This window comes from Bacteroides sp. f07, from assembly GCF_042854785.1.
In the GTDB taxonomy this organism is placed as follows: Bacteria; Bacteroidota; Bacteroidia; order Bacteroidales; family Bacteroidaceae; genus Bacteroides.
Window position 1 is genome coordinate 2,076,172 of sequence record NZ_BAABXI010000001.1, and the last position, 57,671, is coordinate 2,133,842.

Genomic DNA, 57,671 nt, shown 5'->3' on the forward strand with positions numbered 1-57,671 from the left:
CTTGAAATTGGAAAGAACAAATAATGTCAGTCATAGCTACTCTGTTTTGTGGAAACAGTTGCTACAATTTTCCGAAAAATATGAATTATCTTCAAAAGGATGTAAATACGTGAGCTTGACTCTCGATTATCCGTATATCACGCCTGAAGAACAGTGCCGTTTTATGATTGGGGTAACATTGCCGCAATCATTTGAAGCGCCGAAAGGCTTTGGCGTTTATGAAATTCATGCGGGAGAATATGCAATCTTTCGTTTCAAAGGGTTTTATCATGAACTGAATAAGGTGTACCGCCATATTTACCTTGACTGGTTGCCGACAAGCGATTATACCCTACGGGAGCAGTTCACCTTTGAAACTTATATCAACACTCCCGAAAAAACTCCGGCTTCGGAGCTAATAACTGATATTTATATTCCCATTACAAAAAAAGAAACATGAAATACTTAAACCAAGAGATAGAAAATAAATTAAAAAATCAAGGAGCAGTACTGATTCGCTTTGTCAGCATATCGCATTTGGACGAAAAGCAAAACAGACAACTCCCGAACGCCATTATTTTTGCACTTCCGCTAACCGCAGAATATGTTAAAACGGTATTTAATATTCCCGACTATGTACAAGCACGGATAGCGGATAATTACAATTTCGACGATGATGAATATTCGCAAACCGAACATAAGGCGGGAGAAATAGCAGACGAATTGGCCAAGTTCATTATTGGGAAGAGCTATAAAGCCGTTTCGCAATCCGATACGGCTTTATTAGCCGATGATGTATTCAATTTTGAAACAAAAGAATCAGTATTACCCCATAAAACCGTTGCACTACTTGGTGGATTAGGATGGATTGGAAAAAACAATCTGTTAATTACCCCTGAATATGGCGCAGCACAATGTCTCGGTACGGTTTTGACTACTGCTCCACTGGAAACGGTATTGTATGAACCTCTATCTCCAAAATGTGGAAATTGTATTACTTGTATCAATATCTGTGAGAGAAAAGTCCTTAAAGGTAAGATTTGGAGTAAAGCTGTTTCAAGAGATGAAATCGTTAATATACATGGATGCAGTACCTGTTTGAAATGCCTTGTGCATTGTCCCAGAACACAAACATATATGAAGAGGAATATTGTCTGAATCCCCACAATGTTATTTAGTCTTATCAAAGAGAGGAAGAATAAGAGTTTCCCATTATCTTTGTGCATATGAGACTGCCACTGAAACATATTGTCATACTGGTTATCTGCTCGCCAACCGGAATCTTCGTTTACCAGACTTATTGGTTGACAGGGCTTTATGTTACTGGGAAAGGCGTTCTTATTCACGGAAAACAAGACTTCCAACCGCTTTGAAATAGGAAGTTATCTGTTCGACCCTATCACGCAGACTTTGATGCATGCCGGGATAATCAATGTGCGGGGAATCGGTTATAAGTTAATTGCTACTTAAATCTGCATATGGATGATGCCGACTTGTCTTAATAAGTTTTTCTCTAAGAAAATATAACGAAAGCAGATAGTCAGGCTGAAATATTCTATCTTTGTCGTAAATCAACCTTTACGAAGATGAAAAAACTGATTCTATTTCTTTCGTTGATATTGTCGGTCGGTTTTGCATCCGCACAGTCGGAAATACCTTCTGATAGTATCCGTCGTGCTCCTTCGGCTAATATCAAGGAGTTTGGCGGCTTTTTGCTGGATATGGGATTAATGAATGTCACCGCTCCGCAACTGCCTAAGTTTGATTTGAGCATGCCGGATATGAGCAAAGATTACAACCAGATATTCCGTTTGAATACGGATGCCACTTACTCACAAGGATTTACGGATGCATTTTCTTCCTCTTATTTCTCCGGTTTCGGATATGGTTGGGGGCTGTCGTCTTCTCCGCAGTTCATGCAGATGGGCTCTTTCAAGTTGAAAAACGGAATGAGAATCAATACGTATGGAGATTATGATAAAGACGGCTGGAGAGTGCCTAACCGGAGCGCTATGCCTTGGGAAAAGAATAATTTCCGGGGAGCATTCGAGCTCAAATCCGCTAATGGCAATTTCGGGATACGGATTGAAGTGCAGCAGGGGCGCAATGTCCCCTACTAATCTTCTGCTGATAAATTTGCTGAAATCAACGCGAGTTCTTTAAAAAGGCTTCGTCCGCCGCACGCATCGAATCAGCAATACGGTCACACCATGAGTCAAATTCCAAATCGGGAGTCTGAGTTTCGGGATGAGCAAGCATAAATTGCACGGCTTGCCGCAAACCGTCCGCCATTGATATATTACAGACAAAATCCGGCACAAGTCTCTTTATCTTCGAATTGTCAAAGACAACAGTAGAGGCTTTGTCTCCTAAGAGTTCGCCTTTGAAATCGTAGTTTTCTCCATGCCTGGCAAGGAAATCGGAAGGGACATGTAATGCGTCCAAAGGTTTTCCCAATGTATCGGCAATCGTTTGGTAAATTTGGTTCCAGGTCATACTTTCATCGGTAGTGATATGAAAGGCATTTCCTATGGCATGGGGATTTGCCATCAAGCCTACATATCCTTTGGCAAAGTCCTTGGAGTGTGTCAATGTCCACAGTGATGTCCCGTCACCGGGGATAATCACAGGTTTCCCGTCGAGGATACGTTTCAAAATCTGCCAGTTGCCTTTGCTTCCATGCACGCAGACAGGCGGTTTCGTGCCGTTATAAGTGTGGCTGGGACGGACAATAGTCACCGGAAAACCATCCGACCGATAAGCGGACATCAGTACTTCTTCCGCTTCTATCTTATTTCGTGAATATTGCCAATAGGAATTCGATAAAGGAGTACTTTCCGTTATGCAGTAATCAACCAATGGTTTCTGATAAGCAGAAGCGCTGCTGATAAAGATATATTGCTTTGTCTTATTCCGAAACAGACGGATATCACGTTGGACGTCTTCTGCCGTATAGCCTATGAACTGGGCAACTACATCGTAATTTTCATTTGCAATGGCTTTTGCCACGGTTTCTTCGTCATTTATATCTGCAATGATACTGCGGGTTCCTTCCGGCACCTTTTTCGAGCCACGATTGAGAAGGGTAATTTCCCACCCTCTCTGTTGCGCCAACGCAACGACGTCGGTACTAATCGTACCCGTCCCACCAATGAATAATGCTTTCATAAAAGTTGGTATTTAAATTCTTGGAACAAAGATATTAATTCTGCCATTCACTCCAAAGGTTGTATATAAATTACTGATTCTTGTACCTATATTACTGATTTGCAAATGTGATGTAGGGAAGATATTCCGAAATGTCTTATCTTTGCCTACAGATAAAACTGTAAGCCGTATGGATGAAATTAACAGAATTGAAACTATTGACCAGTACGACCAACTGTTCGGGCTGGAGACTTTGCACCCTTTGGTCAATGTGATTGACTTTTCAAAAGCAACAAAGACAGTGGAATACTATCACATGAATATCGGATTCTACTCTCTGTTTCTGAAAGACGCAAAATGCGGGGACCTAAAATACGGTCGCAAATATTATGATTATCAGGAAGGGACGGTGGTTTGTATGGCTCCGGGGCAAGTAATCGGAATAGATAACCGTAAGCAGGCACCCGTACGTACCCAATCTATCGGCGTCTTGTTTCATCCCGACTTAATCCGGGGTACTTCTCTGGGACAGAATATCAAGAATTATTCTTTCTTTTCCTATGAGGTAAGTGAAGCCTTGCATTTGTCCGACCAGGAAAAGGAAATCGTAACGGACTGCATACATAAGATACAAATCGAACTAGAACATGCTATTGACAAACATAGCAAGCAGCTTATCGTGCGCAACATCGAACTGCTGCTCGATTACTGTATGCGTTTCTACGAACGGCAGTTTATCACCCGCAACCAGGCTAATAAAGATATTATCGTAAGGTTCGAACATTTGCTGGATGAATATTTCCAGGGACAGGCGGCAATGACCGAAGGGTTGCCTTCCGTAAAATACTTTGCGGACAAGGTATGTCTTTCTCCCAATTACTTTGGTGACCTGATAAAAAAGGAGACGGGTAAGACTGCACAGGAGTATATCCAATGCCGAATCATTGAACTTGCCAAAGAGCGGATATTAGAAGGTACGCAAACGGTCAGCCAGATAGCCTATGAACTGGGATTCCAGTATCCACAACATTTCAGCCGGCTATTTAAGAAACACGTCGGACATACTCCGAATGAATATAAGCAACTGAATTAAAACGTATATAATAGATACAGGAGAACATCAGCGTCATGGGAGATAAAATACTCAAGATAGGAACTGTGCATCAATGTAATTGTTGCCTGGGAAGCAAGACATTGCACCCGCTGGTCAGTGTCATTGACCTCTCAAAGGCGGACTTATCTCCTCATACGGACATTAAATTCGGATTTTATACGCTTCTATTGAGTGAATGCAAATGTGAAGCTTATGCATACGGGCATCAGTACTATGATTTCTCGGACGGAACCCTTGTGTGCCTGACTCCGGGAGCATCAATCAGCATGAAAGAGAATAACAAGAGGTTCCCTTCCAAGGGATGGATACTGGCGTTTCATCCCGACCTGATTTGCGGCACTCCCCTGGGGCTTAACATACACAATTATACCTTCTTCTCTTATCGCCCCGAAGAAGCGCTGCATATCTCGCAACGTGAAAAACAGATTATCCTGGAGTTTCTGGAGAAGATTAATCAGGAACTCCAACGCTGCATCGACCGGCATAGCAAGAAAATCATTTCAAAATACATTGAACTGTTGCTGGATTATTGCATCCGTTTCTATGAACGGCAGTTTATCACACGCAATGGAGCTAACAAGAAGATTATCAAAGATTTTAGTCTCCTGCTAGATACTCATATCAGTACGAAAGCAGTTCAGTCAACCGGTATGCTTTCCTCTGAATATTGCGCTAAATTTCTTCATTTATCACCTGCATATCTCAATGACCTGCTGATATATGAAACAGGGAAATCATTCAATGAGTATATCCAGTTCAAGCGTTTCGAAGTTGCAAAAGACTGGTTGCAGAATACCGATAAACCACTTAATCAAATTGCAGAGGAACTGGGATTCTCCAATTCACAATATTTCAGCCGTCTGTTCAAGAAAATCACAGGTTGTTCGCCCAATGAATTCAGAATACCTAATTGATGATGTTTGTCAAGTAGGGATTCCCATCCCCCAATAAAGTGTTATCAAATCATTACGAGACGAGAAAAAAGTCTTAATAAAATTTGAATTGAAATATCAAATTCTTAATCTATGTTATGAAACATACTTTTTTTCTTGGATTATTTGCAGATTTCGCAAAAGTGCGTACCTTTGCAATGTGTTTTTCATAGTATTAGATTTAAGGTTAACAAAGGTTGGAGCAAGGCGTTGCTCCTTTTTTTATGCCCAATAGTGAAAATTCCCCTAATTTTCAGTAACTTTGCAAAAGGAGAGAGATGCCTGTCAAACCTAATTTCTCTCGATAAGGAAAATCAAAAAGTTCTCTTTTTACGTTATATATAAAAAGATAATTTAATCTCCGTAGAATAATGGAAACAATGCAGAAATATTATAGATTAGTACAATCAGTTCTTTTCATGCTACTTCTTTCTTTTAGCATGATTTCGTGTGAGAAAGAAGAGCCGGTTTCCACAGCACCGAATACCAGGCAAACAGATACTCCGGGTGATGACGACCCGGCAGATTCCGGACTTAGCGAACCGATTATACGTCCGAACAATGAACAGACGGTATTTATGTATCTTCCCTGGTCTACTAATCTTACTGATAACTTCAAACAGAATATCATCGATTTGGAAAAGGTTGTTGCAACGAATGTACTGAAGAACGAACGGATTATCGTATTCATGTGTACCAAAGCAACAGAGGCGGCTCTCTTTGAACTTGTTTATGAGGACGGGAAAGCTGTACGGAAAACTTATAAATACTATGATTATCCGAGTCCTACATATACAACAGCGGAAGGCATTGCTTCTATTTTGGACGATGTTCAAGACTATACCCCTGCCAAACGATATGCAATGATTATCGGGTGTCATGGTTTGGGATGGATACCTGTATCGAATGTCAAAGCCCGCAGCAGTTTCAGTATCGGAAAGAGACATTGGGAATACGAGAATGTGCCTATGACACGTTTATTCGGTGGGTTAGCTCCCGAATATCAGACGGATTTAACCACGCTTGCCAAAGGAATATCCAACGTCGGTCTGAAAATGGAGTATATACTTTTTGACGACTGCTATATGTCGGGCGTGGAGGTGGCTCACGACCTCAAAGAGGTAACGGAGCATCTGATTGCGTCTACCAGTGAAGTTATGGCATACGGGATGCCTTATGCTGAAATCGGGCAGTATTTAATAGGAGAAGTCAATTACAAAGAAGTTTGCGACGGGTTCTATGCTTTTTATTCAAATTACAGCACTATGCCATGCGGAACGCTTGCCGTTACCGATTGTTCGGAAATGGATAATCTGGCAGCTATAATGAAAGAAATAAATAGCCGGTTTACGTTTGATACGTCACTAACCAGTTCACTGCAAAGATTAGACGGTTACTCTCCCGTCATATTCTTTGATTGCGGGGATTACGTCTCAAAGTTATGTTCCGACCAGGAGTTATTAGCTCAATTTAAGGAACAGTTGGAACGAACTGTTCCATTCAAAAGAAATACAGACTATTACTATTCAATGAGTAAAGGCAGAGTGAAAATAGAGACTTTCTCCGGTATCACTATTTCCGACCCGAGTATCAGCCCGGAAGCTGCCAAAAAGAATGAAACAGGCTGGTATACAGCCACTCATTAAAATAACAGAGAACTAGCAGAATAAAAGAATTTATGAGAAATATACTAATCATCGGTGCCAACGGATTCACCGGACGCCAGTTACTGAACGACTTATCCATTCACAAGCAATATAACGTGACCGGATGCTCTCTGCACCCGGATATTCTCCCAACTTCGGAGAATACAAAAAGCTATCATTTCATTGAAACTGATATACGGGATGAAGTGGCTGTTAAAGACCTTTTCAAAAAGGTATGTCCCGAAGTTGTTGTCAACTGTTCCGCTTTATCTGTCCCCGATTATTGCGAAACACACCATGAAGAGGCTTATCTTACTAATGTTACGGCAGTAGAGCAACTGGCACGCCTATGCGAAGAATATAAGAGCCGCTTCATCCATCTGTCTACCGATTTCGTCTTCGACGGCAAGATAGATGAGAATACAGGGCAATTATATACGGAAGAAGATGCTCCTGCTCCCGTGAACTATTATGGATTTACCAAGTGGAAAGGGGAAGAAAAGGTTGCTGAAATTTGCAGCAACTATGCCATTGCCCGTGTAGAAATTGTATATGGGAAGGCACTACCGGGACAGCATGGAAATATCGTCCAATTAGTGATGAACCGTTTGAAAGCCGGACAGGAGATTCGCGTTGTGTCTAATCAGTGGAGAACTCCGACTTACGTTGGAGATGTATCAAACGGAATACAACTCCTGATAGAAAATACAACCAACGGAATCTTTCATATTTGTGGCGACGAATGTCTGACTATCGCAGAGATTGCCTTCCAAGTAGCAGACCATATGAAGCTAGACCGCTCACTTATCCATCCCGCTACCACGGAAGAGATGCAGGAGTCTACTCCCCGCCCCCGTTTCAGTGGAATGAGTATCGGGAAAGCACAGACAATACTCGGATATAATCCACGAAAACTCAAAGAAGTGCTCATGGATTGGGAAAATATATAATACTTGGAAACACAGAATTTATACAATATGTTTTCTATTGAATCAACGTCGGACGTCGTTGGCTGCGAATACAAACTTTATATCGGCATAGGAGACCTCATCTCCTAATGCCGCCTTTATTCCCACCACTCCAAGATTCTCTTTCTTCTGCTGATAACGGCGAATTTTTTCTATCTTTTCCGCCGGCACTACTTGCTCCAGCTTTATCTTTCCCTCACGGACATAGTACTCCAGATGGGTAGCGATCGTCCCCGTCACCAAATCACGCGTTTTAGCTATTTCCTCTATGCTCATCCCCCGGCAGAACATTTCATAGCTCACCTGTTTCGTTTCTTTCTTAGGTTCTTTTTTTTCTTCCTTTTTCTTATGTTCCTTCGCTGAAATAAATATCTCCTTGATTTCCGGCCGTTCCAGTTGATTTTCTTTCATATACTTACGAACAATCCCCAAAATTTCAAGTCCATATTTCTCCACGCCTTTCGCTCCGAAATAAGGCACGGCTTCCAATGCTTGCGGAGTATCCGGCAATAGGTTCACAATTCCCATCAATGCCTTCTGCTGCATAATGACATACGCAGGCACATTGGCTTCACGCGTCTTTTCCATTCTCCATTCCGCCAAAGTACGATAAAGTTCCGGATGCATAATATCTGTAGGAACATCCACTTTCACCTTCCCGGAACGAGTGCTTGCCGCACGTTCTTTCCGTTCTTTTCTCTCTCTCGGAGCTTTGGAAGACGAAGCAGAAGTCGAAGAATCCCCTTCGAGGCTTAACATTACCTTCGCTTTCTGCTTCAGATAATCAGAAACGGTGAAACTTGACGTACATATGATACCCAATAAGGATTCCTTAATCCACAACGCATCATCCAGTGTTTGCAGACGTTCATTCAGTTGCTTCCTCAATTCCCTATTGTCAAGAGGCATATTAGTCTTATCGAACAAGGCACGAACCGGTTTCAACTCTCTACGAAAATATCCGGCACCGGAACGGATACGTTCCTGCAACTCCTGATTTCCGGCATAATCTTCGCTCTCGTTTATCAATCGGGTATATTGGTTACGGAAACGATGGGCAACTTCCACTATCCTTTCCTTGATGTGGGGTTCCAATGCCTTGTAGTCGGCAAGTTGCTTCGGAAAGAGTCTGTAAAGGTCTTCATCCATCATACGGAGCAGCCGTTTATAAGCCTGTTCGATAGCATAGAAGTTAAACAAATCGCTCAACAAATCAAAGAAATAAGCCTTCTGCATATCATTCAACTGCTTGCTTCCCGGCTTATTTTGCTCCACTCCCTTTGTGAAATTATCGACAATACTGTCACTAATGATGGCTTCCCGGCGCAAAGGAGATTCCAATACCATTCCTTCCAAAGTCTTGCAGCGGCTCAAAGCCACGTAAGTCTGCCCATGCGCAAAAGAATTACGCGCATCAATAATGGCACGCTCAAACGTCAATCCCTGGCTCTTATGAATCGTAATAGCCCAAGCCAGACGAATAGGATACTGGCGGAATACTCCCGCTATCTCCTCTGTAATTTCTTTCGTCTCCTCGTTCAATACGTATTTGTAATTCCCCCATTCTTCCTGCAGCAGTTGAAACTCATGTTCGCTATCCTTTCCACGTACAAACATCCCCGTTTCATTGACAGTTACCACTTCTCCAATCATACCGTTATAATACCGTTTTTCGGAAGAAACATCATTCTTGAGGAACATGATTTGCGCACCTTCCTTGACTGTGAGAACTTTATCCGCAGGATAGGAATATTCGGGAAATTCGTCTTTCACCTCAGCACGGAAACTGTAAGCCTTCCCAGGCAAAGATGCCAACTCACGGTCGTTGACCTGCTGTGCCTGATTATTATGTGTCGTCAGACGGATATATCCTTCTTCTTTGGAGGGCTGGAAACCTCGCTGATACCGCTTGTTCAACGCATTCAAGACTTCATCATCCGCCTTGTTCTCCCGTATCTTATTCAACAGAGAAAGAAAATAAGTATCGCTCTGACGATACACCTTTTCCAGTTCAATCGTCATATAGACAGTTTCCCTCAACGCATGGCTGGCAAAGAAATAGGGCGTTTCGTAATAACGCCGCAACAACTCCCACTCACTGTCTTTCACAACAGGCGCCAACTGCTGTAAATCTCCAATCATCAACAACTGTACCCCACCGAATGGTTTCTCACGGTCACGATAACGCCGCAAAGTCGCGTCCACCGCATCCAGCAAATCCGCACGTACCATACTGATTTCATCAATCACAAGCAAATCCATGCTCCGGATGATGTTACGTTTCTCCTTATTAAAACGGTAGTGCATCTGTGCCGAGTTAAGAGTTGTATCCGGCACGAACGGTGCAAAAGATAACTGGAAAAAAGAATGAATCGTCACTCCCCCAGCGTTAATAGCCGCTATACCCGTAGGAGCCAATACGACCATGCGTTTGGGGGTATGCTCTCTCAATCGTCTTAAAAATGTAGTTTTTCCTGTTCCGGCTTTTCCGGTAAGAAACAGGTGTGTGCCTGTATTTTCAATGAACTGCCAAGCTAGTTGCAGTTCAGGATTATTTTCCATGTTTCCTAAAATTTTCGGTAAAGTTACTGAATAGATTCCAACCACTGAAATCTAAATACAAAAAAACAAGCACGGACTACACGAATAGCACGGTTTCATCCTATTAGAACCGTAAATTCCGTGTAATCCGTGCCTGCAAAATCATAAAGGAGTTTTACCACTCTTTATAGCAAGCCGGAAATAGTATAAATTATTTCATCGAACCGCCTACTATATCCAGCAATTCATTCGTAATCGCTTGCTGACGGCTCTTATTATATTGCTTCGTCAAATCCTGGATCAACTCGTTTGCATTATCCGTAGCTACCTGCATAGCCAATGTACGTGCAGCATGCTCCGATGTATTCGAATCAACGGCTGCGGTAAACATTTTTTGGCTCAATACCGTTGGAATCAGATTGGCAATCAGTTCTTCGGCATTAGGTTCGATGATATAGTCGTTTGCTATTTCATGATCTTCCACTTCCTCTTTGTCCTTTTGTTCCTCTTCATCTATGACACGCGTCAGGTCAATAGGGAGATACATTTCACGAAGAAGAATCTGCAAGCCCATTGATTTGAAATGATGATAGATGATTTCTACACGATCCACCTCTCCGGACACATACATCGCCATCAGGCGATGCGCCAAATCGGAAGCCTCCCGATAAGTCGGTTTGTCGGAAAGTGTGGGAGCGGTTTCCTGCGGTTGGAATCCCATACGTTTCACGGCTTCATCGACCTTTTTTCCTATTGGGAAAATCAAGATATTATCTTGTCCCAAAGTACGATACTCACCAATCGTTTGCAATAACATTTTGATGACATTGGCATTGAAAGCACCACAAAGAGAGGTATTCGAAGAGAAAACGACAATTGCCACACGTTTCACTTCGCGTTCCTTCACATAAGGAGACTCGACTGGGAGGTCCGCACTCAGGAAGTTAGTTAGAATCTTGTTCAACTTCTTCTGATAAGGCAGCATATTCTCAATGGCTCCTTGTGCCTTGTGTAATTTGGCAGAAGCCACCATCTTCATTGCTGAAGTGATCTTTCGGGTACTTTTTACCGAATTTATTCTGGTTTTTACTTCTTTCAGTGAAGCCATGATTTTTAATGATTAGTGGTTAGTGATTAATGATTAGTGGTTAGTGTCAGTTAGTAATATTACGTTAATCACTCATCACTAACCACTAATCGTTATTATAAGTATTGTTTGGCGACCATAGCGGCAGTCTCTTCGATAGCCTTAGTCACGTTATCATCAATAACACCGGTTCTCAACACATCCAATACATCCTGTTGGTGGTTCAGTTGCAGAGATTCGACGAAGCTACGTTCAAAATCCTGCACTTTATCCAAGGGGACATCATGGAGAAGCCCATGCGTACCACAGTAAAGAATAGCAATCTGTTGCTCTACGGGCATCGGACTGTATTGAGGCTGAATCAATAGCCGGGCATTCTTACGCCCCTTGTCGATAGTCAGAGCTGTAATCGCATCCATATCACTGCTGAACTTGGAGAAGGCTTCCAGTTCACGATATTGCGCCTGGTCAATCTTCAATGTCCCAGCAACTTTTTTCATCGCCTTAATCTGAGCATTTCCACCTACACGGGATACGGAGATACCAACGTTGATGGCAGGACGGACCCCTTGGTTGAACAAATCCGTTTCAAGGAATATCTGTCCGTCGGTGATAGAAATCACGTTTGTAGGGATATAAGCCGAAACGTCGCCAGCCTGCGTCTCGATGATAGGAAGTGCGGTAAGAGAACCACCACCTTTGACGATGCCTTTCAGACTATCCGGCAGGTCGTTCATTTCGCGTGCCACCTCTTCCTGGCTGATAATCTTTGCCGCACGTTCCAACAGACGGGAGTGCAGATAGAAAATATCACCCGGGTAAGCTTCACGTCCCGACGGACGACGAAGAATCAGAGAAACCTCACGATAAGCTACCGCCTGCTTGGAAAGGTCATCATAGACAACCAATGCATGACGACCGGTATCGCGGAAATATTCGCCGATGGCAGCACCCGCAAACGGTGCATAATACTGTAATGCAGCCGGGTCACCCGCCGTAGCGGCTACTACAACCGTATAATCCAGTGCCCCGTACTCACGAAGCGTATTTACGATAGAAGCAACGGTAGAACCTTTCTGACCGATAGCCACATAAATACAATACACAGGGTCGCCTGCCAGAAAGTTACTGCGCTGATTGATAATTGTATCAATCGCAATAGCGGTCTTTCCCGTCTGGCGGTCACCGATAATCAACTCACGCTGTCCACGGCCGATAGGAATCATGGCATCAACAGCTTTCAATCCGGTCTGCAACGGCTGGTTAACAGGCTGACGGTAGATAACTCCCGGAGCTTTCCGTTCCAACGGCATATCGTACAAGTCACCTCCGACCAGACCTTTACCGTCCAGCGGTTCACCCAGCGGATCGATGACACGTCCCAGCATCCCCTCTCCCACACGGATAGAGGCGATACGATTGGTACGCTTCACGATGAATCCCTCTTTGATCCTGTCCGTCGGCCCCAGCAACACAGCACCCACGTTGTCCTCTTCGAGGTTCATCACGATTGCTTTGATACCATTGTCAAACTCCAGCAATTCATTCGCTTCGGCATTCCGCAAACCGTAGATACGGACTACGCCGTCGCTCACTTGGAGCACCGTACCGATCTCGTCAAGTTGCACATTGGCATTGATTCCTTCGAGCTGCTTGCGCAATATATCAGATACTTCGCTTACTCTTATATTTTCAGACATTATACAATTCTCCTATTCTTATCAATAAATTGTTGTTTCACTCGCTTCAACTGCGTGGCAACACTTGCATCCAGCCGGTAGTCATTAATATCGAAGATAAAGCCGCCTTCGATGGACGGGTCTACCACCGTTTCCAACTCCATTTGGGCATGCAGGATATGCGCGGCTGCGGAACGAATCCGGTTTTCCGTATCCTTATCGACCGGCACGGCCGTAATCAACTTGCCGGTTCCGATATGTTTCAGCTTCCGGTAAAGATCCAGATACATCAGACTGATAAATTGCAGATAGCCTTCACACCTGTTTTTCAATACCAAAGTGATGAAACGGACAAACTCCCTCGTTGACTTACCGTCACCATCGGCAGCAGTGCAGACCAATGCCAACTTCTCCCTGGTCGTGATGACAGGATTTTCAAGTGCTTCGCACAGACCGGGCAAGGCCCAGAAGCTGTGGGACAGGGTCAGGAACTCCTGATATATCCTGTCTTCAATACCTTTTTCCTGCGCGTATTCAATCATTGCTTTTGCATAACGCATTGAGAGTATTCCGACATCCATCTTCCTTAGTTCTTATTCGGGGTTAATACTTCATCCAGCATCCGGTCGATCATGCCCATCTGAGCATCTTTATCCGCAAGATTCTTGCGGAGCACCTTCTCGGCAATGTCGACCGAAAGAACAGCCACCTGGCGACGGATGTCGCGGATAGCTTCGTCCTTTTCAATCTGAATCTGTTGTTTCACCGCATCCAATTCTTTCTGTGCGGCTATCTCGGCTTGCTTACGGGCCTCGTGAACAATCTTGTCACGTTCTTCCATTGCTTCCCTCAAGATGCGTCCCTGTTCCTTGTTGGCGGCAGCCACCAACGCGTCGCCTTCTTCTTTCAGTTTAGACAACTGGGCATTGGCTTCCCTCGCCACCTCCAAAGACTGGTCGATATAGGTTTTACGGCCTTCCACCATCTTGATGATGACAGGAAAACCGTATTTTGCCAATACCACGAACACAATCCCGAATGAGAGGAACATCCAGAACAACAGGCCACTATCAGGTAATAGTAATGACATAGGCTTAGAGGAAGAATACCAATAAACAAACGACTACCGCCAACAATGCCACACCTTCAATCAAGGCGGCTGCAATAATCATATTCATACGAATGTCACCTGATGCTTCCGGCTGGCGTGCAATAGCTTCCATAGCCGAACCACCAATTTTACCAATACCCAAACCAGCTCCGATTACTGCAAGACCTGCACCGATAGCTGCACCTAATTTACTTACTCCTACTGCTGCTGCAGTGGCTTGTAACAATACTGATAGGATCATAATTTTCAGTTTTAAAATGGTTTATATTTTTTATTTTCTCTCTATTAAATTCTCTTTTATTTGTCTTCCGCCTTTACCTTGGCACCTTCCTGCGCCAGTCCGATAAACACCGCCGAAAGCATGGTGAAGACATAAGCCTGAATAAAAGCAACCAACAGTTCAAGCGCATTCATAAAGATGTTGAACAATACGGAAGCTACTGTCAGCGTGCCGTTCAGTGCGGGTCCCATGCTTGCCGAGATGAATATCAGGCAAGTGAGTACCAGCATCGCCATGTGTCCCGCCAACATATTGGCGAAAAGACGAATCATCAAGGCAAACGGTTTCGTAAAGATTCCGAAGAACTCGATAAACGGCATCATCGGCACAGGTACTTTCAACCACCAAGGTACATCCGGCCAAAAAATATCCTTCCAATAATGCTTCGTTCCGAAGATATTGACTGCCAGAAAAGTGCATATTGCAAGTACCATCGTGATAGCGATATTTCCCGTCACATTCGCACCACCGGGAAAAAATGGAATCAACCCCATCATATTATTGATGAAGATAAAGAAAAACGCTGTCAGCAGATATGGGGCAAACTTCCGGTAATTCGGTCCGACACAACTTTTGATGATATCATCGTTCACCATCATAATGAACATTTCCATGAATCCGACAAATCCACCCGGTGCCTTAGCTCCTTGCGGACGTTTCCTGTACCAGTGCGCCACACTCAGCACGATAACCAGCAGCAATATGCTGTTGAACAGCAAAGCGAATGTCACTTTCGTAATAGAAATATCCCAGGGACGAACCTGCTCGCCCGCCGCGTCATATTCTACCAGTTTACCTTCGTATTTACTTCCCTCAGGAGCGATGGAAAGTCCTTCATACGTACCGCCATTCTCTCCGAGACGGGAAGAAAGGAACATATGCCAACCTGTACTTCCACTATAAACTATGATAGGTAATGGTATGATAATGTGCGTTTTACCCCATGTCGTAATATGCCATTCGTATGAGTCGCCGATATGCCCGAACACGATTTCCTTCACGTCCACCGTATTCTCCTTCTCCTCTTGGGGAGTAATCACATCCTGCGTCTGTGAAGCCGCTTCCCCCTCCTGTTCCTGTGCAAGAACCGGCAGACCGACTGCCACCATCAGGCAGAACAGAATCAACGGAGCTACTATGTTATGCAACTGTTTCATTTTTCTTCTTATTTTTCTTCTTCAGTTTCCGGTTCACTTCAAAAGAGAAGAAGAACCAGGTTTCGAATACCAGATATACCAAATAGAACGAGATAAACGTCAGCAAAAATGCTTTGGCTTCTTCGCGTACAGCAATACAATAAATCAAGACCAGAATTATCGAAAGAATCATCTTTACCATCTTTATTGCCAAATACAACAGTAACAATTTTTGCGGGGCATGTAACCGGCACGCGTCGAACATATAAATACTAAACAAACCGAATAAATAGAAATAAACCGGAATGAACGGATATCCTCCAAAATAATGCCCCGGTAGGGCAAAGTGTAAAATAACCGCTCCAAGCGCCGCGCTTAAAATTGCAAACAAAGTATGCAAACCGATAAAGTTCCGTTTCGTTTTAGTAATGTTCACCATGTCACTGTGTCTTTCTTTAGGAAATGCAAGCAGAAACCGTCCCGTCACTCAATTCGACAAAACCACCCTGAATATCCATTGTATGCTCCTCGCCCTCCATCGTCGTGTAACTCAGCGTTCCCGTCTTCAATGACGAGACGATAGGCGCATGTCCCGGAAGAATGGAAAACGACCCGATCGTGCCCGGCAATGTGACAATCTTCACATCTCCGTCGAATATGCTCTTTTCAGGCGATACTATACTCAAATGCAGTTCTTTCATCACTCTACGTTTTTATTTCTTTGCCTGTTCCAGCAATTTCTTACCTTTCTCTATCGCTTCCTCAATTGTTCCGACATTCAGAAAAGCCTGTTCGGGAAGATAATCCACTTCGCCGTCCAGAATCATCTTGAATCCCTTAATCGTATCTTCGATAGTCACCATCACGCCCGGCACGCCTGTAAACTGTTCAGCTACGGCAAACGGCTGCGAAAGGAAACGCTGCACACGGCGAGCGCGGTTCACTACCGTCTTGTCTTCTTCCGAAAGTTCTTCCATACCGAGGATGGAGATAATATCCTGCAATTCCTTGTTGCGTTGCAGAATCTGCTTCACCCGCTGCGCTACATCATAATGTTCCTGACCTACGATGTGCGGGTCGAGGATACGGGAAGTCGAAGCCAAGGGGTCTACAGCCGGGTAGATACCAAGTTCCGTAATCTTACGGTCGAGCACGGTAGTGGCATCCAAATGGCTGAAGGTAGTTGCAGGAGCCGGATCCGTCAAGTCATCGGCAGGTACATATACTGCCTGTACAGAGGTGATAGAACCTTTACGGGTAGACGTGATACGTTCCTGCATCGCCCCCATTTCCGTAGCCAGTGTCGGTTGATAACCAACGGCGGAAGGCATACGTCCCAAAAGGGCGGATACTTCCGAACCTGCCTGCGTGAAACGGAAAATATTATCAATAAAGAACAGAATATCACGCTTCTCACCCTCACTTCCGGCATCACGGAAAGATTCCGCTACCGTCAGACCGGACAGCGCTACGGAAGCACGTGCACCCGGCGGTTCGTTCATCTGACCGAATATCAGCGATACCTGCGATTTCTCCAGTTCGTTATAATCAACTTTCGAAAGATCCCAATGCCCTTTCTCCATGCCTTCCTTGAATGCTTCACCGTAGCGGATAACGCCCGATTCAATCATTTCACGCAGCAGGTCGTTACCTTCACGGGTACGCTCACCTACTCCGGCAAATACGGAGAATCCGTTATGTTTCTTGGCGATATTATTGATAAGCTCCTGAATCAGTACAGTCTTTCCCACACCGGCACCACCGAACAAACCGATTTTACCACCTTTGGCATACGGTTCGAGCAGGTCAATCACTTTAATACCCGTGAAGAGTACTTCCTGCACAGTTGTCAAGTCTTCAAATTTAGGGGGATCACGGTGGATGGAATATGCACCTTTGCGGTCCAAGTCTTTCATACCGTCGATAGAATCACCGACTACGTTCATCAACCGGCCTTTAATCTGTTCGCCGATAGGCATTGTGATGGGGCCGCCTGTGGGATATACCTTCATACCGCGTTGAAGTCCGTCGGTGCTGTCCATTGCTACGGTACGTACCGTATTCTCACCGATATGTTGCTGTACTTCTACAACCAGTATTTTGCCGTTTGGCCTTTTTATCTCCAGTGCATCGTGAATGCTTGGCAGCACCATTTCTGCATCCGTACCTTCAAAGTACACATCGACCACCGGGCCGATAACCTGAGAGATATGTCCGATAATCTGTGACATAAGCAATCTTTTATTTATATTATTCTTTCACTATTCCTATTGAAATAACAGTATGGCAAGGAACGTTTCGCGTTTTACCTGTTTTACTATTATAATAAACAGTTAAGTTCAACTTTTGTTCATCTATTTTCTATTTCCAGCAAACTATCACCAGAACAAATAGTTAAACAAACAACTGCGCAAATGTAGAAACAAATTCGGGAGGTTGTTCTCCCTTTGTCTTTATTTGTCGTTCGATAACACTTATTAGCCCAATAAATACTACAAAAATACCAAAATCCGAATATTTCAGTTACCATTTTCAATAAAACAATATTCCACGATAATAAAATAACAATAAACTGAATAAACGATTAAAGTTTTCCACCTCTTCATTCAAAATCAGCAAATTAACAGAAAGAGAAAAATAGTAGCAAAGACAACCATTTTTGTGTTCGAGCACGAAGCAACCGTTTCCATACGGATTGATTAATGAAGGTTAAAGCCTTATTTTTCCGGAACAAACAAGAATTAGCTTCTGTTGTCTTCCGAAAACGAAATAAGCCCATGCCATGAAACAAACGCTGTTACGGCTAACCACCATAAAAACTGATATTCCCCTATACAAAATGTATCCCCGTAAGTCAGTCAGAAGAAGCATCCAATTCTTTCTCATTTCTGTCCTGCCATTGCTGTCGTCCTGTATCAAAGAAGGGATGAAACACTGTCCGCCCCTACAAGTAGAGCTCTCTGTAAAGGATAAAAACTACTCCAACATCAATAATGTGGCGTTGGAAACACGTAAGAGTGAATCTCTCGCTTTTCGCGATTATGTTCCTACACTCTACTATACGCTGCGCAATGTTGCAACCGGTGATATCATAGAAGAACAAGGCATATTCAACGTAACAGGCAATACTCCCACAAACTCCATCACCTTCTGTGAGTGCCTGCCTTTCGGCACATATGTACTGAATGTATGGGGTGGTCTGTCAGACCAGTCGCAGCTAACCGGACAATCACTGACCAGTATCCTGCATACTAATCTGACGGAAGCAAACGATGTCTATCTGGCACATGACACGCTGGTGTATGACGAACAACATAGCCATCACTCATTAGCACTGCAACGCACCACCGGAAAGTTGCTGATTCAAATCGCCAATCTTCCCGCCACTGTGCGCTACGAGGATAACAGTATCGGACAAATATACGAACGTGTGAACCATAAGTTCGAATATGCGAATCCGGTCACTGTACGTAAGCAAGACACTTGGAATGCCGCTCCGGAGATTGTACTGTACACCATTCTGGCTCCCTCGACAGGAGAACTCCAATCCCCCGTACATCTCAATCTATACGATAAAGCAGACCGAATAACGCCTACACTCACCCCAAAAGATGTGAATGTCACTCTGAAACGTAACGAACTGACTACTTTAAAGTATGTCTACGATGACGAGAAAAGAGACTTCAACATCTTCCTGCTCATAGATGATGTCTGGAAAATCATCTACAACCTGGATATAGATTAATCTCGTTTTTTTCACATATTATTTAATTCTAAAACTTAGCTTAAATGAAAAATTATTTGTTTTTGTCCGCTGTCGGTGCCATGATGCTGGCAGCATGTAGTAATGACGACACAGTTCCTGTGGAAAGTCCTGACGTAGCCCAATCCGGTCAGACGCTCACTCTAACCCTCAACAGTGGTGGTGACGGACTAAGTACACGCGCCGCTCGTCCCGTGAACAGTTCGGAAGCAGCCAATAATGTAACTGCCGTTAAACTGTACATTTATAACGCGGCAGGAACTGACGTTACAGCTTCCGCATTGGCAGCAGGTACGCAAAATCCTATCGTCTGGACAGCAGGTCCGTCTACCCCCGCCGCCCCCGGTGACAATCCGAGTCCTGCGCACAAAGCAAGTCAGACCGTCAAATTGAATAAACTGGCAACCGATGGACAATACACCGTAGTGGCTTACGGTTATAATCTTTCGACCGACTACACCATCAGTGGTGGTGGCAATGCCAGCGACGCGTTCACGGCTACCCTTCCGGCAGCTACCAACGAGTCCGAACTCTTTGCCGGAAAGAACACCTTTAATGTAGTGAACGGTAATATAGAAGCAGGAACCAGCAGCGAAGTCGAACTGCGTCGTCACGTAGCCGGTTTGCTGGGATACTTCAAAAATGTACCTATATTGTACCCGCATCCCACTACCGGTATTCCTACCGTTGTTGCATTCGTCCGTGTATATGCTTCATCCCATGCACCGGCATTCACCTTCCCAAGTGCATTGTTGGTAAATGGTACAGGTAATAATACTAAGACTAAAGTTCTGGAATTTAATCTTGCCACACTAATAACCGACTTCATTGCCCAAACCACTGCTGTCGGGACAGACCTGACCAAAACGTTCAATATTCCCGCCACTACCGGCCTGACAGCCACCGTACCCAACAGTATCCTCAACGGTAAGTTCCTCATTCCATTTGCCAAAGTAGCAAGTGCAACAACTTTTACCGTACAGTTGGAAAATGCCACAGGAGAAGTATTGAAAGAATGGGATATAGTGAACAATGCTCTTACAGGAGACAAGAAAGTGTATGACGTTCAACGCAATTACTTCTACTCCATCGGGCAGAAATATAAAGCCAGTTCTACCGACGGCGGTACAAGCGACCCCGGAGATGCCGACCAACCGATTGACCTGTCAAAAGAGACTGTTATTAACATCACCGTTAACGATGCTTGGGATACGATCTATAACCTTGGCATAGAATAATTTCTTCAATAAGAGGGTGTGCCGAAATAGATTCTAGCCACAGAATCCTTGACACACCTTCTTCACTTATCCCCCTGTTACTAAAGAATCCACTTCCTACAATGAAAACAAAACATATCTTTCTAACCTGCGCCTTCATCCTCTGCCTTTCCGCCTGTCAGGACGAAGAAATAATGCCTGCTCCCGCAGATATTCCTCTGTCGAGAGCCATTGCAGCCACTTCTACTTCCACATCCGTCCTCACCACTGCCAATGGTGGCCTGACGTGGACAGCCAGCCGAAGGGTTCCTCTAGTAGGTGAAGGACGTATCGTAGACGATATGTCGAACGCTTTGATAGAAGTACTCAATAATAATCAGGGTATCGCCAATATGCTCGATACCGATCTGACCAACTCCGCCTCATTCAGTGGCGTGGCAACCGCCAACCTGATAGGCAACCAAATAGCTTCCGTCCGTGACGTCAACCGCACCTATGCCGGTGGACAAGCTGCCGGATTTGTCTACTTGCTGGATAATTCCTCTTTACTCACACTTGATGTCCTGAAAGGTTTCTATCTGAAGACTTACCTCAAAGGTGTGGAACAGGAAATGAAAGGCAGCGACTCACAAGTAGTGGAAACGTTACAGCTCAACCTTATCGGTGCTGCCAACAATGGCGGTCAACAAGCTCTTTCTATTACCACCTCATTCAACAAGCCCTTTGACGAAATCAAAATAGGTATGTACGGTATCTCCGCGACTGTACTAAATGCCCTGAAACTATACTACGCCTTTGTAGGCGACAACCCCATACAACCCGCCGTAACCGGAAACGCTTACTATACAAACGGCGTAGCGGTACATACCAACTCTATCCTGGAATTAACTTGGACCACTGTCCCCAATAGCGGCGAATTAATAGACGCCAACCTGAGCAACGGTCCCTCTTTCAGCCTGATAGGCTCATTACTACAACCCCGTGCCACGATCAATTTCAAACAAGTAATCCCCATAGGAGCCGAAGTCGGATTCAATCTTTCCAACCTCGGACTTGCCAATATCAGCCTGTTGGGTACAACTACATTAACCACCTACGATGCTAATGACACACAACAGGAACAGGTTTCTATCAGCAACCTCCTCGGCATTTCCGCTATTATAGGTGGCGGCACACAAGTCAGTATGGTGTTAAAGAAACCCTGTACACAGGTCAAAATACAATTTTCCGGAATAAATGTCAACCTGGGAACTACGACTATCAATTACGCCTTTGTACGTGATGCGTCAATAGTAGACCCATCGAGCTTTTTCTCACTAAGTAACGCCACGATTACAGGCAATTCTTACCAGTTAGTAACCCCTGCCACCGGAAGCGTGAACTACACCGTCACCAGCTACCCTTCAGAAGCTACTCCTGTCGTCAGCAACAATAAAATAACGGGTATGACCGTCAACGGCAGCTACCAGGTGACAGGAACCTACACCGCAGCCAACGGCACTGTTTACACACAGACCGCTACGATAACCCGCAATGCTGTTTCCAACGGCTCTGCTTCCTGCAATACAATGATAACCGGCATCAGCAACGGAGCTACCGTCTATGCCCCTTCCGGCGGCGGATGTCTGCTATGCGTAGGTGAAGGCACTAATTTTACGGGAAAAAGCAACCTCATCGACAACAATCCCGATAACTATATCACCTATTATAATGTAGCAAGTATTGCCGCCAATACCTCCATTGTAGGTATCCGGACAGCAGCCACTACCCCTGTCAATACTTCGAAAGCGCAAATCCGTACAGGATTTGTTATCCAGACTTCTTCGAAGCTGCTCAGTGCTAACGTGCTTAAATATCTTATCATACGTCTGTATCGGAATGGTGTGAAGATATTCGAAAGTACCGCAGACAACAATAATGCCATCTCCGCCGGACTGATAGGTGACAGTGGCAATAAAGTGCGTGTCGGTGTCACCACCAATCTGGAATTCGATGCCATCGAACTTTGGACGGGCGGCATACTCAACCTCAATCTGAATGCTTTCCGCATTTACTATGCTTATTGGGAAAACGTGAGCGACAACTGTTACAACAGTAGCATAGCCAATGCCTGTCTTCAACTCATGACACCTTCCACATATGGAGCAAGCATCAACTACGCTGCCACCGGAAGTCCGGGAGTAGCCCATATAGGAACTTCCCTTAATAATTTAGGCAACCTGATAGATGCCGACGAAAACACTTATTCCACCATTACCACTACCAATGCACTGGGAGCAGTCACCGTAGCGGTGAAGTTCAATCGGATACAGCAGAAACAACCTGTAGGCTTTATCGTGGCAGACCCTGCCGGAATAGCCGGATCCGACCTGATAAACTGGACTACACTCTCCGTCTATAATGCAGGCGTACTGGTGGGACAGACCGGAACAGGTGGCGTATTGGGACTGGATGTAATCGGAACAAACGGTAGGCAGTACATGGAAACAACTCCTTCTTCCGCCCCTTTCGATGAAGTACGGATAACCTTTTCCGGAGTTGTCAATGCACTGAAAACAATTCAACTGGCAGGAGTTTATACTCGCCAGGACAGCAACGGTGACGGCATTCCTGACTGTGCCGAAGTGACTCCCGGACAGGACGAGACGATTGATTTTCTCGGTGTCACCGCACATCTCTGTCAAGGCAGCCCCATCGTCCTGCAAGTGAAGGGTGGAACGAATGGCAATAATTACTTGCTGCGTTTCTACAACGTCGTTAAGAATAACGAAGTTACTGATAAAACGGTGGGCCTCACTAATCAGACCTTTACCATCACCAATATGCCCGCAGGGGATTATTATATCTCCATCTATGATGCCGGCGGCACGAAGCTATATTACAACGGCATCCATTCCACCATCCACCCGCTGCGCACCACCTGGAAAACCAATGCCGCCACTTCCAACTGGAACACGTGGGGTAACTGGAGTGACGGGAGTCCCTGGCAATGTACGGACGTCATTATCCCGTCCGGTGCGGCCCTCTATCCCGTACTCGTGCAAGGAGACGCCAACTATTGCAACAATCTCCACTTCGCCCCGAACGCAGAAATAGTAAATACTCACTATCTCACCTATTCGCAGGCATGGGCGGAAATGGCGCTGCAATCCGGACGCTACTATATGCTGTCCGCCCCGTTGAAAGCGACTTTCACAGGAGATATATTTATCCCTGCTTCCATGAGCGGAACACAGAACAACGACTTCTTCGTGACTCTGAACGAAACGACTTCTCCGGAAAACCGTTTCAGCCCCCGTATCTACCAACGCCTTTGGAGCCATGACGCCCCCGGACAGAAGATTAGCGGCGGAACGCTGACTCCTGTCACCGTCACTCCGGACAAGACCAACTGGACACCGCCTTTCAACGCGTTGAACCAAGCCTACACCGTAGGCATGGGATTTTCCTTATTGGCAGACAAAGAATCGGTATCGGGCAACACGCTCACATTCCGTTTCCCCAAAGCGCACACACATTATACCTATTATAATATGTCGGGACAAGGAACTTCGTATAGCGAAAACCTGACACGGACGCTTCCCGGACGCTTTATCTACGAGAACAGTAGCGGAACGGTTACATTCCCTTATACCGTGAACGCCACAAACAAAGCCGCCGGAACGAGCTTCCTCATCGGAAATCCCTTTATGACGCATATACGCATCGACCGTTTTATGACAGACAATCCTAGCGTGACATCCATCAAAGTATATGACGGCAATAGCAACAACTCCGTCATCAAAGTAGACGGACAGCTATTGACGAACGGCAGTAATTTTCAGTATATCGCGCCGATGCAATCCTTCTTTGTCACTGTCAGCCTGCCCGCTACCGGTCTTTCGGTGAAGTTCACCGAAGCCGCCCTGACGCAGGCTCCAGGCTCGGGCGGATTGATGCGTAGCACCCGTGCCATGTCTTTGTCCGGTAGCACCTCTGCTTCACGACCTACTCTGTTACTCTCGGCAACAGCCGGGAATATCACTTCCGGTTGTCTGATACGCCTGTCCTCTTCCGCCCGCGACGGTTTTCGTGCAGGCGAAGATTCCGAGCTGTTGATGGATAACGAGGTTTCTCCAATCATTGCCGTGTTCAGTATTTCCGATGAGAAAGCACTTGATATCCAGCAACTCAATAATGCCGTTCAGATTCCTTTGGGATTCAGTCTGCGCAATCCTGCACGGGTTACGTTAAAACTTTCCCACGACAGTGGAAATGCCTGGAAGAACTGGTCGCTCGTGGATACGCAGACAGGAAAACGTACTTCATTATCTGCCTCGGAAACGACACTGGATTTAGGAATACTATCTACGCACGTAGGAAGATTTTATCTAATGAAGAATCAATAATAAAGAATCATACCTGAAAAATATAGCATTATGAAACGGAATCATATAGGAAGAAAGTGGGCGTTCTTGCTGTCGGCGGTGCTGATAACCGCTTGCCAGCAAGGAGAAGAGATAGAAGAACTGGCGGAACCTGTGCCTCAGGAGAAAGCAGGTGAAGTCATTCTTAACTTCACTGTAGCAGGCGAGTTGTCAGTAAGTGCTGATCCGGCGAGTACCCGTACCGAACTGCCCGGTTCGGGCAATATTCAGCATGTGACGTCCGTCCAGCTCTATATTTTCAATGGAACGGGTAACGATGCCGTTTGCATAGCATCCGAAGATGTCGGCTGGTCTGCCTACTTCGGTAATGTGCCGCCCACAGTGACTGCTACCATGAAATATCATGTAAAGTATGAAGGACTTGTGAAGGATACCCCTTACACTTTTCTTGCTGTCGGAATGGATGCGTCTTCCCGCACTACTTATGGATTCCCCAATGCCATCCAAGTAAATACTACCACGCTAGGCAATGCCATCGCCACCCTGTCCGGCTCGGAAACAACCACTTGGAGCAATATACGTACTTCCGAACTTTTTGCCGGAGCCACCATATTGACTCCCGGCAACTATGGTACACAAGGCAATGTAGATCTTTGGCGACGAGTAGCGGGTGTAATGGGCTGGTTCACAAATGTTCCCACTCTTATTGGTACTACTACCGTAACCGCCATACGTATCACTCTCTATACTCAACAAAACAAAAGTGTCCCATTACTGCAACGCAGTCAAACCCCAGTATTCAAGGATTACATAGCCAGCCCCCTTTCTGCTTCCACCGGCGGACAAATATTGGTGCAAATCCCTGTACCCACAGGCACATTACCTGTCGCCACGCTATCCAAAGGCGCTTATGTACTGCCAATTCCTGCTCCCGCCGCAGTGAACGACAATGATTACACGTTGAAAGTGGAAATTATAAACGCTGCCGGAAATACATTACGTTCGGCACGTGTCACTCTCTCCGACAGCGATGATACAAATTCTTCTACCGGAAACGGCACGGGAATTATCGACCCGCAAGGCGTTTACCGCTTTCCTATCATTGCCAATCATTTTTATGGAATAGGTACACCGCTTGCTCCTATTAATCTGGGAACAATAGGAACAAGAACCGGAATACGGGCAAAGGTGATGACAGAATGGGAGGACACCTTCTTTTAATATGATTTCCTTAATATCACATCTTGTAACAGACTCCGAGTTATGTATAATTTTTAAAACACTTCTACCTTTTCAGCGATTTTCTTGGCCTTATCACGCAACACGTCGAGGTCGGAATTCAACGGAGCATAGCAGAGCACTACCCCCATACGGCGGTTGACACGGGTAAACGGTTTGCCGAATATACGGAGATAGGTATCCTCTTCCTTTGTCACCTCTTCCAGTCCACGATATTGGGGACGTTCCTGGCTGGCAATCGGAGAAAGAATAACGGCACTTGCCCCTATCCGCTCCTGCTTGATGCCGGGAATAGGCAGACCCAGTACGGCACGGAGATGAAGCTCAAATTCGTTCAGGTTTTGTGTTCCTGCCAGTGTCACCATGCCCGTATCATGCGGACGTGGAGAAAGTTCGGAGAAATAAACGCCGTTTTCGTGACTCAAGAAAAATTCCACACCCCACAATCCTGCACCTGTCAGGGCACGGGTTACTTTTTCAGCCATCTCTTCCGCTTCTTTCAGGTGAGCGGGGTCGATATGTGCGGGTTGGAAACTTTCACGGTAATCGCCACCCTTCTGTACATGTCCGATAGGCGGGCAGAACAAGGTAGGACCGTTCTTCTGGGTGACAGTCAGCAAAGTGATCTCACTGTCGAACTTGATAAATTCTTCGATGATAAGCTCACGGATATCACCACGGCTACCACTGCATCCATATTCCCAGGCATGTTCGAGTTCATCGGCACTCTTTACGAGGGACTGTCCTTTGCCGGATGAGGACATTAAAGGTTTTACCACACAAGGAAAACCGATTTTAGCGGCAGCCTCTTTCAGTTCTTCCAGTGATTTGGCATAGAAATATTTCGCTGTCTTCAGTCCGAGTTCTTTGGCAGCAAGGTCGCGAATAGCCTTACGGTTCATCGTGAAGTTGACGGCACGGGCACTAGGCACTACCTGGATTCCTTCTTTCTCGAAGTCGTACAGACGTTCTGTGCGGATTGCCTCAATTTCCGGCACGATAATATCCGGCTGATGTTTCTTTACGACACGTTCCAGTTCTTCACCGTCCAGCATGTCGAATACTTCAAATTCATCGGCTACTTGCATAGCCGGAGCTCCTGCATAAGAGTCACAGGCAATGATATGCTGACCTTTACGTTGAGCTGAGATTACAAACTCCTTTCCAAGTTCTCCAGAACCGAGTAACAGTATTTTCTTCATCATTTTGAGTGTTTTATATTAGTGACGCAAAATTAGTATATTTCGATGAAATACGGTTTTTTTTAGTGACGTACTTTCGGATATTTATTGTGAAAACGGAAACCGAGTCCGAGCATCAGGTAATTAGGGGTCTGAAAATTCTGAAGATTGTAGCCGATGTGAAGGAAAGAACTTCGGGTGATGTTCATCTTCAAGGCAACCACCTGATATAGCCCCCGTAAATCGCCGCGACCCAATACGTTCGAACCAAGACCGACACCAATAGTGAAATAAGGCATCACGTATTCCGCACGTCCCGAAACGCCCAAAGCCAACTGGTGTTGGATTCCCGGTCTGCAGAAACGGCGTGAACCGTTGCTGTCTCCGTATTCTGAAATGACATCTTCGATGTATACATTGGCACTACCGTCATAAACCCCGTCCAACGAAACTCCAAAACGAAATTTATAGCTGAGATTGTACATCGGGGCAAAATTGAATCCCGCCACAGGATAACTGCCGGGAGAAGCGATCTGTTTCCCACTGTCTACATATACGCCTTTCCGGCGCCATGAACCGAACATGACAAGGTCATAACTGATGTGACGCGGGAAACGGGGAATAAGCGGAGTCACCAAAGATTTAGCCAAATCCGATTCTTCACGGTTGAAGTTGTAGACCAGTCCGATTTTAGCTCCGGTAGTATTCACTCCCGCATTGGGGAACTTCGTGTTTCCGTTGGAGAAATGCGTAAAGTCTCCACCGATAATCAGGTCGAAATAGCGGGAGAATGCCCAATTCAGATAAATACCTGCATTGAGGTAGGCATTCATACGGGAACCGACGGCCCCGTTGTAGGAATTATAATCATTATCGTACGGTTGCCATCCGGTTGAGATGCCGAAGTTCCATTCGTAATTGAGCGAAAGACGCGGGTTGAAACGGGCGATACGGGCTCCTTGAAACAGATAGAAAGTGACAGGATCACCAAGTTGTTTCTTGTCGCCAAAAGTGGTGAGAGCCAGACCGAATCCTTGATATGCACCGCCATAGATACGGTCGGCACAAGTATTGGGACGGAATTTGAATGAATATTTCAGATGGGCGGCAAAAGACGTCTGAATCGGTTTCCACCGTTCGTTCTCTCCACGCAGGAAAGGATTGGTGGGAAATACGTATTGCGGGCGTGCCTCTATTCCCAAACGATGGATGAAACGATGGGGAGTGTAGGTCGAAACAGTATCAAATCCATATTCACCGTACTCCGGGAAATAGCCCTGCCGGAGTTCCCGGATTTCCTCCTGCAACTTCCGGACTTCCTGACGAAGCTCACGAACATCATGTTGAAGTTGCTTCACGTTCTGCCGGACATCTTCCAATGTATCTTGTCGTACCTCCTGTGCATATAAGAAAGTCCTCGGAAAGAGTAATAACGAATAGAAGGCAATGACTTTCCATCTTGATACTTTTAATCTCATATAAGTCTAGTTTGTCTTTTTTAGAACGAAGTTTATAAATCGAGGATTTCAATAAACTTGGCGACATGATAACCATCCATCAATCCATGATGGCAAGTGACGGAAACGGGCATCATCAACTTCTCTCCTTCGTGGAAGTACTTTCCGGTAGAGATTTTGGGGACACTATCTCCCGAATGCATATTGGTGGGGTGCTTCATATCTGTGAAAGTGAGCCACGGAACAGCCGAGTAGTGGATAGCGTTGGGATGGAATGTCCCCCCTTTATTCAGTCCGGTAGTAGCTTGCAGGCGTTCCATTTCAGCTTTCGCTTTACGGATAAAGACGAGTTCGTCCGGGTCATATTCAAAAGCAGCAAAAGAAAACGTATGGTCGGCACGACCTACGGTGGCTTCGGGCAGAAGGCTGTCATAACACACTACCCTGTCACCTTCGATACGGTAGCGGAATTCTTCGACTTTGGCGGCAGCCGTGATAATCCGGTGCAAGACCAAGAGGGAGAAAGATATGCCTTTGTCTTTGGCTTCCCGATAAGCACGAGTACAATCTACATTGACCGTCACTCCGAAAAACGGGTCGTCAAAAGCACTGAAGTGCTCGAAATGTTCTTTTCTGTTCCAAGTAGCAATATCAATGACTTTCTCAATCTGATTCATTCTAAACACTCTTTTTTTTAATAAAACCGGTTGCTTGCGGACATACGTCCGCTCACGCAACCGGAATGTTAGTTTGTGGAAAACGACCGCTCAATTTTCCCTCATCGGACAGTCGCACTTTTTTCTTTATTGATGTTGCTCACGCAGCAAGTCATTGACCGTCTTTACCGGATTGAAGGTAGAAAGGGGAACTTCTACAAATACGGTATTCCAGTCACTCATCGCACCGTTCCACAAGCCGGGAAGTTCGAGAGCTTTCAGGTCTTTGCCGTTCTTTGATTTGTAGGAGATGAAGCCTGTTGCCTTATCCACGTATTTCACCAAATCGAACTTATGACCTTTATAGTCACGTACGGCACATACCAGGTCTACCGGATTAAAGTGCGTACCTTTCTCGAACATTTCCTTCTTTTCGGGGTCGTTCATGTCGATTTGTGAACTTTCGAGGATTTGCAGGGAGATAGTTCCGTCACTGTTGTATGCAAGGAACGGCCCGCCGCCAGGTTCACCTACGTTCTTCACCATTCCGCAGACACGCATCGGACGGTTCAGTTTGTTCTTCAAGTAAATGGCAAGTACAGAATCTTCGAGGTCTTTCGTTTCCGGATTCTTGCAGAAGAGTTTCTTTTGCAGGAATTGGAGCATTTCCATCATCTGGTCGTGCGTATATTTACCGCTGTCGAGCAGTTCGAGGTATTCGAAAGCTTGTTTCTGCAGGGCGACAAGTACACCGGCAATTAGTTTCTTATAGGTAACGGTATCTTCCTTCAGTTTGTCGGGGACTACGTTATCTATGTTCTTGATAAAGATAATATCAGCATCGAGATCATTCAGGTTCTCAATCAATGCACCGTGTCCGCCCGGACGAAACAACAGTTTGCCGTTATCGCGGAACGGTTGGTTGTCCATATCAGCGGCAATAGTGTCGGTGCTCGGCTTCTGTTCGGAGAAAGTGATATAATAATCCACTCCGTAGCGTTTGGCAAATTCTCCCGCCTTTTCTTCCACGAGTTTCTTGAAAAGTTCACGGTGTTCGGTAGATACGGTAAAGTGCACATTGACTTTGCCACTCTTTCCGGCTGCGTACATGGCTCCTTCGGCAAGATGTTCTTCCAACGGAGTACGTGCGCCTTCGGGATACTTATGGAATTTGAGCAGGCCTTTCGGCAGTGCGCCGTAATTCAAGCCGGCAGTTTCGAGCAATGCAGATACTACAGCTTTATAGTTGCCTTCTTCGATTAATCCGGGAATGTCCTTTCCGGCTGTACGCTGGCAAGCTACATTGAGGTCGTCATAGAAAGCAAAATCCTTGATGCCGTCAAAGAATGCTTGTTCGAACTTTGTAGTCGGTTTGTCATAATCGGCAGACAGAAACTCAAACAGGTTCTTGAACATACGGCTTGCGGCACCCGAAGCCGGTACAAACTTCACAATGGTCTTATCCGTGTTTGTATATGCATCCCACGCTGCCAAATACGCCTTCTGCTCTTCGGCATTAGGAGCCAATATACCTTTTTCAATGGAAGCGGCAGCGTCCAGTTTCAAAAAAGGAAAACCTGTCTGGAAGCAAGCTAGTTGCTCTGCTATTTGCGCTTCCGTAATACCTTTCTTGGCAAGCAACTCTTTGTCCTGTGTCGTTATCATAATATCTAATTTTATTAATTGATGCCCAAAAATACAAAATGTTATTTACTTCTTGCCGAATAACCGGGAAAAAAAGTAATTTTACATCGAATTAACAAGATTGAATATGGACGACTTTTTTACACCAGAGGAAAAAAAGGAGCTTTTTTCACTCTACCGGCATTTGATGAAATCTGCCGGAGACAGCATTTTTTGGCGGGATTGCCAAAAGTTAAAGAGCCATTTAATAAAAGCAGCCCAGTGTAACGGGTTGCAACGCAATAACTTCGGGATGAATCCCGTCATCAGAGATTTACAAACGGCGGTCATCGTAGCCGAGGAAATCGGCATGAAGGGCTCATGCCTCATCGGTATCATGCTGCACGAAATTGTAAAGGCGCATATACTGTCTATCGAAGAAGTGAATACCGAATACGGAGAAGATGTGGCAAGTATCATCAAGGGATTGGTGAAAACGAACGAATTGTATGCCAAAAGCCCGGCGATAGAGTCGGAGAATTTCCGTAATCTCCTGCTCTCGTTTGCCGAAGATATGCGTGTCATCCTGATTATGATTGCCGACCGCGTGAACGTGATGCGCAAAATCAAGGATACGGGTAACGAGGAAGACCGCAACAAGGTGGCGAACGAAGCTGCTTATCTATATGCTCCGCTGGCGCACAAGCTGGGACTTTATAAGCTAAAATCGGAACTTGAGGATTTGTCGCTGAAATACACGCAACGGGATACCTATTATTATATAAAGGATAAGTTGAACGAGACGAAGGCTTCACGCGACAAGTATATCGCCGCTTTTATCAAGCCTATACAGAAGAAGGTGGCGGCAGCAGGATTGAAGTTCGACATCAAGGGACGCACCAAGTCCATACATTCGATATGGAACAAGATTCAGAAACAGAAAACACCGTTCGAAGGTATTTACGACTTGTTCGCCATCCGTATTATATTGGATTCGGAACCGGATCCGGCAAAGGAGAAGCAGGAATGCTGGCAGGTATATTCTATCGTGACAGATATGTACCAGCCCAACCCGAAGCGCCTGCGCGACTGGCTTTCTATCCCGAAGAGCAACGGTTACGAGTCGTTGCACATCACCGTGATGGGACCGGAAGGAAAATGGGTGGAAGTACAGATACGTACCCGCCGCATGGACGAAATCGCCGAACGCGGCTTGGCGGCACACTGGAGATACAAAGGTATCAAAGGTGAAACAGGACTGGACGAATGGTTGACTTCGGTTCGGGAAGCGTTGGAGAATGCGGACAACGACTCGATGAAAGTAATGGATCAGTTCAAGATGGATCTTTACGAAGATGAGGTTTTCGTATTTACTCCCAAAGGGGATTTGTTCAAACTGGCGAAAGGTGCTACGGTACTTGATTTCGCTTTCCATATCCATAGCAAACTGGGATGCAAATGCATCGGCGCCAAAGTGAACGGTAAGAATGTACAGCTAAAACAGAAGCTGAACAGCGGCGACCAGGTGGAGATTATGACCTCGAATACCCAGACTCCGAAACAGGACTGGCTGAATATCGTAACAACCTCCAAAGCCCGCACAAAGATTCGCCAGGCACTCAAGGAGATGGTGGCCCGTCAGCATGACTTTGCAAAAGAAACATTGGAACGGAAGTTCAAGAACCGCAAACTGGAGTATGATGAAGCGACTATGATGCGCCTTATCAAGCGGTTGGGGTTCAAAAATGTGACAGAATTTTATCAGAAAATAGCTGATGAAGCACTCGATGTCAATGAGGTTCTGGACAAATACGTCGAACAGCAGAAGCGGGATAATGATACGCATGACGAGATTGTATATCGTAGCGCCGAAGGATATAATATGCAGGTGCCACAAGAGGAAACGACATCGAAAGAAGATGTGCTTGTAATCGACCAAAACCTGAAAGGACTGGAGTTCAAACTCGCCAAATGCTGTAATCCAATTTATGGCGATGATGTATTCGGTTTCGTGACGGTAAGCGGAGGCATCAAGATTCACAGGAAAGACTGTCCGAACGCAAACCAGATGCGTGAGCGCTTCGGTTACCGGATTGTAAAGGCTCGTTGGGCGGGCAAGTCGGAAGGCACGCAGTATCCTATCACGTTGCGCGTTGTAGGACATGATGATATTGGCATTGTGACGAATATCACTTCTATTATATCAAAGGAAAACGGAATCACACTGCGTTCCATCGGCATTGACTCGCATGACGGGTTATTCTCCGGAACGCTGACGATTATGGTCGGTGATACGGGAAGGCTGGAAGCGCTTATCAAGAAGTTGCGGACTGTAAAGGGAGTAAAACAAGTAAGCCGGAATTAATACGGAATTTGCATATTAAAAATAATGACGCTATCCGCATGGGATAGCGTCATTATTTTTATAGTAATTTATGCCCCCTATCTCACTTTCTTTCTCATATAATAAGGATACGTCACAATGACGAAGAACACCAAGGCTACCGAAGCTACTATCTGCCCGATATGAAGCATTTTTCCGGTATCCATATCCAGGTAACACGTAGTGACAATACCTAAAGATACTCCCACCTCGCTTGCCAGAAGATGAGTGGTGTTTGCCGTTCCGCGCTGACAATGATGGGATAGCTTCACAAACATAACCAGAAATTCCGGCATGATAAGTCCTAATCCAAGTCCTAAGAGTACAGAAGGAGCAACTACCGAGTCAGCCGCATTCAGCAGAGACATCGCCAGCATTTCAAGTCCGATTCCTATAATGACCAGCCTTAGCGTTTTCTCTTTCATGAAAAACAAACGGGCAAGGAACAGAGACACGAGGTATCCGGTTCCTACTCCTACAAAGAAAGGCACGGGAATTCCCATATTTCCTAATACAGAGTCGTTAAGGAAAGGATGGACAAGCGGAATCAGCAACCCCGGTACAAACGTAATCAGAATCATATTGATGGCAGGAACCCATCCACGCAACAGCAGAAATCGGTCGAAAGAATAGAGTCTGGTGACAATCGGCGCACGAAAAGGCACATAAACACCTGACGCAACCAGAATTCCTGCTGCTCCGGTGATAACGGAGACGGATAGTAAATTCTGAAAGGAGTAACTTTTGTAAAGCCATACTCCGAGGACGATGCCCAGAATCATTCCCAGACGTGCCATCCATGAGAAACTGACATTACCCGCACTGCGCAGTGTGGAGTTGGTGATGTCAATCGCCAGAGTGATGCCTGCCGTTGTAGCTATGCCGAATGATAATCCCTGCACGGTGCTCAACAGGATAAGTTCCGTCATGTTGGTCACAAAAGCATAACCTGCCGTTGCCGCTACCATGAGGGCAAAAGAGAATACACACACTGTCTTACGTTTGTATGCATCTACAAGATAGGCATGGAAAGGACCGATAAGGAACATTCCCAGCGTGAAAAAGAGAAAGATTACTCCTGTCTGTGCAACCGGCACTCCGAGACGGTCGGCCATCTCAACGGAAAGTACCGGAAATAACACATACAAGGATATAAACAATAGCAAATTAGCTACACATATCCGCATAAAATGTATTGTCCACAATTTAACCGCCATATACTATTTTAATATTGTTCCTTCTCGTTCGGGAAGTAGCAATTCTTCACGTCGGATACATAACGGCTGATTGCATCGGTCATCACCGTATACAAATCAGCATAACGACGTAAGAAGCGGGGACGGAAACCGTTGTTCATGCCAAGCATATCCTGGATAACCAATACCTGACCGTCCACATGACCACCTGCACCAATACCGATAATAGGTATAGTCAGTTCGGAAGCTACACGTTCGGCAAGGGTTGCCGGAATCTTTTCGAGTACGATGGCGAAACAGCCTGCCTCTTCGAGCAGATGAGCGTCGCGAATCAGTTTTTCCGCTTCGGCGTCGTCTTTGGCACGTACGGTGTAAGTTCCGTATTTATTGATGGACTGAGGCATTAATCCGAGATGTCCCATCACCGGAATACCTGCACTGATAATACGCTTCACGGAACCGATGATTTCTTCTCCACCTTCCAGTTTCAGAGCATCGGCATGACTCTCTTTCATGATACGGATAGCAGAAGCAAGACCTTCCATTTCATTTCCCTGATAAGAACCGAAAGGCATATCAACTACCACCATCGCACGTTTCACACCACGCACTACGGATTTAGCGTGATAAATCATCTGGTCGAGAGTAATAGGCAATGTAGTCACGTTGCCCGCCATTACATTGGAAGCTGAATCACCTACAAGAATGACATCCATCCCTGCACCGTCTACAATCTGTGCCATTGTGTAGTCATAAGAAGTAAGCATAGAAATCTTTTCACCTCTCTGTTTCATCTCAACCAAACGATGAGTAGTCACCTTTCTTGTGTCATCTGATATATAACCAGCCATGTCTTTTTAAATTTTGAATTATAAATTAATTATTATGTGCTTTTGAGCGATGTCCTTGAACACCGGCAAAAAAATCGGGGCAAAGTTATAACATTTAATTCATAACAGAGAAGGAAATACAAAAAATCCTTTCAGCCATCTGTCTATGATAGCTGACAGACGGTTGAGAGGATAGATGAAGACGTTGTTCAGAATGAGATCAGCGGTGCAACGTCAGCAGTTTATCATAAGTCATTTCGGTAAAGTCGTCTATGATGTAATGGGCCTTTCCGGCAATAGCTTCACAGGAGTTGGTGGTGGCAAGTCCGATAACGGTTGCACCTGAAGTCATTCCGGCTTGCAGTCCGTGAAAAGAATCTTCGAAAACGTAAGTGGTTTCGGGGGTTGCACCGAATATTTCCATTCCCAACAGGAAACAGTCGGGAGCAGGTTTGGAGCGGGCGAACATTTCGCCGGTGAGGATACGGTCTACCATTCCCTTAAATTCGGGATGGGCATTGTAGACATTCTGCATCTTTTCCTCGTTGGAGCTGGTGACTACGGCTATCTTTACACCGTGGCGGTGCAAGTCGGTGATAAAGGCTTTCACACCGGGAATATATTCGTAGGACATCTTTTTCTCAAAGACGTTGAGCAGGGCAGTGATTTCCTGTTGCGCTTCGGGAAGAGCCGAAAAGTATTTCTCGTAAATCTGTGTCAGAGTCTGTCCCTTGATACGACGTCCGAAATCTTCTTCGTTCAGATATTTCAGTCCCTGTTCGTTCCAAAAGACGGTGTACTGTGTCTCTGTGTCCATAATGACACCATCGAAATCGAACAGTGCCACAATTGTTTTCGTTGCATTCATATAAACTTTCTTTTTACCTAAAACGTTAAACCTTGTGTATCAGTCAGTGCAAAGTTCCGAATAATCATCGAATCAGACAAATTATTCGTACCTTTGCACTACTTAAAAAAACGTAACATTCGTTTTTTCATCCAACCTAATATCCAAGCGCATGAGTAAGAACGACCCACATATTTTAGGAAAAGAAAGCATCGGTAAATTGCTGCTACAATATTCCATTCCTGCCATTATCGGAATGACGATTACTTCTATCTATAATATTATTGACAGTATCTTTATCGGGCATGGGGTCGGCCCGATGGCTATTGCGGGGTTGGCTATCAGTTTTCCGTTGATGAACCTTGTAGCGGCTTTCTGTACCTTGGTGTCGGCAGGCGGTTCTACGCTTGCTTCTATCCGGTTGGGACAAAAAGACATGAAAGGGGCTACGGAGATTTTATCGCATACGCTGATGCTCTGTATTACGAACTCTTTCTTCTTCGGAATATTGTCTTTTATCTTTCTGGACGATATCTTGATTTTCTTCGGAGCCAGTCCGGATACACTTCCTTATGCACGCAACTTCATGCAAGTAATCTTGTTGGGAACTCCAATCACTTACACGATGATTGGATTGAACAACATAATGCGTGCCACCGGATACCCGAAAAAAGCAATGATTACTTCTATGACAACGGTATTCGCCAACATCATCCTCGCTCCTATCTTCATCTTCCACTTTGAATGGGGAATGCGGGGGGCTGCTACGGCAACCGTTATTTCACAGTTAATCGGTATGGTGTGGGTAGTGAGCCATTTCTTCAAACAGGACAGTACGGTGCATTTCGAAGGGAAAGTCTGGAAGATGAAACGGAGAATCGTAGGAAACATCTTCGCTATCGGTATGTCACCGTTCCTGATGAATGTATGCGCCTGCGTGATAGTAATTATCATCAACAACAGCCTGCAAAGTCATGGGGGCGATATGGCTATCGGTGCCTATGGCATCATCAATCGGCTGCTGACTCTTTATGTAATGATTGTACTCGGGCTGACGATGGGAATGCAGCCGATTGTCGGCTATAACTTCGGAGCGCAGAAGATAGACCGGGTGAAACAGACATTAAAACTGGGTATTATCTCGGGAGTAGTCATCACCAGTAGCGGTTTTTTTATCTGTGAACTTTTCCCGCATGCGGTATCTGCAGTTTTCACTGACAGTGACCATTTAATTGACCTTGCCGTAGAAGGGCTTCGGATAACGGTGATTATGTTCCCGTTCGTAGGGGCACAGATTGTTATCGGTAACTTCTTCCAAAGTATCGGCAAGGCAAAAATCAGTATTTTCCTGTCGTTGACACGACAGTTGCTTTATTTGTTGCCTTGCTTGCTACTCTTCCCTAATTGGTGGGGATTGAAAGGAGTTTGGATTAGTATGCCGGTGTCGGATGGTTTTGCATTTATTACGGCGGTAGTCAGTTTGATAATCTATATCAAAAAAGTATCCAAACAACAAAGTGTGATAGCAGAATAAGGCTATTCCTACCCTATTCTGCTTTTGTCCTGTGATTCCTATTCCGTTTTGATACTATTTACCGGATTTTCATTAGCGATATGCCATGCTTTCAGAACAACACAAATTACAATCAGTTTTACCTTCCTTATAGATATTAGCGCCACCATGAGGAAAGACGCAACTGGATATTTCGACTTCTTTCGGCATCTCTTGTGCCAGAGTAGCTGCTACCGCATCAAAAACGGTATAGTCATAACTGGTTCCGCTCTCGTCTCCTGTCGTTTCGCCTGTGTTGGAGTTGGTAACCTGGCAACGCACAAGAGCCAGACGTTCCGCGTCCGGATAGCATTGTTCATAACTTAACTCGAAGGCTATCTGCGAGAAAAGCAGAATACCAATGGTAATCCCTAAAGAGAGGGAAATGACTCTTATGATATTCGACCCTCGTTCACGCAGTAATGTACGTATAGTATAATAGATTTGTCTCATTATATTCAGTTTATGCCGTTACGCTTGCTACGATACTTCCATCGAATAAATGCACCGTACGATGTGCGAAACTCGCATCATGCTGTGAGTGGGTCACCATAATAATGGTAGTTCCTTCCTTATTCAGTTCTGTCAGCAGATTCATTACTTCGGCACCGTTCTTGGAGTCAAGATTGCCCGTAGGCTCATCAGCAAGAATTAATTTAGGATTAGTGACAACTGCACGGGCAATGGCAACACGCTGTTGCTGACCACCGGAAAGTTGTTGCGGGAAGTGTTTGGCACGGTGACTGAGATTCATTCGTTTCAGAATGCTTTCTACCATACGGCGACGTTCGGAAGCTTTAAGCCCCAGGTAAGTGAGCGGAAGTTCCACATTCTCATAGACATTCAGTTCGTCTATCAGGTTGAAACTCTGGAATACGAAACCTAGTTTCCCCTTACGCACATTTGTACGTTCTCTCTCCTTCAGTCCGGCCACCTCTTCCCCTACCAGGCGATAGGAACCTTCGGTGGGATTGTCCAACAGTCCGAGAATATTCAACAAGGTAGATTTGCCACATCCCGAAGGTCCCATAATGGCTACGAACTCTCCTTCTTTTACTTCAAGGTTAACATGATTCAATGCGACCGTCTCCACTTCGGAAGTGCGGAATACTTTACTGATGTCTGTGATTTGTATCATCTTATTTTAAATTATTATGTTTCAAATTTATTATGTTCCAATTATTCATTCGCAATACTATTCACCGGATTCTCATTGGCGACTTGCCATGCTTTAAATATGACACAAACAAGAACCACTACTAATACAAAGACAATAATTCCGGCAAACAGCCAAATGCCCGGGTTGACAGATTCGCTAAATTGCTGCAACCACTTCATGCCGACCAGATAAGCCACTCCCGCACCAACAAGAGTAGCAGGAAATGCTGTCCACAAAATATTAGTCGAGAATAATCTCAAGATACCGAAAGTATCGGCTCCATTTACTTTGCGGATAGCAATCTCTTTCCTGCAAAAGCGAATCTCATCGCCAACGTATCCGAGCAGCCCCATCAAAGCAATCAGAAAAATAGAAATTGAGGCCAGAAATACTGCATTTCGGAAACGTACAATATCCGTATATTGAGCATCTAATTTCTGAGTCAATGAATAGAAGAGCACATCATCGGCCGGAAATATTTCTGCCATCATCTCATTCAAACGTTTAAGATTATCCTCAAATGGCTCTTTTAACCGCAGATAATGAAATGCAAGATTGGAATCTCCTCCTATCAATAAAACGGGAAACTGGGGATAATAGACACTTTGGACAGAGAAATCTTTTACTACCCCAACGATTGTAACTTTTCTTTTCCATGTGGGCAACTGTTTACCAATCGGGCTGTCTGTCCATCCGGCTTGACGTACAAATTCTTCATTCACTAAAGCTTCATTCTTCATCATCACATTTTTACCCTGCAATATTTGTATCCCCATCATAGGTATAAAATCAGCTCCAATCCACTCTATCCGACCGTGAATGGTACGTCCTTCCCCTACCTCAAACTGCTCCCCGCTCCAACCGGACCAAATACTCTGCATACCCACCCCATAATCCTCAACCATAGGCAGATTCATAAAGAAGCTTTTAGCATTTTGCCGGTCACTTCCCATACTCTTCCAACACATCACCACACGTTCGGGACGATATCCCAAATCTTTATTCATTACCATCTGATATTGGCAAAACACAACCATAAGGAAACTTAAAATAAAAGTCATACCAGCAAACTGGATAAACAATAACGGGCGTTTCCAAGAAGTTTTGCGTTCTGCATAACGACGGAAAACTTGTGTCACAGGAATAGATGCAAATATGCTCGCCGGTATAGTTCCCGCCAATATAAAAACTGTTAGAAGTACGGTCAACGGTGCCCAAAGTGTCTGCCACGTAAAAAGCGAACTTAAACGTATACCTGCAATTTCTTCCACAAACTCCCGAAACTGGAAAAGGAGTAACACAGTCATTAACACTGAAATAAAAAGAATAAAAACAGTTTCCACCAAAAACATTCTAAAGATATTGCCATCTGTTGCACCACAGCATTTATGTACTCCGACAGATTTGGCACGCCGTGCCAAAGACGAAACGGAAATCAGCACATAATCAAAAGCGGAAATCAGCAGAATGACAACGCCCAACACAGACATCATTAATATCATGAGCCGTACCGTTGGATTGGCCGTATGAAATTCAAGCAAGGGGCGGAAAGAAAAAGAGTTCTTTTTATTAGCAGAATCAGCCATATATTTCTTGAGCATATCAGGTATCCGTGCCTCTACCGTCGCTATATCTTTATCAGGTTCGCGGAAACGAATTATCGACATATAACTGATATCGTACCCCCATCCTCCACGATTCTGATTCCATAACTGGCTCATCGGTGCTACCACATCAAAATGTATATCGGTATTTTCTCCTATGTCTTCAAAAACCCCACGTATAATCATCGATTCCTTGCGGTCAATAGATAAAGCCTTGCCTATGACACTCTCAAGGTCGTTTCCCTCTCCTATTTTTTCTGCCAACGAACGGGAAATGAATAAAATATCAGGCCGAATCAGTTCTTCTGTCTTACCGGCTAGTACTTTCAAGCCCAATGTGGAAAATAGATGTTCATCAGCGTGTATCATAGATTCCGTCAAACGAACATTTCCATTATAGAAAACATTTGTTCCCATATTTCTCAATGTCGTGGCATCCTCCACTTCTTCCGGAAAACTCTCACGCATAGCCGCAGAGAAAGGACCATAGGTATAAACTCCATCCATATATGCGATATACAACTGGTCGGATTGCCTACAGAAATTATAGTAACTCAACTGAAAGGCAACACAGGAAAACAACAGGATACTTACAAATACCCCTAATGTCAAAGAAATGATTTTAATAATGTTCGTAGCCCGCTCATGCATCAACGTTTGAACGATATAATAACAGTGTCTTACCATATATTTATATTGTGTACATTTTCAAATTGAAATACAGAAAGTATGCCAGAAGGATATTCTTCCTAATTATCAGACATTTACATTATCCAAGCCCAATATTCATTGTCTAATAATTAGACAGTCGCGTCTAATTATTAGACAAAATCAATAGCCTGCCCTTCTTTCCGGCAAAGTAGATACTTCCACCTCTTTATTGTTCTTTTTTACCTATTTTTCATAACCTGACATTATTATCTCAGTTGAAAACTTTATTTTCGTGCAAAGTTTTCAATAAATTAATATTTTATTTATGCCAAACAAGAATTTATATGCACTCTTGTCGTGTCTGCTACTAACCGGATGCGGTATGATTGATTATCATCCATACGATGTCCGCATCAGTGGCGAGACAAATGTCAATGCACACAACATCGAAAAGATAGAAGCGAATTGCAAAGGCAAGACTACACTACGCTTCGTAACCATGGGTGATTCACAACGCTGGTATGACGAAACGGAAGATTTCGTGAAAGAGATTAATAAACGGGATGATATTGATTTCGTCATTCATGGCGGAGACATGAGTGACTTCGGAGTGACGAAAGAGTTTCTTTGGCAGCGCGATATTATGAACAGGCTGAAAGTACCTTATGTGGTTCTGATTGGCAATCACGACTGCCTGGGTACAGGGGAAGAAACGTACAAAAACGTATTCGGCCCCACCAATTTCTCTTTCATCGCGGGCAATGTGAAGTTTGTCTGCCTGAATACCAATGCACTGGAATATGATTACTCCGAACCCGTTCCGAATTTCACCTTTATGGAGCAAGAGATAAAAAATAGGCGTGACGAGTTTGAAAAGACCGTGATTAGCATGCATGCGCGTCCCTATACGGACGTGTTCAATGACAATGTAGCCAGAGTGTTTCACCGTTATGTCACCGAATATCCGGGAATACAATTCTGCACGGCCGCCCACACCCATCATCATCGGGATGATGTGATTTTTGACGATGGAATACATTATATCACCAGTGACTGCATGGATTGCCGCAGTTATCTGCTCTTTACCATAACCCCGGAAAAGTACGAATATGAACTGGTTAAATACTAAATATATCTTACGGGCAGGAGTGCTGTCAGTACTTCTCCCGCTCCCCGGCCTGATTTCAGCCACTTGCAAGACAGATACTGTCATAGACACATACAAAGCGGAATCCATATTGCCTGCCACGCCCAAAGAAGTGAAACGCACCCGTTACGATAACCGGGTTCACCGCTTCCGCAGAAACTGGGAAAAGATTATCCCTACTCATTCAAAAATACAATATGCCGGAAACATGGGTTTGCTCTCCTTCGGCACAGGGTGGGATTATGGAAAGCGGAATCAATGGGAAACGGATTTATTGGTCGGATTTATTCCGAAATACTCTTCAAAGAAAGCCAAAGTGACAATGACGCTCAAGCAGAATTATATGCCTTGGAGCATCAACATTGGAAAAGGATTCTCTACGGAACCGCTCACCTGCGGTCTTTATATGAACACGGTATTCGGAGACCAGTTTTGGGTAAATGAACCCGACCGTTATCCAAAAGGTTACTATGGCTTCTCAAACAAAGTACGTTTCCATGTTTTTATGGGGCAACGGCTGACTTATGATATTGACCCGCAACGCAGATTTCTAGCTAAGTCTGTGACATTCTTTTATGAAATAAGCACTTGTGACCTTTATCTGATTAGTGCCGTACAAAACAGTTACCTACGCCCTCGTGACTATTTGAGCCTGTCCTTCGGATTAAAGTTCCAATGGCTATAAATTCAATTTTGAAATCAAATATTGAATTATGAACTACTTTTTTCGTAAGTTTGCGCTTTACAAACTTACACGAAAATGAGTAAATCAGGAACAATCATCATTGTAGACGACAACAAGGGAGTGCTGACCGCAGTACAAATCCTTCTGAAAAACTATTTCTCAAAAGTCGTCACACTCTCCTCTCCCGTCACACTGGCAAGTGCCATACGTGAAGAGAAACCGGAAGTAATATTGCTGGATATGAATTTCACATCAGGCATTAATACCGGCAATGAAGGTCTGTTCTGGTTGCATGAAATAAAAAAAGTACGCCCGGAACTTCCGGTCGTACTTTTTACCGCTTACGCGGATATTGAACTGGCTATCCGGGGAATTAAGGAAGGGGCTACCGACTTTATCGTGAAGCCTTGGGATAACCAAAAGTTAGTAGCCACCCTACAAACGGCAGCCGCATCTACACTTCGCGAGAAGAAGGCGAACATAAAAGAAGAACCTATTCATCCGGCTATGTATTGGGGAGAAAGCAAAGTGATGCAGCAACTCCGTATGCTGATTGAAAAGGTTGCCGTCACCGATGCCAATATCCTCATAACCGGTGAGAACGGAACGGGAAAGGAAATGCTGGCACGTGAAATTCATTCCCTGTCCAACCGGAAACATAAAGAAATGATTGCCGTTGATATGGGGACTATCACAGAGTCCTTGTTTGAAAGTGAGCTTTTCGGGCATGTAAAAGGTTCTTTCACGGATGCACACACCGACCGTACAGGCAAATTCGAGTCTGCCGACAAAAGCACCCTGTTTTTGGATGAAATAGGAAACTTGCCTTATCATCTGCAAGCCAAGCTGCTGACTGCCATCCAACGCCGGAGCATCGTACGTGTAGGGAGCAACGTTCCTGTTCCTATTGATATCCGTCTGATATGCGCTACAAACCGGAATCTCCAAGAGATGGTGGGCAAAGGTGAGTTCCGGGAAGATTTACTCTATCGCATCAATACCATTCACGTAGAAATACCACCCTTACGGGAACGGAAAGAGGATATTATACCACTTGCGGAAAGATTTACCGTACGCTTCTGCAAGCAATACGACAAGGCTCTGATGAAGTTTACGCCTGACGCTAAAGAGAAACTGACAGCGCATCCCTGGTATGGTAATATCCGCGAGTTGGAACACGTGATTGAAAAAGCCGTCATCATTAATGACAATCCGTTGATTCCTGCCGAATTGTTTCAATTATCAATACCAACGCGCACAGGGATTCAGGAGAAAAGTATATCTACGCTCGAAGAGATGGAAATACAGATGATACGGAAAGCCCTGGACGCTTGCGCAGGAAACCTGTCGGCTGTCGCCAGCCAACTGGGAATAACAAGGCAGACTCTCTATAACAAGATGAAAAAGTTCGGATTATAAAAAATCAGATTATGAGAAAGTTTTTCCGGCAACTTAGCTACCGGTATTGGTTCAGAATAGCACTAACCGTCGGTGCCTGTCTGCTGACTGCCTGGTTTGCCTTTCAAAAAGATTTTATAGGATTCGGCAGCACTGCAATTCTTCTAATTCTGAGTATCCTATGGCAAATCCGGCTCTATCGCCATCATGTCAAGCAAGTGCTTTTCATGATTGACGCTTTGGAGAATAATGATAACTCCTTCCGATTTCCCGAAGAAGACGGAACAGCGGAAAGCAGGCAAATTAATGCCGGGCTCAACCGGGTGGGACATATCTTATATAATGTAAAGGCAGAAACGGCACAGCAGGAGAAATATTATGAACTGATTCTGGATTTTGTCAGCACCGGACTGTTAGTGCTCAATGACAACGGAGCCGTGTATCAGAAAAACAAAGAAGCCCTGCGGCTTCTCGGACTGAACATATTTACGCATGTCCGCCAATTAAGTAAGATAGATGCCGTATTGATGGACAAGATAGAGAATTGCCGTCCCGGCGACAAGTTGCAGATAACTTTCCACAATGAACGGGGAACGGTCAACCTCTCCATACGTGTTTCAGAAATTAACGTGCACAAAGAGCATCTGCGCATCCTGGCTCTGAACGACATCAATACCGAACTGGATGAAAAGGAAATCGATTCATGGATTCGTCTGACACGTGTACTCACCCATGAAATCATGAACTCGGTAACTCCCATCACCTCACTTTGCGACACTCTCCTTTCCATGTCGGAAGAGAAAGACGAAGAGATATATCATGGATTGCAAACAATCAGCGCGACCGGAAAAGGCTTGCTTTCTTTTGTAGAATCTTACCGGCAATTCACACGCATACCGACTCCCGAGCCCTCTTTATTTTATGTAAAGGCATTTATAGAGAGAATGATCGAACTTGCCCGCCATCAGAACCCATGCGATAATATTTTCTTCCACATGGAAATTTCTCCTGCGGATTTGATAGTACATGCAGACGAGAACCTGATTTCCCAAGTTGTCATCAACCTCCTGAAGAATGCCATTCAAGCTATCGGCAAACAGCCGGACGGAAGAATTGAAATCCTGGCTTATTGCAATGACGCGGAAGAGGTACTGATTGAAATAAAGAATAATGGCCCCGAAATCCCGTCAGAGATAGCCGAACATATATTTATCCCATTCTTTACCACCAAAGAAAGTGGCAGCGGAATCGGGTTAAGCATCTCGCGCCAGATTATGCGCCTTTCGGGTGGAAGCCTTACGCTACTGCCGGACAAAGAAACCAAGTTTGTTTTAAAATTCAAATAACAATATCCCAATTATATATAACAATGCCCCAATTATGATACCTGCACTTACCAATAATCCGTTATTCCGGGGGATTACTCCTGAAAGACTTTCCGCCGATTTGGAAGCAATCAGTTTTCACGCCCATTCTTATAAGAAAGGGGAAATCCTGGCACGCCAGGGAGATGTGTGCAACCGCCTTGTCATCCTAACAAAAGGGGAAATGAATGTAGAATGAATCTTTTCAGACAATTTAACTACCTTTTTTACGAAAAATACATCCAAACAGGGGTTTTATTTGTTGTTAATAATGCGTAACTTCGCACAGTGAAAACCAATACGACAATTTTATAACTTTATAATATATTGCCTATGATATTTACAGCAGAAAACACCTTACTTATCGGTTCTATCTTACTTTTCGTCAGCATTGTCGTTGGAAAGACCGGATACCGCTTCGGAGTACCCACCCTATTACTATTCCTTGTAGTGGGAATGATATTCGGAAGCGACGGTCTGGGACTCCAGTTTCATAATGCCAAAGAGGCACAGTTTATCGGTATGGTCGCCTTGAGCATCATCCTGTTCTCGGGTGGTATGGATACGAAATTCAGAGAGATAAAGCCCATTCTGGGGCCCGGTATAGTGCTTTCCACTGTCGGAGTTTTGCTTACGGCTCTTTTCACCGGACTCTTTATCTGGTGGCTGTCCGGCATGAGTTGGACAAACATTTATTTACCTATCACCACTTCCCTGCTTTTGGCCGCCACTATGTCATCTACGGATTCGGCTTCGGTATTCGCCATTCTCCGTTCGCAGAAGATGAACTTAAAACATAATCTTCGTCCTATGCTGGAGCTGGAAAGCGGAAGTAATGACCCGATGGCGTATATGCTCACCATTGTCCTGATACAATTTATCCAATCGGCAGGCATGGGAGTCGGCGCTATCGCAGTGTCCTTTCTCATTCAGTTTATTGTAGGTGCCGCTGCCGGATATATCCTCGGCAAACTGGCTATCCGGATGCTGAATAAACTCAATATCGACAACCAGGCGTTATACCCTATTTTATTATTGGCTTTTGTCTTCTTTACTTTCTCCATCACCGACTTGCTGAAAGGTAACGGATACCTGGCTGTATATATCGCCGGTATAATGGTAGGAAACAACAAAATCATGCATCGTAAGGAAATCTATACGTTCATGGACGGACTGACCTGGCTGTTCCAAATCATTATGTTCCTTTGCCTGGGATTGCTTGTCAATCCGCATGAGATGCTGGAAGTGACAGTCGTAGCCTTGCTAATCGGCGTATTTATGATTGTCATCGGTCGTCCGCTAAGTGTATTCCTCTGTTTGCTCCCGTTCCGGAAAATCACAATGAGATCACGTTTCTTCGTGTCCTGGGTAGGATTGCGCGGAGCGGTTCCTATTATCTTCGCCACCTATCCGGTAGTAGCAGGAGTCGAAGGCTCGAATATCATCTTCAATATCGTATTCTTCATTACTATCGTTTCACTGGTCATACAGGGCACCACCATCTCTTTCGTAGCACGTTTGCTGCATCTCTCCGAGCCTTTGGAGAAGACAGGCAACGACTTCGGTGTCGAACTGCCGGAAGAAATAGACTCCGACCTTAGCGACATGACTGTCACCCGGGCAATGCTGGAAGAAGCAGATACGCTGAAAGATATGAATCTCCCCAAAGGTACACTGGTAATGATTGTGAAACGTGGAGATGAATTCCTGATTCCCAACGGAACACTGAAATTGCATGAAGGAGATAAACTCCTGCTCATTTCCGAGAAGTCCAGAGAAGAAGAATCAGAATCATAACACCTGAAAAGATTTGCCAGGAGTCTTTTATGACTAAATATTCAGGCACGAAATTATGCGGATTACACGGTTCTAATCAAACAAAAAACGTGAAATCCGTGTAATACGTGCCTGATTTATATTATCCAAACAGTTAATTTATCCGACACATCCTCAACACTTCAGACGTATCAATGAATAAATCAGAAGGAAGAAACAAAAAAAGCCCGACAGTAAACCGGAAAAAATGTTCGGAAACTCTCCGTTAATTAACCGTAAAACTTAAATTTAAAGTTCGGGTTACAGTTATGAAATATTAAATTTGCGCAGTTTTAAACTAAATGTGCAAAAATCGAATGGAACAAGAACATCAGTTCATTGATTATATTGAGCAAAGCATCATCAACAATTGGGACAAAGATGCCTTAACTGACTATAAAGGAATCACCCTTCAATATAAAGACGTAGCGCGTAAAATCGCTAAATTTCACATCGTTCTGGAAAGTGCGGGAATCCAGCCTGGAGATAAAATAGCAGTCTGCGGACGCAACAGTGCCCACTGGGCAGTTACTTTCTTAGCAACTATCACTTATGGAGCTGTTATCGTGCCTATTTTACACGAATTTAAGGCGGACAATATTCATAATATCGTCAACCATTCCGAAGCCAAACTGCTTTTTGTGGGCGACCAGGCGTGGGAAAATCTGAACGAAGATGCCATGCCCTTACTGGAAGGCATTGCTTTACTGACAGACTTTTCCGCTTTGGTATCACGAAACGAAAAGCTAACTTATGCTTTCGAACACCGGAACGCCATTTACGGACAGCGGTATCCCAAGAATTTCCGGCCGGAACATATCTGCTACCGGAAAGACAGACCGGAAGAACTGGCTATCATCAATTATACTTCGGGCACTACGGGGTATTCAAAAGGAGTCATGCTCCCCTATCGCAGTATTTGGTCGAACGTAACTTATTGTTTCGAAATGCTTCCTGTCAAACCGGGAGACAATATTGTTTCCATGCTTCCCATGGGACACGTGTTCGGTATGGTTTACGATTTCCTATACGGATTCTCGGCAGGTGCACATATTTACTTCCTGACACGTATGCCGTCTCCGAAAATCATTGCCCAATCCTTTGCGGAACTTAAGCCAAGAGTAATTTCCTGTGTACCCTTGATTGTAGAAAAGATTATAAAGAAGGATATCCTGCCCAAAGTAGACAGTAAAATCGGTAAGTTGCTGCTCAAAGTGCCTATCGTTAACGATAAGATCAAGTCTTTGGCACGTCAGGCTGCTATGGAAATCTTCGGTGGAAACTTTGATGAAATCATTATCGGCGGTGCCCCTTTCAACGCTGAGGTGGAAGCCTTCCTCAAAAAAATAGGATTCCCTTATACCATCGCTTACGGCATGACGGAATGTGGTCCGATTATCTGCTCCAGCCGTTGGGAAACATTGAAACTCGCTTCTTGCGGAAAAGCAACGACACGCATGGAAGTAAAGATTGATTCGCCGGATCCCCAAACGCATGCCGGAGAAATCATTTGCAGAGGAGCGAATATGATGCTGGGATACTACAAGAACCCCGAAGCTACCGCACAAATTATCGATGTGCACGGCTGGCTGCATACGGGCGACCTCGGCACTATTGACGAAGAAGGATATGTAACCGTCCGTGGCCGCAGCAAAAATCTGCTTCTCACTTCGAGTGGACAAAACATTTATCCCGAAGAGATTGAAAGCAAACTGAACAATCTGCCGTATGTTGCGGAATCCCTAATCGTTTTGCAGCATGAGAAACTGGTAGCTCTTATCTATCCAGATTTCGATGACGCCTTTGCCCACGGATTGCAGCAAGCAGATATTCAGAAAGTGATGGAACAGAACCGTATCGAACTGAACCAGCAACTTCCCAACTACTCACAGATAAGCAAAATAAAAATCCATTTCGAGGAATTTGAAAAAACTGCAAAGAAGTCAATCAAACGCTTCATGTATCAGGAAGCGAAAGGATAACACAGTGGCATCACAAATCATAAGATAAAAATAAAAACGGTGGACAGCCATAAGTGCCGTCCACCGTTTTTTCTAACCTCTTAACCAACTTTATTTAGACCTATTATTTTCCTGACAATCTTTTAGCTCCTTATCTTCCAGACAATCTTTTTACCTCAAAAACTAAACCTATCCCCATTATAATAGACCTAATCTAATATTCTATTTGTTCCGAATTAAAGCGGCATGAATGAAACAGCCTGTCCACCGCCAGCAGCCATCCGTACAGTCAGCACATTTTCGGAAGTCACCGTTTGTTCCGTTATCTGATAATCCGTAGGGTTCGTTTTCCAGTCCGCCTTTTCTCCGTCAGCATAAATAGTGGCCTTATACTGTTTGCCCGGTTCCAGGAAGTCCAGTTTTATTTCCAATGTACGTGGCTTTTCGTCAGTAGCAGCTCCCAGGAAATAGTTGCCTTTTGCTTTGCGTACAACTGCTATGAATTCTCCCGGTTCACCGGCCAATGCTTTCGACTCGTCACAATCCGGATTAAAATCGCGGAAGAACTGAAAAGCAGGATGCCCCTCATAATGTTCAATCATATCAGAAGCCATTTGCAGAGGAGAATACAGAATCACCCAGTTGGCTATCTGTTTTGCCAAGGTGGTATTCACACGGCTGTTTCCCTTATCCTGGTCATTCCATTTCTGACGGCGGGGAGAATCTTTGGTCTGCAAGAACAGGATATCAAAAGTGCCCGGAGTGTAATCCATCGGTCCGGACAACAAGCGGGTAAAAGGAAGCATCACATGATGAGACGGTGGATTGCCCTCGCTCCATGCGTTCCATTCCATCCCCCTCGCGCCCTCACGAGTCATCATATTGGGCCATGTACGACGGATACCGGTATCCTTGATCGGTTCGTGCGCATCCAGTGTCATTTTGTGGCGGGCAGCCGTTTCCACCACTTTCTGATAATGGTTGACTCCATACTGTCCGTGGTGTGAAAGCCCGTTCGGGAAAGCTCCTGCATAACCGGTTTTCAGGATAGTAATGCCGTGGTCGGTGTACCATTGCATGGCATTATCCATTTGGCGCTCATAGTTCGGAATATTTCCGCCTGTCTCATGATGTCCGATGATTTCAATGCCTCTCTCTTTGGCATAACGGACTATCTCGCCAATATCAAAATCGGCATAAGGTTTCGTAAAGTCGAAGTTCTGCATACCGCCCCAACTTTCCCAACCTTCATTCCAGCCTTCAAACAGGACACCTTCTATGTTGTTGGCGGCTGCAAAATCAATGTACTTTTTAGCGTTGACGGTAGTGGCACCGTGGCGTTCGTCCATCTTCCAGGTTTCTACACCGAGATGCATCCCCCACCATACTCCGACATATTTCAATGGACGAATCCAGTCGGTAGCTGCCAGTACACAAGGGTCGTTCAGATTCAGAATCAGTGAAGAGTTGATTAACCCCACAGCTTCGGGAGCAATCTGGATGGTACGCCAGGAAGTAGTGAAATGGTTGCCTTTACGCACCTTGATACCGTCAGGCCACGGGGTAAGCTCCGCTTTCAACGTATAATTTCCCGCCTGCTTCAAAGTCATTTCGGAGAAGTCATACAAAGCCGCTTCATGGATGCTGCCATACACGCCGTCGGCTGTTTTGAATGTAAAAGGAGTATTTGCTTTTTCAACCTCGGAGATAGGTTGCTGCTTATATAGTAACTCGTAAGTTTCCGCATTGGCAGGAATCGACCATGAAGTGCCGTCCTGACGGAAACGGAACGTAGTCAGCTCATCGGTTATCATCAATGAATCTGCTGTGGGGACGTTGTATTCATAACGGAATCCTACTCCATCATCGAATACACGGAAACGAAGGGTCAGTTTCACCTGGCTTCCGTTGGTCAGGTTGACTGCCATTTCATTATAATGGTTCCGGTTGGTTTTATTCTCGCCCCAAGGCTGCGTCCAAGTCTCGTCCTTGCTGTCGAATGTTGTACTTTTTATTTGGAAACCGTCCGCCAGGGCAACTCCGTTGCCTTCCGTGAAGCCCATCACCGAATTTTCAATGAATAATGAATCACCCACTGAAACGTTATAGAGTGGCCTACCGTTTTCGTCTACTGTAAAGGACATTTTAATATGGCCGTCCGGTGATTTGACCTCTGTTTTCGGACTGCTACACGAGTAACATCCCAGCACACACAGAAAAGCTCCGACTAAATGATTTATTTTCATAGCATATCTATTGTTTATATATAATACAATTCAGAAATAAGAAACACTTAAATGTTGGACGGATTTCTTTCACCAAATACAAAAACAAAAACCAACAGAAAGGAAATATTGAAAAGCCAATAGGAAAAATAGCTATCCGTTCATTCTATAAGTGTCCCTATCTTTGCAAAGTGAAAAGATAAACACTAACCCCTAAATAATTAAAGTTATGAAAATAGAAGATTTGAATAAAGATAGTTTCGTAGAAAAAGTGGCTGACTTCAAAGGGTATCCCGACCAATGGGAATTTAAAGGAGACAAGCCTTGCCTGGTAGACTTTCATGCACCGTGGTGTATCTATTGCAAAGCGTTGTCACCCATATTAGACCAGTTGGCGAAAGAATACGAAGGGAGATTAGATATTTATAAGGTAGATGTCGACCAGGAACCGGAACTGGAAAGCGCATTCAATATCCGTACTATCCCCAATCTGCTGCTTTGCACTAAAGACGGCAAGCCGACCATGAAACTGGGCACAATGAATAAAGCGCAATTAAAAGAACTGATAGAAACCGGCTTGCTTTCATAATATATGATACGTTGGAACATTTGCTTTTATAATTAGTATATATTTTAGGCACGGATTACGTGGATTTTACGGTTTTAGTTATTCAGAACCGTGTTATCCGCGTAATCCGTGCCTATATTATTTCAGACGCTATTTGCTAATCCGCGCCTGTGTGATTTCAACTGTTATTTGTGCAACAGGATATCAGTTCCCGGAACAATCTTTCCCATCGACCAGACACAACGCACATTCAATTCCTTGTCAAGAATCACAATATCGGCATCTTTTCCTTTGGCCAGCGCCCCTTTCCGGTCGCTTACCCCAATCAGACGGGCGGGAGTCTCGGAAGCCATGCGTACAGCGTCTTCCAAAGGTATATTCGCTTTCTTCACCATGGTACGCACCAGTATATCCATCGTAGCCAAACTGCCTGCCAACGCAGAATGGTCTGCCATCTTACATACTCCGCCTTCAATAATATACTGAGGGTCAACCGGCACAGTCCCGTCAGAGGCGGCATAAGCCAAAGCGTCCGTTACGAGACAGGTATTCTCCACACCTTTCAGTTTATACACCAGTTTCAATATAGTAGCCGGCAGGTGAATACCGTCCGCAATCACTTCCACCGTCATTCCATCCGTCAGATATACGCTTTCCACCGTACCCTCATATTTATATTCACGACGTTTGTGGAAACCCGGCATCGCATTGTAGAAATGCGCGGCATGAGTAAATCCTACCGCATATGCAGCCTTAATTTCATCATACTCGGCTTCGGTATGTGTCACAGCGGTCATAATTCCTTTCGAACGGGTATACTTCGCAAAATCATGCGCACCATGCAATTCCGGGCTGATATCCCAACGCTTGATGCAAGAAGTATGTTCTAATAAAGGAATGTATTCACTCTCATCCGGCATTTTCAGGAAACCGTCATACTGCGTGCCTGCCATCTTCGGATTCAGGTAAGGACCTTCGATATGCAGACCGAGAATAGGAGAATCTTTCTCCTGCATCAGACTTTCGCAAACATCAACAGCCTGATAAAGCCTTTCGAAAGAAGTAGACGATAAAGTAGGAAACATACTGGTAGCGCCATGCTTCAAATGAGCGGTAGTTGCCGTACGGAAAGCCTCTTCCGTCGCTTCTGTAAAGTCGTGCCCGCCACCGCCATGCGCATGCATGCTTACAAATCCCGGCACGATTGTCATCCCGCGGGCATCAATCACCGTTGCACCGATAACCGCCAGGTCACTGTTGGTTACCTCTAATATTTTTCCATCGCAAATCAATACGGAGCCATCTTTCAGCCAGCCTTGCGGGGTAAGTATTCTTCCGTTTATTATCTGAGTTAACATAGTCTTCTTTTTTAATAGGATTTAAAACAATTTATTGGTACCTTCTACCAGTTCTCCCATTGCCCATACAGCCCTTACATTCAAGTCTCTGTCCAAAGCAATGATATCGGCATCCTTACCACGCTCGAGCGTACCTTTACGGTCCAGCACTCCCATGATGCGGGCAGGCGTCTCGGAAACCATCCTTATCACATCCGCTAATGGAATCTCCGCCTTCTGTACCATCGTGCGAATCAGGCGGTCCATTGTCGCCACGCTTCCCGCCAAAGCGGAACGGTCTGCCAGTTTACAAACCCCATCCTCGATAATCACACGCGGATCGAAAGCCGTCTGACTGTCACTCGCCGCACAAGCCAGCGCATCCGTTATCAGACAAGTACGCTCCACTCCCTTTATTTTATAGACAAGACGCAGAATCGTCGGGGGGACATGGATACCATCCGCCACAACTTCCACCGTCATATCGTCAATCAGATAAATACTTTCTACCGTACCCTCATATTTATACTCTTTCCGTTTATGGAATCCCGGCATGGCATTGTAGAAATGGGTAGCATGGGTATATCCTGCCTCATAAGCCGTCTGTATATCCTCAAACTCCGCTTGGGTATGTCCAACCGATGCCAATATGCCTTTTGCCGTGATATACTTACCGAACTGCATGGCTCCCGGAAGCTCTGGGGCTGCGTCCCAACGCTTGATACAATGCGTCTCTTCGAGCAACGGGATATATTCTTCAGGGTCAGGGTCTTTAATATTTTCAGGAATCTGCCCGCCTGCCATTGCCATATTGAAATAATGTCCTTCGAGATGAAGTCCGAGCACCGGGCTATTCGGTTCCGCCATCATTTTCTCGGTAGTCTCCGCGGCCGCGCGAATCATAGGAATCGTGGAAGAAGAAAGAGTGGGAAAAATACTGGTAGTACCGTGCTGCATATGAGCCTTGATAGCAGTTTGGAAAGCTTCTTCCGTACCTTCCATAAAATCTCTTCCGCCACCGCCATGAACATGGATTTCCACTCCACCGGGAACAATGTACATACCTTTGGCGTCAATCAGTTTGGCACCGATAATGGCAAGATCACAATTGGTTACTTCCAGAATTTTATTGTCGCGGATAAGAACCGACCCATCCTTGAGCCAGCCTTGCGGGGTCAGGATGCGTGCATTAATGATTTGTGTTAACATATCATCTGTTATTAAATTAATTATAGGTCTGTGGAATCAATGACGCTCTTTTTTGGGGGGAGTACATTGATTTTTTCAGTTGCAAAATTACGCTTTTCCATCCAATTTATTGATAAAATCGTCCGGTAAACTTCCAATATAATACAAAAAAAAGAGGTTGCCAATCTTATCGACTGACAACCTCATCTTTAGTAAATGTTATCATAAACTCTTTGCATTTACGCTTATCGGGTCGAGCGGCTGCAACAGAATATGGGCTGTACTTCTCATATATGTCAAGACCACGTCCCATCGAAATCACCCAACCATTGTCGGCCTTGATACAACGATCGTGAAATTCGCGGAACTTGTAATCAAACTCAATGCCATAGCCAATCATATCGTCTTTTATGTCATCCAGTTTATCTATAAGGTCAGGTAACTTATCTTCTTCTTCATTGGTCACCAGATGTACTTTAAGGTCATCCACATCACGTGTGTCAATGAGCATCGTCAGAAACTCCATAAGATTCTTTACTTGCCAACTTGCTCGAATGAACGGGTCTTCAATGGTGATTTCAGTTGCATCCTTAAGATAATCGGCAAAGAGAGATTGATAAGTGACACCGGTCTGTCCCAAACGGAAGGACAGATTCTTTTCCTGCAAAGAAATGAATCTTTTGCGAGACTGGCGTTCTGAAGAAGGCTCTACTTGCATTGTTGTTTCAGTTCCTTCTTGGAAAAGTGTGATATCACTATTATCCAAATTTACCATAGGAGTAGATCCTTGGTGAATATTGTTAGGGATGATAAGTGCATTGCTCACCTTCTCCAGAGTCTCCACACTAACCTCTACACCATCCTTCTCACGTACATATCTGAACTTAGCAGGCTCTGCATTAAACGTCTCATCCACGATATACAACTGGTCTTTGACGCGCTTTCGGCTTTCGGCAGCAAAGTCTATCAACTCAAATGCCTCTTCGTTCGTCATGTTACCATCCGGATAAATCAACTTCACCATGCCAGAAAATGTTTTCCGAATAGCCAAGTGATCACGTTCAGAAAGGGAACCATCAAACTTAGCATAATCCTTCAATAATGCTGTCAAATCTTTATTGCGCAGTTCGTGCATAATGGCAGCTATGTAATCGGTAATCAGACCGTATCCTTTTGAGAAGCTATCTTTCTTCAGCATTCTAATCTCCCACCCCGGGTTGTAGAGGTGGATACGATCTAAAAAAGCTCCCTTGGTAAACGAGGTAGGAATTGATTCAAAAAGATGGCTATTCTTTAGCATATAAGGAACCGTATGCTTCGTGTTACCCACAAAGCAAATAGAAGCGGAAGCCTCATGCGTACCCTTACCACGGTTGAATGACTTATTGGCCAGATAATTTTGCATGGTATCAATTAATACCGCATCTACGGCACGACCTCTTTGCTGCTCAAATTCATCCCAAGCCACTACATCCCAGTAGCCCACCAATCCTAAAATCTCTTTATTACCGCTCATTTTAACAAACAGACGAGGACTAGTCACATCACCACCACTCACTAAAACACCGTATGGTGACAGTTCCTGAAAGACATGACTCTTACCGGTTCCTTTAGGTCCTAATTCCATAAAGTTGAAATTATTCTCAACATGAGGGAGTAGACGAGCTAACGTAATGAACTTCTCACGCCGATTTAAGGTGTCGGGGTTCAACCCAACGGTATGCATCATGAAGTCCAACCACTCCTCTGTGGTAAAGTTCTTGCGTTTATCTATATAATCTTGAACATCCACATTGGATATTTGTACAGGCTTCAGGGTTTGAATTTCCCAGCGCACTTTAATATCTTCGCCTGATATATAGCCAATAGTGACGATACACCAAACACCATTTCCAGATAAGAGCTTGGGATTGTTTGTCACATATTGAGTGCCAATAGGCACATTAGTAAGACCTAAGTTAGCAAAATGAGCTTGGTATTCGTCCGCTTTCTCATTGAGAGTAACAGTCACCTTATCAATGATACGATGGCGACCCTGCTCACGGATTTTACCCTTAATGACTTCTGACTCCGCGCGATGCACATAATTGTTTTGGATCACTTGTCTCACTTTTTCCAAGCCTTCTTCTATGGTTGCTTCGTCATCACAGGCGCAATACTGCCCAAGCAGATACTCCAATACGTATGTAGGTACAGGGAGCCCTCCCTTTACAAGAAAAGCCAAATCTTTACGAACCACTTTACCTATGAAAGCATTCATTATTTTCTGTTGTAGTGTCATATCAAAAAACTTAATCACTAATACTTAAAAGTCTTGTTCTATCATTGTATTATTCTTCACCACTTCACGAATAAGTGGATTCAAACAGTCTTCTTCATCATACACACGTAGTTGTAGCATACCTGAATGTACTGAATGATTCAAGGTCAGCACAACCTCGTATACTCTATTATTCAAATTGATCGTATCAGCACTGTCAAGCGTAATGGTTTGCTTTCCGGTTACGGGTGTATCGCCTTGATACACTTGACAAACGACCTTACGTTCAACTATCGTCATGGATACCGCTTCGCTTTGTATTAATTGAAATTTCAACCTACTGCTTACCATCATGAGATTGTGATCAACCAATGCCAC

General features: G+C 44.7%; 46 protein-coding genes and 2 pseudogenes (2 of these 48 only partly in view). 22 read left to right on the plus strand and 26 right to left on the minus strand.

Translation table 11 applies throughout. The features are described from left to right. The 4 genes from ACGHVY_RS08360 to ACGHVY_RS08375 all read left to right on the plus strand — a co-directional run. On the plus strand, positions 1 to 439 hold the 3' portion of the coding sequence (locus ACGHVY_RS08360) for a GyrI-like domain-containing protein (protein WP_390598353.1). Its footprint begins 689 nt before the window's first position; 439 of the gene's 1,128 nt are visible here — the last part of the coding sequence; its start codon lies off the left edge, out of view; its stop codon occupies positions 437 to 439. Further along, the gene (locus ACGHVY_RS08365) at positions 436 to 1,137 is read left to right on the plus strand and encodes an epoxyqueuosine reductase (protein WP_390598355.1); all 702 of its coding nucleotides are present in this window, start codon (positions 436 to 438) and stop codon (positions 1,135 to 1,137) included. The genes ACGHVY_RS08360 and ACGHVY_RS08365 overlap by 4 nt, the downstream gene beginning before the upstream one ends. Before the next feature lie 159 nt (positions 1,138 to 1,296). Then, positions 1,297 to 1,449, plus strand: coding sequence for a hypothetical protein (locus ACGHVY_RS08370; RefSeq protein ID WP_390599695.1), 153 nt, complete (start codon positions 1,297 to 1,299; stop codon positions 1,447 to 1,449). A gap of 116 nt (positions 1,450 to 1,565) precedes the next feature. Continuing rightward, a complete protein-coding gene (locus ACGHVY_RS08375; RefSeq protein ID WP_167965343.1) occupies positions 1,566 to 2,099 on the plus strand; it encodes an occludin in 534 nt (177 codons plus the stop codon). Positions 2,100 to 2,124: 25 nt separating this feature from the next. Here the strand turns inward: ACGHVY_RS08375 and ACGHVY_RS08380 are convergent, their stop codons facing one another. Beyond that, positions 2,125 to 3,147 carry an SDR family oxidoreductase gene (locus ACGHVY_RS08380; RefSeq protein WP_390598357.1) on the minus strand — a complete coding sequence of 341 codons (1,023 nt, stop codon included), beginning with the start codon at positions 3,145 to 3,147 and terminating at the stop codon, positions 2,125 to 2,127. 169 nt (positions 3,148 to 3,316) lie between these two features. On the opposite strand from ACGHVY_RS08380, the gene ACGHVY_RS08385 reads away from it, so the two are divergent. The 4 genes from ACGHVY_RS08385 (at position 3,317) to ACGHVY_RS08400 (ending at position 7,768) form a co-directional block, all read left to right on the plus strand. Beyond that, positions 3,317 to 4,219 (plus strand): helix-turn-helix domain-containing protein, encoded by a 903-nt coding sequence (locus tag ACGHVY_RS08385; RefSeq protein WP_390598359.1) that lies wholly within the window; start codon positions 3,317 to 3,319, stop codon positions 4,217 to 4,219. Positions 4,220 to 4,254: 35 nt separating this feature from the next. Then, positions 4,255 to 5,154, plus strand: coding sequence for a helix-turn-helix domain-containing protein (locus tag ACGHVY_RS08390; protein ID WP_390598361.1), 900 nt, complete (start codon positions 4,255 to 4,257; stop codon positions 5,152 to 5,154). Between the two features lie 389 nt (positions 5,155 to 5,543). Continuing rightward, positions 5,544 to 6,818 carry a clostripain-related cysteine peptidase gene (locus ACGHVY_RS08395; RefSeq protein ID WP_390598363.1) on the plus strand — a complete coding sequence of 425 codons (1,275 nt, stop codon included), beginning with the start codon at positions 5,544 to 5,546 and terminating at the stop codon, positions 6,816 to 6,818. A gap of 32 nt (positions 6,819 to 6,850) precedes the next feature. Further along, the gene (locus ACGHVY_RS08400; RefSeq protein WP_390598365.1) at positions 6,851 to 7,768 is read left to right on the plus strand and encodes an SDR family oxidoreductase; all 918 of its coding nucleotides are present in this window, start codon (positions 6,851 to 6,853) and stop codon (positions 7,766 to 7,768) included. Positions 7,769 to 7,810: 42 nt separating this feature from the next. Here ACGHVY_RS08400 and ACGHVY_RS08405 read toward each other — a convergent pair whose 3' ends face one another. The 10 genes from ACGHVY_RS08405 to atpD all read right to left on the minus strand — a co-directional run bounded on the left by ACGHVY_RS08405 (position 7,811) and on the right by atpD (position 17,851). Then, a complete protein-coding gene (locus ACGHVY_RS08405; RefSeq protein ID WP_390598367.1) occupies positions 7,811 to 10,348 on the minus strand; it encodes a helix-turn-helix domain-containing protein in 2,538 nt (845 codons plus the stop codon). Positions 10,349 to 10,538: 190 nt separating this feature from the next. Then, on the minus strand, positions 10,539 to 11,435 hold the full coding sequence (locus ACGHVY_RS08410) for a F0F1 ATP synthase subunit gamma (protein ID WP_390598369.1): 897 nt from the start codon (positions 11,433 to 11,435) through the stop codon (positions 10,539 to 10,541). 95 nt (positions 11,436 to 11,530) lie between these two features. Further along, positions 11,531 to 13,114, minus strand: coding sequence for a F0F1 ATP synthase subunit alpha (gene atpA, locus ACGHVY_RS08415; protein ID WP_308746088.1), 1,584 nt, complete (start codon positions 13,112 to 13,114; stop codon positions 11,531 to 11,533). Continuing rightward, on the minus strand, positions 13,114 to 13,674 hold the full coding sequence (locus ACGHVY_RS08420; RefSeq protein WP_390598371.1) for a F0F1 ATP synthase subunit delta: 561 nt from the start codon (positions 13,672 to 13,674) through the stop codon (positions 13,114 to 13,116). The genes atpA and ACGHVY_RS08420 overlap by 1 nt, the downstream gene beginning before the upstream one ends. 5 nt (positions 13,675 to 13,679) lie before the next feature. Then, entirely contained in the window at positions 13,680 to 14,183 is a 504-nt protein-coding gene (atpF, locus tag ACGHVY_RS08425; RefSeq protein ID WP_390598373.1) for a F0F1 ATP synthase subunit B, read from the minus strand. Positions 14,184 to 14,187: 4 nt separating this feature from the next. Then, positions 14,188 to 14,445, minus strand: coding sequence for an ATP synthase F0 subunit C (gene atpE / locus ACGHVY_RS08430; RefSeq protein ID WP_024988623.1), 258 nt, complete (start codon positions 14,443 to 14,445; stop codon positions 14,188 to 14,190). A 56-nt stretch (positions 14,446 to 14,501) separates the two neighbouring features. Beyond that, the gene (gene atpB / locus ACGHVY_RS08435; RefSeq protein ID WP_390598375.1) at positions 14,502 to 15,641 is read right to left on the minus strand and encodes a F0F1 ATP synthase subunit A; all 1,140 of its coding nucleotides are present in this window, start codon (positions 15,639 to 15,641) and stop codon (positions 14,502 to 14,504) included. Further along, a complete protein-coding gene (locus ACGHVY_RS08440; protein WP_308746092.1) occupies positions 15,625 to 16,059 on the minus strand; it encodes a hypothetical protein in 435 nt (144 codons plus the stop codon). Before ACGHVY_RS08440 ends, atpB begins: the two co-directional genes overlap by 17 nt. 16 nt (positions 16,060 to 16,075) lie before the next feature. Continuing rightward, complete coding sequence (gene atpC, locus ACGHVY_RS08445) at positions 16,076 to 16,321, minus strand: ATP synthase F1 subunit epsilon (protein WP_390598378.1); 246 nt, start codon at positions 16,319 to 16,321, stop codon at positions 16,076 to 16,078. Between the two features lie 12 nt (positions 16,322 to 16,333). Beyond that, positions 16,334 to 17,851 carry a F0F1 ATP synthase subunit beta gene (gene atpD / locus ACGHVY_RS08450; protein ID WP_308746094.1) on the minus strand — a complete coding sequence of 506 codons (1,518 nt, stop codon included), beginning with the start codon at positions 17,849 to 17,851 and terminating at the stop codon, positions 16,334 to 16,336. 551 nt (positions 17,852 to 18,402) lie between these two features. Here atpD and ACGHVY_RS08455 point away from each other — a divergent pair. From ACGHVY_RS08455 to ACGHVY_RS08470, 4 genes are all read left to right on the plus strand, one after another. Next, the gene (locus tag ACGHVY_RS08455; protein ID WP_390598380.1) at positions 18,403 to 19,365 is read left to right on the plus strand and encodes a hypothetical protein; all 963 of its coding nucleotides are present in this window, start codon (positions 18,403 to 18,405) and stop codon (positions 19,363 to 19,365) included. A 44-nt stretch (positions 19,366 to 19,409) separates the two neighbouring features. Further along, entirely contained in the window at positions 19,410 to 20,621 is a 1,212-nt protein-coding gene (locus ACGHVY_RS08460; protein WP_308746096.1) for a hypothetical protein, read from the plus strand. A 101-nt stretch (positions 20,622 to 20,722) separates the two neighbouring features. After that, complete coding sequence (locus ACGHVY_RS08465) at positions 20,723 to 24,988, plus strand: hypothetical protein (protein WP_390598382.1); 4,266 nt, start codon at positions 20,723 to 20,725, stop codon at positions 24,986 to 24,988. Between the two features lie 30 nt (positions 24,989 to 25,018). After that, positions 25,019 to 26,188 carry a FimB/Mfa2 family fimbrial subunit gene (locus ACGHVY_RS08470; RefSeq protein WP_390598384.1) on the plus strand — a complete coding sequence of 390 codons (1,170 nt, stop codon included), beginning with the start codon at positions 25,019 to 25,021 and terminating at the stop codon, positions 26,186 to 26,188. 53 nt (positions 26,189 to 26,241) lie between these two features. Here the strand turns inward: ACGHVY_RS08470 and purT are convergent, their stop codons facing one another. From purT to ACGHVY_RS08490, 4 genes are all read right to left on the minus strand, one after another. Continuing rightward, positions 26,242 to 27,408 (minus strand): formate-dependent phosphoribosylglycinamide formyltransferase, encoded by a 1,167-nt coding sequence (purT, locus tag ACGHVY_RS08475; RefSeq protein ID WP_308746110.1) that lies wholly within the window; start codon positions 27,406 to 27,408, stop codon positions 26,242 to 26,244. Between the two features lie 62 nt (positions 27,409 to 27,470). Beyond that, entirely contained in the window at positions 27,471 to 28,865 is a 1,395-nt protein-coding gene (locus tag ACGHVY_RS08480) for a septum formation initiator family protein (protein WP_390598386.1), read from the minus strand. Between the two features lie 32 nt (positions 28,866 to 28,897). Continuing rightward, complete coding sequence (locus ACGHVY_RS08485) at positions 28,898 to 29,521, minus strand: CatA-like O-acetyltransferase (RefSeq protein WP_390598388.1); 624 nt, start codon at positions 29,519 to 29,521, stop codon at positions 28,898 to 28,900. A gap of 126 nt (positions 29,522 to 29,647) precedes the next feature. Beyond that, on the minus strand, positions 29,648 to 31,165 hold the full coding sequence (locus tag ACGHVY_RS08490) for a DUF4301 family protein (RefSeq protein ID WP_308746101.1): 1,518 nt from the start codon (positions 31,163 to 31,165) through the stop codon (positions 29,648 to 29,650). Positions 31,166 to 31,271: 106 nt separating this feature from the next. Here ACGHVY_RS08490 and ACGHVY_RS08495 point away from each other — a divergent pair, with 106 nt between their 5' ends. Then, positions 31,272 to 33,488 carry a RelA/SpoT family protein gene (locus ACGHVY_RS08495; protein WP_308746102.1) on the plus strand — a complete coding sequence of 739 codons (2,217 nt, stop codon included), beginning with the start codon at positions 31,272 to 31,274 and terminating at the stop codon, positions 33,486 to 33,488. Between the two features lie 77 nt (positions 33,489 to 33,565). Here ACGHVY_RS08495 and ACGHVY_RS08500 read toward each other — a convergent pair whose 3' ends face one another. The 3 genes from ACGHVY_RS08500 to ACGHVY_RS08510 all read right to left on the minus strand — a co-directional run bounded on the left by ACGHVY_RS08500 (position 33,566) and on the right by ACGHVY_RS08510 (position 36,400). Then, positions 33,566 to 34,723: an MFS transporter gene (locus ACGHVY_RS08500; protein WP_390598391.1), complete on the minus strand. Its 1,158-nt coding sequence runs from the start codon at positions 34,721 to 34,723 to the stop codon at positions 33,566 to 33,568. Between the two features lie 8 nt (positions 34,724 to 34,731). Further along, the gene (gene panB, locus ACGHVY_RS08505; protein ID WP_022137289.1) at positions 34,732 to 35,553 is read right to left on the minus strand and encodes a 3-methyl-2-oxobutanoate hydroxymethyltransferase; all 822 of its coding nucleotides are present in this window, start codon (positions 35,551 to 35,553) and stop codon (positions 34,732 to 34,734) included. 199 nt (positions 35,554 to 35,752) lie between these two features. Beyond that, positions 35,753 to 36,400: an HAD family hydrolase gene (locus tag ACGHVY_RS08510; RefSeq protein ID WP_390598394.1), complete on the minus strand. Its 648-nt coding sequence runs from the start codon at positions 36,398 to 36,400 to the stop codon at positions 35,753 to 35,755. 151 nt (positions 36,401 to 36,551) lie between these two features. Here ACGHVY_RS08510 and ACGHVY_RS08515 point away from each other — a divergent pair, with 151 nt between their 5' ends. Then, positions 36,552 to 37,913: an MATE family efflux transporter gene (locus ACGHVY_RS08515; protein ID WP_390598395.1), complete on the plus strand. Its 1,362-nt coding sequence runs from the start codon at positions 36,552 to 36,554 to the stop codon at positions 37,911 to 37,913. A gap of 117 nt (positions 37,914 to 38,030) precedes the next feature. Here the strand turns inward: ACGHVY_RS08515 and ACGHVY_RS08520 are convergent. The 3 genes and pseudogenes from ACGHVY_RS08520 to ACGHVY_RS08530 form a co-directional block, all read right to left on the minus strand. After that, positions 38,031 to 38,384, minus strand: a pseudogene (locus ACGHVY_RS08520) (ABC transporter permease); the annotation flags it as partial. A gap of 10 nt (positions 38,385 to 38,394) precedes the next feature. Continuing rightward, positions 38,395 to 39,069 carry an ABC transporter ATP-binding protein gene (locus ACGHVY_RS08525; RefSeq protein ID WP_308746107.1) on the minus strand — a complete coding sequence of 225 codons (675 nt, stop codon included), beginning with the start codon at positions 39,067 to 39,069 and terminating at the stop codon, positions 38,395 to 38,397. A gap of 41 nt (positions 39,070 to 39,110) precedes the next feature. Further along, positions 39,111 to 41,381, minus strand: coding sequence for an FtsX-like permease family protein (locus ACGHVY_RS08530; protein ID WP_308746108.1), 2,271 nt, complete (start codon positions 41,379 to 41,381; stop codon positions 39,111 to 39,113). Between the two features lie 289 nt (positions 41,382 to 41,670). Here ACGHVY_RS08530 and ACGHVY_RS08535 point away from each other — a divergent pair, with 289 nt between their 5' ends. The 7 genes and pseudogenes from ACGHVY_RS08535 (at position 41,671) to ACGHVY_RS08565 (ending at position 49,736) form a co-directional block, all read left to right on the plus strand. Next, a complete protein-coding gene (locus tag ACGHVY_RS08535) occupies positions 41,671 to 42,474 on the plus strand; it encodes a metallophosphoesterase family protein (protein WP_390598398.1) in 804 nt (267 codons plus the stop codon). Continuing rightward, entirely contained in the window at positions 42,455 to 43,177 is a 723-nt protein-coding gene (locus ACGHVY_RS08540) for a hypothetical protein (protein WP_308747032.1), read from the plus strand. Before ACGHVY_RS08535 ends, ACGHVY_RS08540 begins: the two co-directional genes overlap by 20 nt. Before the next feature lie 75 nt (positions 43,178 to 43,252). Next, positions 43,253 to 44,596 (plus strand): sigma-54-dependent transcriptional regulator, encoded by a 1,344-nt coding sequence (locus ACGHVY_RS08545; protein ID WP_390598399.1) that lies wholly within the window; start codon positions 43,253 to 43,255, stop codon positions 44,594 to 44,596. 11 nt (positions 44,597 to 44,607) lie between these two features. Next, positions 44,608 to 45,921: a sensor histidine kinase gene (locus tag ACGHVY_RS08550; protein ID WP_390598401.1), complete on the plus strand. Its 1,314-nt coding sequence runs from the start codon at positions 44,608 to 44,610 to the stop codon at positions 45,919 to 45,921. Positions 45,922 to 45,955: 34 nt separating this feature from the next. Continuing rightward, a pseudogene (locus tag ACGHVY_RS08555) lies at positions 45,956 to 46,135 on the plus strand (Crp/Fnr family transcriptional regulator); the annotation flags it as partial. 137 nt (positions 46,136 to 46,272) lie between these two features. Next, positions 46,273 to 47,736: a potassium/proton antiporter gene (locus ACGHVY_RS08560; protein ID WP_308747037.1), complete on the plus strand. Its 1,464-nt coding sequence runs from the start codon at positions 46,273 to 46,275 to the stop codon at positions 47,734 to 47,736. Positions 47,737 to 48,071: 335 nt separating this feature from the next. Beyond that, positions 48,072 to 49,736, plus strand: coding sequence for a long-chain fatty acid--CoA ligase (locus ACGHVY_RS08565; RefSeq protein WP_308747038.1), 1,665 nt, complete (start codon positions 48,072 to 48,074; stop codon positions 49,734 to 49,736). A gap of 215 nt (positions 49,737 to 49,951) precedes the next feature. On the opposite strand, the gene ACGHVY_RS08570 is transcribed toward ACGHVY_RS08565, so the two are convergent. Further along, positions 49,952 to 51,961: a glycoside hydrolase family 97 protein gene (locus tag ACGHVY_RS08570; protein WP_390598404.1), complete on the minus strand. Its 2,010-nt coding sequence runs from the start codon at positions 51,959 to 51,961 to the stop codon at positions 49,952 to 49,954. Positions 51,962 to 52,169: 208 nt separating this feature from the next. Between ACGHVY_RS08570 and ACGHVY_RS08575 the strand changes: the two genes are divergently transcribed. Next, on the plus strand, positions 52,170 to 52,529 hold the full coding sequence (locus tag ACGHVY_RS08575) for a thioredoxin family protein (protein WP_390598406.1): 360 nt from the start codon (positions 52,170 to 52,172) through the stop codon (positions 52,527 to 52,529). 164 nt (positions 52,530 to 52,693) lie between these two features. Here ACGHVY_RS08575 and nagA (ACGHVY_RS08580) read toward each other — a convergent pair whose 3' ends face one another. The 4 genes from nagA (ACGHVY_RS08580) to pglZ all read right to left on the minus strand — a co-directional run. Then, complete coding sequence (nagA, locus tag ACGHVY_RS08580; RefSeq protein ID WP_308747041.1) at positions 52,694 to 53,866, minus strand: N-acetylglucosamine-6-phosphate deacetylase; 1,173 nt, start codon at positions 53,864 to 53,866, stop codon at positions 52,694 to 52,696. Between the two features lie 21 nt (positions 53,867 to 53,887). Beyond that, positions 53,888 to 55,054, minus strand: coding sequence for an N-acetylglucosamine-6-phosphate deacetylase (gene nagA / locus ACGHVY_RS08585; RefSeq protein ID WP_390598409.1), 1,167 nt, complete (start codon positions 55,052 to 55,054; stop codon positions 53,888 to 53,890). A 166-nt stretch (positions 55,055 to 55,220) separates the two neighbouring features. Then, positions 55,221 to 57,314, minus strand: coding sequence for a BREX system Lon protease-like protein BrxL (gene brxL / locus ACGHVY_RS08590; protein ID WP_390598410.1), 2,094 nt, complete (start codon positions 57,312 to 57,314; stop codon positions 55,221 to 55,223). A gap of 24 nt (positions 57,315 to 57,338) precedes the next feature. After that, on the minus strand, positions 57,339 to 57,671 hold the end of the coding sequence (pglZ, locus tag ACGHVY_RS08595; protein WP_390598412.1) for a BREX-1 system phosphatase PglZ type A. It continues 2,208 nt past the right edge of the window; the window shows 333 of its 2,541 coding nt (coding positions 2,209-2,541); its start codon lies beyond the right edge, outside the window — the gene reads right to left on this strand; it ends in the stop codon at positions 57,339 to 57,341.

Coding starts and splice junctions, on each gene's coding strand:
- ACGHVY_RS08440 (WP_308746092.1), bottom strand. CDS start 16,059: ATGGTGAACATTACTAAAACGAAACGGAACTTTATCGGTTTGCATACT.
- ACGHVY_RS08400 (WP_390598365.1), top strand. CDS start 6,851: ATGAGAAATATACTAATCATCGGTGCCAACGGATTCACCGGACGCCAG.
- nagA (WP_390598409.1), bottom strand. CDS start 55,054: ATGTTAACACAAATCATTAATGCACGCATCCTGACCCCGCAAGGCTGG.
- atpF (WP_390598373.1), bottom strand. CDS start 14,183: ATGTCATTACTATTACCTGATAGTGGCCTGTTGTTCTGGATGTTCCTC.
- ACGHVY_RS08550 (WP_390598401.1), top strand. CDS start 44,608: ATGAGAAAGTTTTTCCGGCAACTTAGCTACCGGTATTGGTTCAGAATA.
- ACGHVY_RS08485 (WP_390598388.1), bottom strand. CDS start 29,521: ATGAATCAGATTGAGAAAGTCATTGATATTGCTACTTGGAACAGAAAA.
- atpC (WP_390598378.1), bottom strand. CDS start 16,321: ATGAAAGAACTGCATTTGAGTATAGTATCGCCTGAAAAGAGCATATTC.
- ACGHVY_RS08420 (WP_390598371.1), bottom strand. CDS start 13,674: ATGGATGTCGGAATACTCTCAATGCGTTATGCAAAAGCAATGATTGAA.
- nagA (WP_308747041.1), bottom strand. CDS start 53,866: ATGTTAACTCAGATAATAAACGGAAGAATACTTACCCCGCAAGGCTGG.
- ACGHVY_RS08500 (WP_390598391.1), bottom strand. CDS start 34,723: ATGGCGGTTAAATTGTGGACAATACATTTTATGCGGATATGTGTAGCT.
- atpA (WP_308746088.1), bottom strand. CDS start 13,114: ATGTCTGAAAATATAAGAGTAAGCGAAGTATCTGATATATTGCGCAAG.
- atpD (WP_308746094.1), bottom strand. CDS start 17,851: ATGTCACAGATTATCGGACATATCTCTCAGGTTATCGGCCCGGTGGTC.
- ACGHVY_RS08480 (WP_390598386.1), bottom strand. CDS start 28,865: ATGAGATTAAAAGTATCAAGATGGAAAGTCATTGCCTTCTATTCGTTA.
- ACGHVY_RS08575 (WP_390598406.1), top strand. CDS start 52,170: ATGAAAATAGAAGATTTGAATAAAGATAGTTTCGTAGAAAAAGTGGCT.
- ACGHVY_RS08410 (WP_390598369.1), bottom strand. CDS start 11,435: ATGGCTTCACTGAAAGAAGTAAAAACCAGAATAAATTCGGTAAAAAGT.
- ACGHVY_RS08405 (WP_390598367.1), bottom strand. CDS start 10,348: ATGGAAAATAATCCTGAACTGCAACTAGCTTGGCAGTTCATTGAAAAT.
- ACGHVY_RS08540 (WP_308747032.1), top strand. CDS start 42,455: ATGAACTGGTTAAATACTAAATATATCTTACGGGCAGGAGTGCTGTCA.
- ACGHVY_RS08495 (WP_308746102.1), top strand. CDS start 31,272: ATGGACGACTTTTTTACACCAGAGGAAAAAAAGGAGCTTTTTTCACTC.
- ACGHVY_RS08365 (WP_390598355.1), top strand. CDS start 436: ATGAAATACTTAAACCAAGAGATAGAAAATAAATTAAAAAATCAAGGA.
- ACGHVY_RS08370 (WP_390599695.1), top strand. CDS start 1,297: ATGTTACTGGGAAAGGCGTTCTTATTCACGGAAAACAAGACTTCCAAC.
- panB (WP_022137289.1), bottom strand. CDS start 35,553: ATGGCTGGTTATATATCAGATGACACAAGAAAGGTGACTACTCATCGT.
- ACGHVY_RS08380 (WP_390598357.1), bottom strand. CDS start 3,147: ATGAAAGCATTATTCATTGGTGGGACGGGTACGATTAGTACCGACGTC.
- ACGHVY_RS08530 (WP_308746108.1), bottom strand. CDS start 41,381: ATGGTAAGACACTGTTATTATATCGTTCAAACGTTGATGCATGAGCGG.
- ACGHVY_RS08545 (WP_390598399.1), top strand. CDS start 43,253: ATGAGTAAATCAGGAACAATCATCATTGTAGACGACAACAAGGGAGTG.
- ACGHVY_RS08565 (WP_308747038.1), top strand. CDS start 48,072: ATGGAACAAGAACATCAGTTCATTGATTATATTGAGCAAAGCATCATC.
- ACGHVY_RS08515 (WP_390598395.1), top strand. CDS start 36,552: ATGAGTAAGAACGACCCACATATTTTAGGAAAAGAAAGCATCGGTAAA.
- ACGHVY_RS08510 (WP_390598394.1), bottom strand. CDS start 36,400: ATGAATGCAACGAAAACAATTGTGGCACTGTTCGATTTCGATGGTGTC.
- ACGHVY_RS08460 (WP_308746096.1), top strand. CDS start 19,410: ATGAAAAATTATTTGTTTTTGTCCGCTGTCGGTGCCATGATGCTGGCA.
- ACGHVY_RS08465 (WP_390598382.1), top strand. CDS start 20,723: ATGAAAACAAAACATATCTTTCTAACCTGCGCCTTCATCCTCTGCCTT.
- ACGHVY_RS08525 (WP_308746107.1), bottom strand. CDS start 39,069: ATGATACAAATCACAGACATCAGTAAAGTATTCCGCACTTCCGAAGTG.
- ACGHVY_RS08570 (WP_390598404.1), bottom strand. CDS start 51,961: ATGAAAATAAATCATTTAGTCGGAGCTTTTCTGTGTGTGCTGGGATGT.
- ACGHVY_RS08535 (WP_390598398.1), top strand. CDS start 41,671: ATGCCAAACAAGAATTTATATGCACTCTTGTCGTGTCTGCTACTAACC.
- ACGHVY_RS08395 (WP_390598363.1), top strand. CDS start 5,544: ATGGAAACAATGCAGAAATATTATAGATTAGTACAATCAGTTCTTTTC.
- ACGHVY_RS08455 (WP_390598380.1), top strand. CDS start 18,403: ATGAAACAAACGCTGTTACGGCTAACCACCATAAAAACTGATATTCCC.
- ACGHVY_RS08490 (WP_308746101.1), bottom strand. CDS start 31,165: ATGATAACGACACAGGACAAAGAGTTGCTTGCCAAGAAAGGTATTACG.
- ACGHVY_RS08470 (WP_390598384.1), top strand. CDS start 25,019: ATGAAACGGAATCATATAGGAAGAAAGTGGGCGTTCTTGCTGTCGGCG.
- purT (WP_308746110.1), bottom strand. CDS start 27,408: ATGAAGAAAATACTGTTACTCGGTTCTGGAGAACTTGGAAAGGAGTTT.
- atpB (WP_390598375.1), bottom strand. CDS start 15,641: ATGAAACAGTTGCATAACATAGTAGCTCCGTTGATTCTGTTCTGCCTG.
- ACGHVY_RS08560 (WP_308747037.1), top strand. CDS start 46,273: ATGATATTTACAGCAGAAAACACCTTACTTATCGGTTCTATCTTACTT.
- ACGHVY_RS08385 (WP_390598359.1), top strand. CDS start 3,317: ATGGATGAAATTAACAGAATTGAAACTATTGACCAGTACGACCAACTG.
- brxL (WP_390598410.1), bottom strand. CDS start 57,314: ATGACACTACAACAGAAAATAATGAATGCTTTCATAGGTAAAGTGGTT.
- ACGHVY_RS08375 (WP_167965343.1), top strand. CDS start 1,566: ATGAAAAAACTGATTCTATTTCTTTCGTTGATATTGTCGGTCGGTTTT.
- ACGHVY_RS08390 (WP_390598361.1), top strand. CDS start 4,255: ATGGGAGATAAAATACTCAAGATAGGAACTGTGCATCAATGTAATTGT.
- atpE (WP_024988623.1), bottom strand. CDS start 14,445: ATGATCCTATCAGTATTGTTACAAGCCACTGCAGCAGCAGTAGGAGTA.